Annotated in this window: 52 protein-coding genes, 4 pseudogenes and 1 riboswitch (1 of these 57 running past the window's edge); of the genes and pseudogenes, 28 read left to right on the top strand and 28 right to left on the bottom strand. The window is 42.0% G+C overall.

Features of this window, described 5'->3' with window-relative positions; translation table 11 throughout:
• From BSG1_RS06855 to BSG1_RS06845, 3 genes are all read left to right on the top strand, one after another.
• On the top strand, nt 1-5 hold the final stretch of the coding sequence (locus BSG1_RS06855; RefSeq protein WP_198008205.1) for an O-antigen ligase family protein. The gene continues 1,267 nt to the left of window position 1, outside the view; the window shows 5 of its 1,272 coding nt (coding positions 1,268-1,272); the start codon falls outside the window, past its left edge; the stop codon is at nt 3-5.
• 40 nt (nt 6-45) lie between these two features.
• The gene (locus tag BSG1_RS06850; RefSeq protein ID WP_006836239.1) at nt 46-1,128 is read left to right on the top strand and encodes a glycosyltransferase; all 1,083 of its coding nucleotides are present in this window, start codon (nt 46-48) and stop codon (nt 1,126-1,128) included.
• A 303-nt stretch (nt 1,129-1,431) separates the two neighbouring features.
• A complete protein-coding gene (locus tag BSG1_RS06845; RefSeq protein ID WP_044022531.1) occupies nt 1,432-2,883 on the top strand; it encodes an IS1182-like element ISBsp4 family transposase in 1,452 nt (483 codons plus the stop codon).
• A 210-nt stretch (nt 2,884-3,093) separates the two neighbouring features.
• Here BSG1_RS06845 and BSG1_RS06840 read toward each other — a convergent pair whose 3' ends face one another.
• The 6 genes from BSG1_RS06840 to BSG1_RS20225 form a co-directional block, all read right to left on the bottom strand.
• Nucleotides 3,094-4,008: a glycosyltransferase family 2 protein gene (locus BSG1_RS06840; RefSeq protein WP_006836237.1), complete on the bottom strand. Its 915-nt coding sequence runs from the start codon at nt 4,006-4,008 to the stop codon at nt 3,094-3,096.
• A gap of 60 nt (nt 4,009-4,068) precedes the next feature.
• Nucleotides 4,069-4,854, bottom strand: coding sequence for a tyrosine-protein phosphatase (locus BSG1_RS06835; protein WP_006836236.1), 786 nt, complete (start codon nt 4,852-4,854; stop codon nt 4,069-4,071).
• A 20-nt stretch (nt 4,855-4,874) separates the two neighbouring features.
• Nucleotides 4,875-6,239, bottom strand: a complete 1,365-nt coding sequence (locus tag BSG1_RS06830; RefSeq protein WP_006836235.1) for a polysaccharide biosynthesis tyrosine autokinase — start codon at nt 6,237-6,239, stop codon at nt 4,875-4,877.
• Between the two features lie 41 nt (nt 6,240-6,280).
• The gene (locus BSG1_RS06825; RefSeq protein WP_006836234.1) at nt 6,281-6,931 is read right to left on the bottom strand and encodes a sugar transferase; all 651 of its coding nucleotides are present in this window, start codon (nt 6,929-6,931) and stop codon (nt 6,281-6,283) included.
• Between the two features lie 282 nt (nt 6,932-7,213).
• Nucleotides 7,214-8,770, bottom strand: coding sequence for an ABC-F family ATP-binding cassette domain-containing protein (locus BSG1_RS06820; protein ID WP_006836233.1), 1,557 nt, complete (start codon nt 8,768-8,770; stop codon nt 7,214-7,216).
• Between the two features lie 208 nt (nt 8,771-8,978).
• Nucleotides 8,979-9,215, bottom strand: a complete 237-nt coding sequence (locus BSG1_RS20225; protein ID WP_083802856.1) for a hypothetical protein — start codon at nt 9,213-9,215, stop codon at nt 8,979-8,981.
• A 319-nt stretch (nt 9,216-9,534) separates the two neighbouring features.
• Here BSG1_RS20225 and BSG1_RS06810 point away from each other — a divergent pair, with 319 nt between their 5' ends.
• The 3 genes from BSG1_RS06810 (at nt 9,535) to BSG1_RS06800 (ending at nt 14,462) form a co-directional block, all read left to right on the top strand.
• Nucleotides 9,535-10,230 carry a YqjF family protein gene (locus BSG1_RS06810; RefSeq protein ID WP_006836231.1) on the top strand — a complete coding sequence of 232 codons (696 nt, stop codon included), beginning with the start codon at nt 9,535-9,537 and terminating at the stop codon, nt 10,228-10,230.
• 125 nt (nt 10,231-10,355) lie between these two features.
• A complete protein-coding gene (locus BSG1_RS06805; protein WP_006836230.1) occupies nt 10,356-11,930 on the top strand; it encodes a GGDEF domain-containing protein in 1,575 nt (524 codons plus the stop codon).
• 300 nt (nt 11,931-12,230) lie between these two features.
• Nucleotides 12,231-14,462 (top strand): UvrD-helicase domain-containing protein, encoded by a 2,232-nt coding sequence (locus tag BSG1_RS06800; RefSeq protein ID WP_006836229.1) that lies wholly within the window; start codon nt 12,231-12,233, stop codon nt 14,460-14,462.
• Nucleotides 14,463-14,506: 44 nt separating this feature from the next.
• Here the strand turns inward: BSG1_RS06800 and BSG1_RS21070 are convergent, their stop codons facing one another.
• The 3 genes from BSG1_RS21070 to kynU all read right to left on the bottom strand — a co-directional run bounded on the left by BSG1_RS21070 (nt 14,507) and on the right by kynU (nt 16,950).
• Nucleotides 14,507-14,662 (bottom strand): hypothetical protein, encoded by a 156-nt coding sequence (locus BSG1_RS21070; protein ID WP_006836228.1) that lies wholly within the window; start codon nt 14,660-14,662, stop codon nt 14,507-14,509.
• A gap of 377 nt (nt 14,663-15,039) precedes the next feature.
• Complete coding sequence (gene kynB, locus BSG1_RS06795) at nt 15,040-15,660, bottom strand: arylformamidase (RefSeq protein ID WP_006836227.1); 621 nt, start codon at nt 15,658-15,660, stop codon at nt 15,040-15,042.
• A gap of 12 nt (nt 15,661-15,672) precedes the next feature.
• A complete protein-coding gene (gene kynU / locus BSG1_RS06790) occupies nt 15,673-16,950 on the bottom strand; it encodes a kynureninase (protein ID WP_006836226.1) in 1,278 nt (425 codons plus the stop codon).
• 144 nt (nt 16,951-17,094) lie between these two features.
• Here kynU and BSG1_RS19760 point away from each other — a divergent pair, with 144 nt between their 5' ends.
• A complete protein-coding gene (locus BSG1_RS19760; protein WP_052302365.1) occupies nt 17,095-18,261 on the top strand; it encodes a D-alanyl-D-alanine carboxypeptidase family protein in 1,167 nt (388 codons plus the stop codon).
• 179 nt (nt 18,262-18,440) lie between these two features.
• A complete protein-coding gene (locus tag BSG1_RS06780; RefSeq protein ID WP_044022530.1) occupies nt 18,441-18,878 on the top strand; it encodes a DUF1284 domain-containing protein in 438 nt (145 codons plus the stop codon).
• A gap of 22 nt (nt 18,879-18,900) precedes the next feature.
• Here the strand turns inward: BSG1_RS06780 and BSG1_RS06775 are convergent, their stop codons facing one another.
• Entirely contained in the window at nt 18,901-19,773 is an 873-nt protein-coding gene (locus tag BSG1_RS06775; RefSeq protein WP_006836223.1) for a TetR/AcrR family transcriptional regulator, read from the bottom strand.
• Nucleotides 19,774-19,938: 165 nt separating this feature from the next.
• Here BSG1_RS06775 and BSG1_RS06770 point away from each other — a divergent pair, with 165 nt between their 5' ends.
• The 4 genes from BSG1_RS06770 (at nt 19,939) to BSG1_RS06755 (ending at nt 26,690) form a co-directional block, all read left to right on the top strand.
• On the top strand, nt 19,939-23,070 hold the full coding sequence (locus BSG1_RS06770) for an efflux RND transporter permease subunit (RefSeq protein ID WP_006836222.1): 3,132 nt from the start codon (nt 19,939-19,941) through the stop codon (nt 23,068-23,070).
• Nucleotides 23,071-23,133: 63 nt separating this feature from the next.
• Nucleotides 23,134-23,271, top strand: a complete 138-nt coding sequence (locus BSG1_RS06765) for a hypothetical protein (protein WP_156791425.1) — start codon at nt 23,134-23,136, stop codon at nt 23,269-23,271.
• A 111-nt stretch (nt 23,272-23,382) separates the two neighbouring features.
• The gene (locus BSG1_RS06760) at nt 23,383-24,705 is read left to right on the top strand and encodes an oligosaccharide flippase family protein (RefSeq protein WP_044022529.1); all 1,323 of its coding nucleotides are present in this window, start codon (nt 23,383-23,385) and stop codon (nt 24,703-24,705) included.
• Nucleotides 24,706-24,812: 107 nt separating this feature from the next.
• Complete coding sequence (locus tag BSG1_RS06755) at nt 24,813-26,690, top strand: cation:proton antiporter (protein WP_006836219.1); 1,878 nt, start codon at nt 24,813-24,815, stop codon at nt 26,688-26,690.
• A gap of 49 nt (nt 26,691-26,739) precedes the next feature.
• Here the strand turns inward: BSG1_RS06755 and BSG1_RS21065 are convergent, their stop codons facing one another.
• A complete protein-coding gene (locus BSG1_RS21065) occupies nt 26,740-26,877 on the bottom strand; it encodes a hypothetical protein (RefSeq protein WP_044022528.1) in 138 nt (45 codons plus the stop codon).
• Between the two features lie 37 nt (nt 26,878-26,914).
• Nucleotides 26,915-27,631, bottom strand: coding sequence for a TspO/MBR family protein (locus tag BSG1_RS06745; protein WP_006836217.1), 717 nt, complete (start codon nt 27,629-27,631; stop codon nt 26,915-26,917).
• A gap of 367 nt (nt 27,632-27,998) precedes the next feature.
• On the opposite strand from BSG1_RS06745, the gene BSG1_RS06740 reads away from it, so the two are divergent.
• The gene (locus tag BSG1_RS06740) at nt 27,999-29,771 is read left to right on the top strand and encodes a M3 family oligoendopeptidase (RefSeq protein ID WP_006836216.1); all 1,773 of its coding nucleotides are present in this window, start codon (nt 27,999-28,001) and stop codon (nt 29,769-29,771) included.
• A gap of 152 nt (nt 29,772-29,923) precedes the next feature.
• On the opposite strand, the gene BSG1_RS21315 is transcribed toward BSG1_RS06740, so the two are convergent.
• The 3 genes and pseudogenes from BSG1_RS21315 to BSG1_RS21310 all read right to left on the bottom strand — a co-directional run.
• Nucleotides 29,924-30,217, bottom strand: a complete 294-nt coding sequence (locus BSG1_RS21315) for a peptidoglycan-binding domain-containing protein (protein WP_269479311.1) — start codon at nt 30,215-30,217, stop codon at nt 29,924-29,926.
• Nucleotides 30,209-30,361 (bottom strand): annotated as a pseudogene (locus tag BSG1_RS21540) (peptidoglycan-binding domain-containing protein); the annotation flags it as partial. The gene BSG1_RS21315 and the pseudogene BSG1_RS21540, both read right to left, overlap by 9 nt.
• Nucleotides 30,362-30,445: 84 nt before the next feature.
• A pseudogene (locus tag BSG1_RS21310) lies at nt 30,446-30,967 on the bottom strand (peptidoglycan recognition protein family protein); the annotation flags it as partial.
• Nucleotides 30,968-31,253: 286 nt separating this feature from the next.
• On the opposite strand from BSG1_RS21310, the gene BSG1_RS06730 reads away from it, so the two are divergent.
• From BSG1_RS06730 to BSG1_RS06710, 5 genes and pseudogenes are all read left to right on the top strand, one after another.
• Complete coding sequence (locus tag BSG1_RS06730) at nt 31,254-31,598, top strand: lmo0954 family membrane protein (RefSeq protein WP_006836214.1); 345 nt, start codon at nt 31,254-31,256, stop codon at nt 31,596-31,598.
• Nucleotides 31,599-31,726: 128 nt separating this feature from the next.
• Nucleotides 31,727-32,377, top strand: coding sequence for a PspA/IM30 family protein (locus tag BSG1_RS06725; RefSeq protein WP_006836213.1), 651 nt, complete (start codon nt 31,727-31,729; stop codon nt 32,375-32,377).
• Nucleotides 32,378-32,500: 123 nt separating this feature from the next.
• Nucleotides 32,501-33,232, top strand: coding sequence for a cell wall-active antibiotics response protein LiaF (liaF, locus tag BSG1_RS06720; RefSeq protein ID WP_006836212.1), 732 nt, complete (start codon nt 32,501-32,503; stop codon nt 33,230-33,232).
• The gene (locus BSG1_RS06715) at nt 33,229-34,275 is read left to right on the top strand and encodes a sensor histidine kinase (RefSeq protein ID WP_006836211.1); all 1,047 of its coding nucleotides are present in this window, start codon (nt 33,229-33,231) and stop codon (nt 34,273-34,275) included. The genes liaF and BSG1_RS06715 overlap by 4 nt, the downstream gene beginning before the upstream one ends.
• A pseudogene (locus BSG1_RS06710) lies at nt 34,272-34,917 on the top strand (response regulator). Before BSG1_RS06715 ends, BSG1_RS06710 begins: the two are co-directional and overlap by 4 nt.
• An 11-nt stretch (nt 34,918-34,928) precedes the next feature.
• On the opposite strand, the pseudogene BSG1_RS06705 reads toward BSG1_RS06710, so the two are convergent.
• Nucleotides 34,929-36,301: pseudogene (locus BSG1_RS06705) on the bottom strand (amino acid permease).
• A gap of 215 nt (nt 36,302-36,516) precedes the next feature.
• Here BSG1_RS06705 and BSG1_RS06700 point away from each other — a divergent pair.
• Nucleotides 36,517-37,083: a flavin reductase family protein gene (locus tag BSG1_RS06700; RefSeq protein WP_044022527.1), complete on the top strand. Its 567-nt coding sequence runs from the start codon at nt 36,517-36,519 to the stop codon at nt 37,081-37,083.
• Between the two features lie 33 nt (nt 37,084-37,116).
• Here BSG1_RS06700 and BSG1_RS06695 read toward each other — a convergent pair whose 3' ends face one another.
• On the bottom strand, nt 37,117-37,404 hold the full coding sequence (locus tag BSG1_RS06695; RefSeq protein WP_044022526.1) for a hypothetical protein: 288 nt from the start codon (nt 37,402-37,404) through the stop codon (nt 37,117-37,119).
• A 273-nt stretch (nt 37,405-37,677) separates the two neighbouring features.
• Nucleotides 37,678-38,130, bottom strand: coding sequence for a DUF2269 family protein (locus tag BSG1_RS06685; protein ID WP_006836204.1), 453 nt, complete (start codon nt 38,128-38,130; stop codon nt 37,678-37,680).
• A gap of 118 nt (nt 38,131-38,248) precedes the next feature.
• Between BSG1_RS06685 and BSG1_RS06680 the strand changes: the two genes are divergently transcribed.
• On the top strand, nt 38,249-38,707 hold the full coding sequence (locus BSG1_RS06680) for a GyrI-like domain-containing protein (RefSeq protein ID WP_006836203.1): 459 nt from the start codon (nt 38,249-38,251) through the stop codon (nt 38,705-38,707).
• A 111-nt stretch (nt 38,708-38,818) separates the two neighbouring features.
• On the opposite strand, the gene BSG1_RS06675 is transcribed toward BSG1_RS06680, so the two are convergent.
• The 5 genes from BSG1_RS06675 to BSG1_RS06650 form a co-directional block, all read right to left on the bottom strand.
• Nucleotides 38,819-39,031: a heavy-metal-associated domain-containing protein gene (locus BSG1_RS06675; protein WP_044022525.1), complete on the bottom strand. Its 213-nt coding sequence runs from the start codon at nt 39,029-39,031 to the stop codon at nt 38,819-38,821.
• Nucleotides 39,032-39,213: 182 nt separating this feature from the next.
• Complete coding sequence (locus BSG1_RS06670) at nt 39,214-39,786, bottom strand: beta-class carbonic anhydrase (RefSeq protein WP_006836201.1); 573 nt, start codon at nt 39,784-39,786, stop codon at nt 39,214-39,216.
• A gap of 24 nt (nt 39,787-39,810) precedes the next feature.
• The gene (locus tag BSG1_RS06665; RefSeq protein ID WP_006836200.1) at nt 39,811-40,377 is read right to left on the bottom strand and encodes a hypothetical protein; all 567 of its coding nucleotides are present in this window, start codon (nt 40,375-40,377) and stop codon (nt 39,811-39,813) included.
• Complete coding sequence (locus BSG1_RS06660; RefSeq protein WP_052302364.1) at nt 40,377-41,048, bottom strand: cobalamin B12-binding domain-containing protein; 672 nt, start codon at nt 41,046-41,048, stop codon at nt 40,377-40,379. The genes BSG1_RS06665 and BSG1_RS06660 overlap by 1 nt, the downstream gene beginning before the upstream one ends.
• 356 nt (nt 41,049-41,404) lie before the next feature.
• Nucleotides 41,405-43,225 (bottom strand): solute:sodium symporter family transporter, encoded by a 1,821-nt coding sequence (locus BSG1_RS06650; protein ID WP_006836197.1) that lies wholly within the window; start codon nt 43,223-43,225, stop codon nt 41,405-41,407.
• A 355-nt stretch (nt 43,226-43,580) separates the two neighbouring features.
• A riboswitch (PreQ1 riboswitch) is annotated at nt 43,581-43,627 on the top strand.
• Nucleotides 43,628-43,736: 109 nt separating this feature from the next.
• On the opposite strand from BSG1_RS06650, the gene queF reads away from it, so the two are divergent.
• The 7 genes from queF to BSG1_RS06620 all read left to right on the top strand — a co-directional run bounded on the left by queF (nt 43,737) and on the right by BSG1_RS06620 (nt 50,345).
• Complete coding sequence (gene queF / locus BSG1_RS06645; protein ID WP_006836196.1) at nt 43,737-44,234, top strand: preQ(1) synthase; 498 nt, start codon at nt 43,737-43,739, stop codon at nt 44,232-44,234.
• A gap of 12 nt (nt 44,235-44,246) precedes the next feature.
• On the top strand, nt 44,247-44,876 hold the full coding sequence (locus BSG1_RS06640) for a queuosine precursor transporter (RefSeq protein WP_006836195.1): 630 nt from the start codon (nt 44,247-44,249) through the stop codon (nt 44,874-44,876).
• A 520-nt stretch (nt 44,877-45,396) separates the two neighbouring features.
• On the top strand, nt 45,397-46,245 hold the full coding sequence (locus BSG1_RS06635; protein WP_006836194.1) for a YitT family protein: 849 nt from the start codon (nt 45,397-45,399) through the stop codon (nt 46,243-46,245).
• Between the two features lie 208 nt (nt 46,246-46,453).
• On the top strand, nt 46,454-46,573 hold the full coding sequence (locus BSG1_RS21645) for an RAxF-45 family protein (protein ID WP_332248302.1): 120 nt from the start codon (nt 46,454-46,456) through the stop codon (nt 46,571-46,573).
• A gap of 191 nt (nt 46,574-46,764) precedes the next feature.
• Nucleotides 46,765-48,651 (top strand): ribosomal protection-like ABC-F family protein, encoded by a 1,887-nt coding sequence (abc-f, locus tag BSG1_RS06630; protein WP_006836193.1) that lies wholly within the window; start codon nt 46,765-46,767, stop codon nt 48,649-48,651.
• A gap of 152 nt (nt 48,652-48,803) precedes the next feature.
• Nucleotides 48,804-49,004 (top strand): hypothetical protein, encoded by a 201-nt coding sequence (locus BSG1_RS06625; protein ID WP_006836192.1) that lies wholly within the window; start codon nt 48,804-48,806, stop codon nt 49,002-49,004.
• 261 nt (nt 49,005-49,265) lie between these two features.
• Nucleotides 49,266-50,345: a nitric oxide synthase oxygenase gene (locus tag BSG1_RS06620; RefSeq protein WP_006836190.1), complete on the top strand. Its 1,080-nt coding sequence runs from the start codon at nt 49,266-49,268 to the stop codon at nt 50,343-50,345.
• 290 nt (nt 50,346-50,635) lie between these two features.
• On the opposite strand, the gene BSG1_RS06615 is transcribed toward BSG1_RS06620, so the two are convergent.
• The 4 genes from BSG1_RS06615 to BSG1_RS06600 form a co-directional block, all read right to left on the bottom strand.
• Nucleotides 50,636-50,860, bottom strand: coding sequence for a hypothetical protein (locus tag BSG1_RS06615; protein ID WP_006836189.1), 225 nt, complete (start codon nt 50,858-50,860; stop codon nt 50,636-50,638).
• 241 nt (nt 50,861-51,101) lie between these two features.
• Nucleotides 51,102-52,109, bottom strand: coding sequence for a rod-share determining protein MreBH (gene mreBH / locus BSG1_RS06610; protein WP_006836188.1), 1,008 nt, complete (start codon nt 52,107-52,109; stop codon nt 51,102-51,104).
• Between the two features lie 453 nt (nt 52,110-52,562).
• Entirely contained in the window at nt 52,563-54,218 is a 1,656-nt protein-coding gene (locus BSG1_RS06605; RefSeq protein ID WP_006836187.1) for a methyl-accepting chemotaxis protein, read from the bottom strand.
• 15 nt (nt 54,219-54,233) lie between these two features.
• Nucleotides 54,234-55,214 carry a BMP family lipoprotein gene (locus BSG1_RS06600; protein WP_044022523.1) on the bottom strand — a complete coding sequence of 327 codons (981 nt, stop codon included), beginning with the start codon at nt 55,212-55,214 and terminating at the stop codon, nt 54,234-54,236.
• Nucleotides 55,215-55,583: 369 nt separating this feature from the next.
• On the opposite strand from BSG1_RS06600, the gene BSG1_RS20220 reads away from it, so the two are divergent.
• Nucleotides 55,584-56,953 (top strand): IS3-like element ISBsp2 family transposase gene (locus tag BSG1_RS20220; RefSeq protein WP_156791420.1). Its coding sequence is split into 2 segments (ribosomal slippage): nt 55,584-55,995 and nt 55,995-56,953, totalling 1,371 coding nucleotides; the frame shifts between segments, so codons are not numbered across the junction.
• Nucleotides 56,954-57,014: 61 nt separating this feature from the next.
• Here the strand turns inward: BSG1_RS20220 and BSG1_RS06585 are convergent.
• Nucleotides 57,015-57,518 carry an acyl-CoA thioesterase gene (locus BSG1_RS06585; protein ID WP_006836185.1) on the bottom strand — a complete coding sequence of 168 codons (504 nt, stop codon included), beginning with the start codon at nt 57,516-57,518 and terminating at the stop codon, nt 57,015-57,017.
• Between the last annotated feature and the right edge of the window lie 153 nt (nt 57,519-57,671).

The raw sequence follows: 57,671 nt of genomic DNA, 5'->3' as shown, positions 1-57,671 counted from the left end.
AGTAGTTAGCGGATAACTTGTTTAGGCGGCAGGAGGGTTGTTCCTATGAAGGTATTACATGTTATCAACAATTTAGAATTTGGTGGGGCTGAAAACTTATTAAAAGAATTAATTTCAATACAAGTGGAAGAGGGTATAGAAGTTGACCTCTATCTTTTGGAACGAAGTGGGATGAAGGATGGGGGGGTGACGCTTCCAGGAGTGAAATTACTGGAAGCGCAAGCAAGTAGCAGATATAGTTTAACCAATCTATTTTTCTTAAGGAATATATTCCATCATTATGACATTATACATGTCCATTTGTTTCCATCCCAGTTTTGGGTTGCCTCAGCAAAGTTTGTCTCCAAAAAGAATCCTGTGCTCATCACCACTGAACACAGTACAATGAACAGAAGGAGAAATAAAAAATTTTTTTATCTGCTTGATTTGTTTATGTATGGTCAATACAATAAGATTGTTTGTATAAGTGAAGGAACTGCCAGCGGCTTAATAGAAAGGTATAAGAGCCTTGAGAAAAAAATTGAGATTATTCATAACGGAATAAGAAGTGCGAGGTTCCTTGAAATTGATCCTGTTCATATTGAGGGGCTGACTGTAAAAGACCCCGTGATTTTAACAGTGGGCAGGCTGGAAAAAGAGAAAAACCACGAAGTAATTATTAAAGCATTGAAGTTTACATCCAATGTTCATCTCTTAGTGGCAGGGGACGGTAAAAGGAAAGGTGAACTGGAATCTCTTGCTATTAATTCAGGAGTAAGCAGCAGGGTACACTTTTTGGGGGAACGTCAAGATATTCCGGAACTGATGAAGATGGCATCTATTTATATTCAGCCTTCAAAATGGGAGGGGTTCGGTTTAGCGGTCTTAGAAGCAATGACTTCAGGTCTTCCTGTTATTGCCAGTGATATTCCTGGTTTAAGGGAAGTAGTTGGAAGTTCCGGCCTTTTGTTCGATCCTGAAAATGTACAGGATCTCGTCAAAAAAATAGAGGATTTATTGAATGACCCTGGTCTCATTAAGGAGTTAAGGTTGAAGTCAATTGAAAGATCAAAAGAATTTTCTGTTGAAAAGACAGCAGAACAATATTTAAAATTGTATGAGAAGCTGTCAAAGAAAAAACTCCACTAAATGAGGAGGCCACTGAAAAAGTCCAAAAAAATAGGAAAAGGCAGAGTCGTTCACTAAAAAGAGCAACCCTGCCTTTTTTACTACCGATTTTACGAAAAAAGTGTTGATTTCCGTTCCAGGTGCACGACTCCGCGGGGCGGGCGTTGAGCCTCCTCGGCTTCGCCTGCGGGGTCTCACCTGTCCCGCTAGTCCCGCAGGAGGTCGCGCACCTTCCACTCCAATCAACGTTGAGAAAAAAGAATACTATCCGCTAATAAAGCCTTACTTTATAATAGAATCATTAATATGAGTGGGTGGCTACCAATGATACAACAACAACAATCAATAACGTTTAGTAAATATATGGATCTTTATGATATTGTCGTTCCTCAGGACAATATGTTACGGAGAATAGTCGATTTAATCGACTTCACCTTCATTTTTGAAGAGTTAAAGGATAAATATTGTCATGATAATGGACGGAATGCGATTGACCCTATCCGGATGTTCAAATACTTATTTTTGAAAACCATTCACGATGTATCAGATGTTGATATTGTTGAACGTTCGAAATATGATATGTCTTTCAAGTATTTCTTAAATATGGCTCCAGAAGAAGCGGTTATTGATTCAAGTTCATTGACTAAATTTCGTAAACTTAGGTTAAAGGACATGAACTTTTTAGACATGCTTGTCAACAAGACGGTGGAGATTGCCATAGAGAAAGAAATCATAAAAAGTAAGTCCATTATTGTCGATGCCACCCATACTAAGGCCCGCTATAATCAAATGAAACCAAAGGAAATCCTCATGGAGCGCTCCAAGAATCTTCGGAAATCGATTTATAAGGTTAACGACGGTATGAAGGATAAATTCCCTGTGAAGCCCAACAATGATGTGTTGGAAGATGAGATCGCCTATTCACAGGAGCTCATTGAGGTAATAGAAAAGGAAGAAACCCTTTTAGAATATCCCAAAGTTAAGGAACAGCTTAATCTTCTGAAAGAAACGGTCGCCGATGATATTGAGCAGCTACAGTCCATGAACGATCAGGATGCCAAAGTGGGACACAAAACAGCAGATTCCTCTTTCTTCGGCTACAAAACCCATCTTGCGATGAGTGAAGAACGTATTATTACAGCCGCAACCATCACCACCGGAGAAAAAAGTGACGGGAAAGAACTGCAGACACTTATTGAGAAAAGTAAAACTGCGGGCATGAAAATTGAGACGGTTATTGGGGATGCGGCATATTCCGAGAAAGACAACATTGAATATAGCAAGGGAAATGGAATCAAATTGGTTTCAAGATTGAATCCTCTAATCACTCAGGGTGCTCGAAAAAAAGAGGATGAATTCGAGTTCAATAAGGATGCGGGTATGTATGTTTGCAAGGCAGGACATATGGCTATACGGAAAGCTAGACAAGGTAAAAAAGGATTAGGTAGAAACCAGGTTGACACCTACTATTTTGACGTGGATAAATGTAAGAGATGCCCTCTCAGAGAGGGGTGCTACAAGGGAGGAGCCAAAAGTAAGACGTATTCCGTTTCCATAAAGTCCGACCAGCATTCCGACCAGGCAAAATTCCAGGAAAGCGATTTCTTTAAGGAAAAAGCAAAAGAACGTTATAAAATAGAAGCAAAAAATAGTGAGTTAAAACACAGACACGGGTATAATGTGGCAGAATCCTCGGGTCTAATTGGCATGGAATTACAAGGTGCGATGGCAATATTTGCGGTAAACATTAAAAGGATTCTAAAGCTAATGGGATAGAAAGAGCATTATGGACGAAGCTTACCAAGAAAAAAGCCGACCCTCCTTCCTTTTTTAGGGAGTAGAGTCGGCTTTTTCTTTATTAATCAACACTATGTTCTAGAAATCGGAAGATTTTCAGTGCCGTCTAAATGAGCTGGAGTTTTTTTAGCTTTACGCCGACTGAAATCCATAAATCACTTAAATCCTAAAAAATATGCTTCTTAAGGGCTATTTATATAGTCGATCTTTAAAACTGTAATGCGCTTTCCCTATGCAATGTAATATTATTATTAGCGCTCGGTTTAATTGGATTCTTTCCTGGATTTCTCTGAATGTTAAACCTTTCTTTTTGGCTCTGTAAACATAGGCTGTCAAGATGCGAAGCAAATAAGGATTACATATATTATAATAAGTCATGTTTTCTTTAATGTAGAGGGTATACCCTTCAAAGTTATTTAATAGTAGAGTGTCAGAGTTACTTGTGAGCCCATCCTCTAAATATTCACAGAGATAAACAACTTCATTAAACCATCTTATCTTCAACCCATCATTGGCTATTCTATTCCAAATAATACCCTCTGGAATGAATTTTTCATTTTCAATTTCAGGGAACTTATATTCTTTAACTATTTTAGTCTTGAATATTTCAGCCTTATCGCCAATCAGTCTTAATCTTATTCTTTCTAAGGAGGTAGCATCCACATATTCACCATTAAATGTTCTGCCGACTATGCTCCCATTCCTGTAAGCCTTTAATCCTCCCAAACCTGCATACATAGGATGGTCTTTAATTCCTGGATACCACCTTAAAATGGTTTCAATGGCGGTTTCAGGTAGATGATCATCTGAATCCACTATGAAGAATAACTCTCCATTAGACATTTCCATACCGATGTTAATGGCTCTATGCTTACCTCCATTCTGGGTTTGAACAAAACGGATGGTAAAATTGTTTTCGCTATGCTTCCACTCTTCCAATAAGTTTAATGTGTTATCAGTAGAACCATCATCTATTATGATCCACTCAAAATCTTTAACAGTTTGTTTTTTTAATGATTCATATAATTGGTCAATAATATAAGCTCGATTGTATGTTGCTGTAAATATAGTTATCCCATATTGATTCTTTTCATCATTCTGCAAAGACCAACCCTCCTATACTTAAGAAATATTAGTGGTGCAGGAGGTTCCCATGATAATAAGCTATTTAACAAAAAAGGAAAGAAGTTTATTCTTCCTTCTTAGTTTTTTAGGTGTGTTTATATTAAACTCACTTCCGTTAACGATACAGGCTGCATTTTCTTTAAGATAGTCTGAATACGCTGCTGAATAAGTTTCTGCTATATAGTTATAGGCATATAGCAATTCAAAAGGGCGACTGGAGTTATTATGGGCATCTGAAGCAATAAAATGGACAAGATGATGCTTCAGCAGCTTTTCTGCAAATTTTTGGATTTTCCTTCCGAATGTTCCGGTGATACTTCCTGCAGTAATCTGCACAAGGATGCCTCGTTTAATTAACTGGTACAATAAGTTTGGGCGTCTTCTGATCACAGAGTTCCTCTCAGGATGAGCAAGGACGGGGATGAATCCTTCTAATTGTAGTTCGTAGAGCAGGGTGTCCGTGAACCCAGGATAATAGGAATACGGAAGTTCGACAAGAATATACTGATGATTGTCCGCAAGGGTCAGAGAGTCAGGGATTTCTTTTATCAAATCGGTACATATCTCGGGATAAAGATGGATTTCCATACCGGGAAGTATCTGTACGTTGATCCTTCTTTCTCTTAATAAAGCATTAAGCTTATTCACTTTGTTAATTATCTCTGATGGGGAACAAATAAACTGACCATTTCGATGATGTGGGGTCGCAATGATGGTTGATATGCCATGGTCTGCTGCTGCTTTAGCCATGTTTACCGCTTGATCCATATTATCTGGACCGTCATCCATTTCAGGCAGGATATGATTATGGATATCTACGATCAAGCCGATTTCCGCCCTTCGATTTAATAGTAATACGTCTGAGATTTTTCTTTTTTGGTCTTGTTTAAGATGACGCCAATTATATTGGCACCTACTCTATTTAACTTATTCAAGTTTTTCTTGGCTGTCTCCATTCTGGTTTTTCGAGCATTTATTAAGAAAAGACAACCGTCGACCCGGGATGATAAGACTGCTGCATCACTTACAATAAGCGGGGGTGTGTCAATTAAAATAAGGTCAACTTCTTTCTTCAAAGTGTTAATCATACTGGAAAGGCGGTCAGACGAAAGCAATTCTGTCGGATTAGGCGGGAGGGGGCCCGCGCTTATGAAAAATAGTTTCGGAATATCAGTACGTTGTATGATTTCATTAAGTGGCGTAATTCCATGTAAGTAATTGGAAATACCTTTTTTTGAGGGAAGATGAAATAACTGACTCCCTACTCCTTTACGGAGATCCATGTCTATGACTACGGTTTTCACCCCATCCATTGCCATACTGATAGCTAAATTCCCTGTTGTGAGTGATTTTCCCTCGGATGCGCCAGAACTGGTCACCAACAATACCTTTGTTTTTTCCTTTTTAAGCAAAAATTGAATGTTAGTCCGGATTTCCCGGTACAGTTCCATTGCAGGGCTGTTCGCTTCCGAAGAAGAAATGAGGAATTTACTGTATGTGTTATTTGGTGAATGCTTATTGTTTAGATTACTCTGGGGCGGCAGTTTTGGAACAGATCCCAAATATGGAGCATTTAACATTCTTTCAACTTTTTCTTGATTATTCAGTTTTGTAAAAAACGCTTCCCGGATAAATACGATTAAGATGGCCAAGAAAATTCCGATGGTGAACGAAATGCCGGCACTTAGAATAAGGCTGGGTTTTACCGGTGTGGTTGAGTCCTGCTCTTGTGCATAGGATAATATTTGAATATTATCTATTTGCATTAAATTGTACGTTTCCTCTTTGAAGGTCTCTGCTGTATTGTTCACAATGTCAACAGCCTGGTTTGGGTTAAGGGCAGTGGCTGTAATTGATATGATTTGAGAATCGCTGCTTGAGGTTACAGAAATTTGTTCATTGAGGCACTGGACATTATCATTTTCCTCTGTTCTTTCTGCCACGATTTCCAACACCCTGGGACTTTTAAGTATATATTTATAGGTTGAAATTAATCTCAAATTTGTCTCTACTTCCCCAACCGATAATGAGCCTTGGTTGTTTTCGGGAGAGTAGTTGACCAGAAGGTCTACTTTTGCTTCATATTCTTTGGGAAGAGACAGACTAAGGATTATACCGGAAGCAGTTACCAAAAATATTATAGATAAGATAAGCCAAAAATGATTTTGGAGGATTTGGAATAATTCCTTAAGTGTTAAAGACTGGTTCATGTCAACACCCCCTTTGGAATAATGCCGAAAAGCAATTGCCGTTAGTACGAACCCTTGCGTTTCAGAACTTGGACAGCAGTCTTTCCAATTATTTTTATATCAAGCAGTAAACTGATATGGTGAATATAATATAAGTCATAAGCAATTTTCTGCCCATGAGTTATATCTGACCTCCCGTGTATTTGCGCATACCCTGTAATCCCGGGTTTTACAAGTAGTCTTTTAGTTTGAATTTGGTTATAGTGTTGGGTGATTTGTGGAATCTCCGGCCGGGGGCCTACTATACTCATATCTCCTTTGAGAACATTCCAAAGTTGAGGGATTTCGTCCAAACTGGACTTCCTTAAAAAGGTGCCTAATTTAGTGGTCCTGGGACACACCTTGCTTTTGAAGATGAAATGATCAGGAACGCCGCCTTCCCAATCATAGTTATACTCTTCTGGAGCCTGCTGGCCCTTCATTGTTCTCAGCTTGTATATGGTAAACGGTTCACCACTCCTTCCAGTGCGAACCTGCTTAAAGATGGCAGGCTTTCCATCAAAAAAATAAACAAGCCCAGTCACAATGAGAAAAATGGGGAAGATGATGATGGAGAGACAGAAAACAATGAGAATATCTAATCCCCTTTTAAAGTAAATATATTTTTGTTTCGGTACATTGATGTCAAACTCTTGTTGTTTTTCTTTTTTCAACCTAACCCCTCCCCAGTTTATTAGTATTGAAAATGCAGCTCAGGTATGACAAAATTCACATCATTCATGTAGAGTCGCTATGGTATATGTATGCATTATTTATTTTTTTGCTAGGTATTATATGTAATATGTAACTTCTATAGGTATAAATACCTCGGCAGAGATAGGGCGAGGTGGAGGAGGTCAATTTAAAAGTAAAAATTAGCTAAAGTTAAGGCCCCTAAACAGAACGATAACAAAAAAGACAACCTACGACGGTTGCCTCTTTATTATCGGTACATATTAAAACACCTTCGTAGTCCAAGACTCACAATTCCAAAGGTCAGTCGCAATATCCTGATAAAATTCAGGTTCATGCGAGATGAGGAGGATGCTGCCTTTGTATTCCTGCAGCGCTCGTTTGAGTTCAGCTTTCGCCTCGACATCAAGGTGGTTGGTCGGTTCGTCAAAGACTAAAAGATTCGTTTCTTTGTTAATCAGCTTGCACAGTCTGACTTTCGCTTTTTCGCCTCCGCTCAATACTTCCACTTTGCTTTCAATATGCTTGGTCATCAGGCCGCATTTTGCAAGGGATGCTCTTACTTCGTATTGAGTAAAGGACGGGAATTCAGTCCAGACTTCTTCTATACAAGTATTGTAGTTGGCATTTTTGATTTCCTGCTCAAAGTAGCCGATATGCAGGTGCTCGCCTAATTCAACCTCTCCGGAAACTGGTTTTATTTCACCGAGGATGCTTCGGAGCAATGTTGTTTTACCGATTCCGTTTGCTCCATATAAAGCGATTTTCTGGCCGCGTTCCATGCGTAAGTTCAACGGCTTGGACAATGGTTCATCATACCCGATGACAAGGTCCTTCGTTTCAAAAATCAACTTGCCGGAAGTTCTGGCAGGCTTGAAGTGAAACTCAGGTTTTGGCTTTTCACCTGCAAGTTCGATGATATCCATCTTATCCAATTTCTTTTGACGGGACATTGCCATGTTCCGTGTTGAAACCCTGGCTTTATTCCTGGCAACGAAATCTTTCAGTTCAGAGATTTCCTGCTGCTGCTTTTTATAGGCAGACTCAAGCTGCTGACGTTTCATTTCGTAGACCTTTTTAAAATCATCATAATCACCGGCATAGCGGGTAAGCTCCTGATTTTCCATATGATAGATCAGGTTGATGACGCTGTTCAAAAACGGAATATCGTGTGAAATCAGGATGAAGGCATTTTCGTATTCCTGAAGGTATCTTCTCAGCCAGACGATATGCTGCTCATCAAGATAGTTTGTCGGCTCATCTAGCAATAAGATATCAGGTTTTTCAAGAAGCAATTTTGCCAGCAGGACTTTCGTTCTTTGTCCACCGCTGAGGTCCTGTACTTCACGCTCAAGGCCTATGTCATCGAGTCCGAGTCCTCTTGCAATCTCTTCCACCTTCGCATCGATCACATAGAAATCATTGTTCGTCAGCGCATCTTGAAGTGTTCCGGTCTCTTCTAGAAGCTTTTCAAGTTCTTCAGGAGATGCTTCTCCCATTTTAGCGAATAGGTCGTTCATCTCTGTTTCCATATCAAATAAATACTGAAAAGCTGTCTTCAAGACATCCCTGATGGTCATTCCTTTTTCAAGGGAAGTATGCTGATCAAGATATCCTACACGGACACGCTTTGCCCATTCGACTTTTCCTTCATCCGGCTCAAGTTTGCGGGTGATGATATTCATGAATGTTGATTTACCTTCTCCGTTTGCTCCAATCAGACCGATATGCTCACCTTTTAGGAGGCGGAAGGATACATCATTGAAAATGGCTCTGTCTCCAAAGCCATGGCTTAAATTCTTTACTGTTAATATACTCATGTAAACTGCACCTTTTCTATTGTTTTCTTACTATCTCTTCATATTATAAAGGTGTTAAAAGCAGATGAATAGAGGATGGAAAAATTTAATGAATTTATTAGGGGAACTGGCCTGTTGAATAGCGGATATTTTAACGCCTAAAAAATTTAATTGCGTCTATAACTTCAAATAATTGCGTCAAACCTCATTCCGCCTGTCTCAAAAAGTATCAATGCCGGCTTCTGCGGTTGATGTATTCTTGTTCAGTGCCAAGTTCCCGGTTAAGGAGGATCTCCATCTCGACCAGGTGTTCGCGCGACACGATGGGATCGTGTGTGGACCAATAAACATTGTAGACAAAATAGTAATCCTTGATTCTCCGGAACAAAACAATGGAGTGGGGGAAGCTATTGAAACTTGCCTTAATGTTGTTTCTCTTGGAGTAACTCCATTTATTGAGTTTCACGGCAGTCACGCTCCCCCTTGCAAGATAGTTGTTTCTTGTATTCCCGGTTTCTTAATATAAGCAAACATAGCAGTATGCACGCGTTTGTTTGAAGCATCATCGGGTTGTGTAAATTAATAAAGGCTATTTTCTTTTAGATTGTTGCTACGGCAAAATCCCAAGTTCCGGATTATCCCCTGGCTACAGGGTCTTTTCTCTTGTAATTATCAGAGGGTCTTCTGTGAATGATGGATATCTTCTTTGCAATCTATATTAAATAGCAAAAAGTTTAAGAAAAGAGCCTAATTAAAGTGAATTCGATACAGAGGAGGAGTGAGGGATGGATAAGAGAAAAGGCAGCTGGTTGATGAAACAAACATGGGAACATCTGCTGTTTCTGCATTGGCCGGTTCCTGTTGAAGATCTTCGAGAGAAAATACCTTCGCAGCTGGAGCTGGATACCTTTGACGGGGAAGCATGGATTGGAATTGTTCCGTTTGCCGTTAATCATATGCGGGTCCATGGACTCCCCGGAATCCCTTTTGCCAGTTCATTCCTTGAATGCAATGTTCGTACATATGTCACTTATAACGGAGAGCCGGGTGTTTATTTTTTCAGTCTTGATGCTGATCATGCCCCTTCAGTAATGGGTGCACGCAGCTTTTTTCACCTGCCATACTATCATGCTGAAATGGAGATGAACCTTGTTGATGAAACGATTCAGTACAAGACAAGAAGAACTCATAAAGGAATGAATGGTGAAAGTTTAAATATAGTCTATACCCTGGGAGAGCGTATCTCTTCACCAACCGGTTCCCTGACCGAGTGGCTTACTGAGAGATACTGTTTGTGGACAGTAAAGGGGAATCAAGTTTACAAAGGGGATATCGATCATGAGCCATGGGAGCTGTTCGATGCAGAGTCCGTCATACATGAACAATCCCTCTGGGCAGGCCTGCAAGATAAAAGGCCGGTTCACCAATGCTATTCACCCAAGCAGACAGCTTACATCTGGCCGTTGAGTCGTCAAAGGTAAAAAAGGTAACCATTGTGTGTACTTGTGGAGGTTTAAAAATTGTTTTACTGATCCTTTAAGAGGGTAAAGGGTTCCTGAGTAATTTATCATGTGCAATATATGAATAAACGGAATAGGGCGATAACATGAAGCAAACTATTTACTTGAAAAACTCACTGCTCGGGTTGGTGTTCTTTTCACTTTTGTTTTGGGGATCGATTTTCTTGTTTAGAGGAGATATTCATTCCTTTGGTATAAGTGGACTAAGTATCTCGGCCATCGCCTCTGCTCTCATTCTTCAATTCTATGCCTTTAAAAGATCGGAAGGATTACAGCGGTCATTTCTAAGTTTATTATTATTTGGAACCGTTTTGTACGCTGGAGCCAAAAGCATTTGGCTTTACGAAGAAGGGATGACAGCCACCTCTACAGCAGTTCCATTCTGGATCGAACTTTTTTATATATTTAATATACTGATAGTCGTAGCGGCATTTTTATCTTTAACTTATGTTATAAAAAATCGCTACCAGGTCATTTATTTTGCTATCGATATCTTGATTATCTACTTTTCAATAACGGCGATACTATGGGTGTTCTGGCTTCATCCATTGTATCAAGACGCAGGAGTTGCCTACGAAATAGGCGCATCTTCATTTATTAATCCTGCTTTGGAACTACTCTTGTTATTAGCATTGCTGACGACCATGTTTGTAAAGAAATACTTTCTTCCTATGAGGGCGATGCTGCTTTTCACAATCTCCATTGCCCTGCTGTTTATTGGAGATAGTTTCGGTGTGCTGTCTTTATTTTATGGAAGAATTGGATCTGCCGGTATTCCTGAGTTACTGGGAAGTGCAGCGCTTATCCTTCAGGGAATAGGAGCAGTCGAGCTTTTAAAGATGAAAGCATTCTTTAGAAAAGGGGAGAACAATTTTAATTATGAGGCAGGAGCTTACCCTGCTGCCAGAAACATTGTCAATATCGGAAGCATACTCACCCTTTTTCTGGTTTATAGCAGCAGCGGGGATATGCTTGCAGGTGCAGCACTTTTGCTCATTGTCTTCCTTGTGTATTCCAGGCAGCTTCTGACTGGTTCTCAGTTGAAAAAGATGACCGCATCTTACCAGAACCTTGCAATGGATTTGGAAAATCAGGTGAATATACGGACTGAGGAATTGAGGAAGAAAAATTCGGAGCTTAAGAGATCTTCTTCCCGCTTGAAATATATGGCTTTGCATGATCAGCTTACCGAAATATGGAACAGAAGGGCCTTGGAATCAAGATTGCAAACCTTATTTGAGAGGTCCCTTGACGATGAGGAAGTGAAATTTGCCGTCCTATTTATTGATATTGATAAATTCAAAGAAATAAATGACAGGCTTGGCCACTCATACGGTGATGAGCTGCTGATTGAATTCACAAAAAGGGTAAAACGTGAATTCCCTCCCGATGCATTCATTGCCAGGCAATCAGGTGATGAATTTGTCGTCATTTTGGAAGGAAGGCAGTCAAAAGATGAAATCGAAGGTGCAATTCAGAAGTTCTTTGCGGCGAATGAGGAAGGTTATACCATTTTCGGCGAAGAGGTCCACATCACATTCAGCCTTGGAGCTTCTTTCTTTCCGGAAGACAGCCGTAATATGAATGAACTTCTTCAGGCCGCTGACATGGCAATGTATGATGTAAAACAGCAAGGACGAAACAATTATCAAATCAACTGACGTTAATTTATATTTTGAGGACAATGTTTAGTAGTGTATCGCTTAACAAGCTAATGGAATCTTCCAAGCTTCCATTGACTTTTTCCGCTAAACATAATAAATTCACTAAGGGTGTAAAGATCGTTTTTATCTTTACGCTCTTTTTTATTCGTAAAACCGGATTGTCTGAATAACGCCAACTGACAATAATTTGTGTTTCATGCAAGGGGTAGAGTGATGCAGCTTGTGTCAGAAGTCTTGCTCCGGAGAAATACAGTAAGCACTTTCTATCAGATTAATAAGTGAGCAAGGTGACAATTAATGAACTATTTTTCCAACAGACCATTCGGCATCTCCTCTTCAATGATGCCGAATGCAGAAGTTTACCATAATGAAAACCACCAACATTATGAAAGTGAAGACAGGTTCTACTTTCAGCGTCTTGAGGAGAAGGGAATCTGTCTCAATGAAGCACAGATGAAAGCGGTCAGGCACATGGAAGGCCCGTGCTTGACCTTAGCAGGTGCAGGGTCAGGAAAGACGTCTGTACTTGTTTCGAGGACAGGTTATCTGTTGCAGGTCAAGCATGTTCCTCCCGAAAACATTCTGCTCCTGACCTTTTCAAAAAAAGCGGCAATGGAAATGAAACAGAGAGTCGCATCGCTTCCGGATATTAATAGAAATGCAGTCAATAGAATACAAGCGGGTACTTTCCATTCCTTTTTCCTGTTCCTATTAAGAAGCAGGGGCGTGAGCCAGGAAATACTGGGTAATGAACGATTCAAGCACATAGTATTAAAGCAGCTGCAAAGAAAGATAGGCATTCAAGAACCGTATCAGCCGGAAACACTTCTTTCGACACTTTCCAATCTGAAGATGAAAATGGAAACGGTGGAAGATCTTCCTGATAAGACTACTGCTGAAAAAGAAGTCAAAAAGATCCTCCTGATGTTTGAGGAATGGAAGGAAAACAATCAAAAAATAGACTTTGATGATATTTTGGTTAAAGCCTGCGAAATGCTTAGAAATGACGAGAAACTTCTCGATGCCCTGCAAAAAAGGTTTCAATATATCATGGTCGATGAGTTTCAGGATACGAACTGGCTTCAATATGAACTCATTCAAATGATCGCCCGTCAATCGAGAAATTTATTTGTCGTTGGAGATGATGACCAGACGATTTATTCCTTTAACGGCGCAGACAACTCTTTCATTCTTGATTTTGATAAGAAGTATCCTGATGCCAAGGTCATCACTTTGGACATCAACTACCGATCCAACAGCCATATTGTCGGGCTTGGGAATCAGGTGATCAGCGGCAACAAATACAGGCGACAGAAGACTCTTCGTGCTGTGAAAGAGGAGCCGGTCAAACCGCAATACAGTCGTCCTTCCAATTCAGATGAGGAAGCGGAATGGATCATTTCCAAAATCAAGGAAATGACCAGGGAAGGAAAGTTGAAATACAAGGACATTGCGATACTTCACCGGACGAGCAGCAGCAGCCGGGCCATTTTTGAAAGACTTGTAATCGAAGAAGTCCCTTTTTTCTCCTACAATCTTGGTGATCAGCATTTCTATGATCACTGGATCGTCAAGCCGTTGATTGACCATTTGAGACTTTCGCTTGTCCCAAGGAATTTTTCAGCGATAGAGGGAGTTCTTCCGACTCTATACATCAATAGAGAAGCAGGGGTGAAGTTCATTACTATTCAGGAGGAAACCGCCAGGAAGAAGTATCCGATGATTCATCTGACGGATATGCACACCCTTCAGGAGTTTCAGCGGAACAAGGTGAAAGAAAGGATCAAATTGATCAAAAGCCTTTCGGCGGAGGCTCCGGCAGCTGCCGTTAAGCGTATGAAGAAAGAATTTTACGACAGTTACCTGGATACAAATGAACGGGTATCCGTCACGGAGCACAAGGAAAACATTAAAGAAACATTGGCAGAGCTGGAGGCATCTGCAGACCGATTCCCCTCTATTTCTGCCTTTATTGCATTTATAGACAATATGACGGAAAAACATGAAAAAATGCAGCACCAGGACAAAGAATCATTTGCAGAGGCAATTTCATTAATGACGATCCATCGCTCAAAAGGACTTGAATTTCCTGCCGTTTTCGTGATTGGAGCAAGTGAAGGGAATCTTCCGCATTCTTCTGCTGTCAATGCCGATAAATTGGAAGATAAGATTCATCATGAAGCACGCAAGAAAGATGTGATGGCAATTGAAGAAGAGAGACGGTTGATGTACGTTGCCATTACAAGAGCGAAAAGAGAACTCTTCATTAGTTCTCCTGCTTATTACCAGGGAGAAAAACGAGAGATTTCACGCTTTCTGACCGATGCCTTCCGTGAAAAGCTTTCAAAAAAAGAAACACCATTGAAAAAAGAACCTCCGAAGATAAAGGTTGCCGCCTGGGTTTGCAGCAGTGACCAGTGTATCGCCTGGTCGCGGATCAAGACAGAAGCGGATCAAAAGGTTAAAAGAAAAGTATGTCCAATGTGTGAGGCAAGGATGGTAGTAGGGGAAAAACTGGTGAGTGGATGAAAATGTAGAAAACGACAGCGTCTATCCGGGACGCTGTCGTTTTTCTATAAATTCTTTTCTGTTGGGGACCACTCGTCTTCAGGGACGGGGTCAACCGTAGTACTATCTTCTGTGTTTAATGAACTTTTTAAAAAATATACAAAAAAACCGCCGATGAAGAGCAATACAAAAGCCAAACCGATGACAACTAAGATGCCCAAAAGGTCTCCTCCTTTTTAAATGCTCTTATACTGCTACCTTATGATGGAGAATTCCCTAATAGACCTTATGAAGAAATCGGTAGAATTGGATCAATAATATTATTACTTTTAAATAAAGCTGATTACCGCTCCTGTTTACTGTGCTCAATTTAAACATTAGCCCTGTTTTAGGAGAAATACGATTCAACCGGAAATAATGTGGGGGACACTGACAGCAACACCAACTTGCACAAAAAAAGAAGCAACCACCCGGCTGTTCTGAACATAGGGAGGTTGCTTCAATATCCGGCAATATAGAGTTGGTGGCAGCCGGAGTTCAAGTGTCACCTTTTATGGTTATCTTTAATCATCCAAAGGATATACAGGATGAATTTTGCTCAGCGGTCAATAAGAACTGCTCTGACCGGGCAGCCGTCAGCTTCTTCTAAAGGGAGTGGGAAGGCTGCAAGTTCATAGGTTTTTGGCTCGACTCCATCCAGCACAATTCCTTCGAGGATCCCAATGCCATTTTCCTGTAATGAATGGTGGGCCTTCAGCTCTTTGCTGTCCAGCGGGTCGACAGAGGGCACATCGACACCGATTAATTTAATGCCATTCTTTTTTAAAAATGGACCGATATTCTCCTGAAGATACGTGATTTGTGAAGGAAACACACTTTTATCTTCCCAGCTGTTCGTTCGGATCAAAAGTTGTGTTACATCTCTTAAGTCCAGATCTTCCAGGTCTTCAGCCCCGATGGATTCTTTTTCGGATATTTCCACAACCAGAGCGTTTCCGAAAAAACTGTCGAGGGGGAGGTCGGCAACTTTTTTTCCATCTTCATCAAAATGGTAAGGGGCATCAATATGTGTCCCTGTATGGGCGCTGAAATTAATGTTCCCTACATTGACCGAGCCTGTATCCTCCTTGGACCAATTTAATGAGAAATTGAAAGGCGTGTCCCCCGGCCAGACAGGGGTGTTGTTGTTTAGCTTTTGGGCAATATCAATTAACTTCATCTGCCGTCCTCCTTATGCCACAACATTTCGGCCTTTTTCAAACTGTTTGTATTGTTCTTCCTTCATGATTGTTTTTAAGATTTCAATGGTTTTCCAAACATCATGGTAAGAGGTGTATAAGGCAACAGGTGCCAGTCTGATTACATTGGGAGCCCTGAAATCGGGAATGACGCCATTTCCCTTCAGCGCTTTACAAATGCGGGCAGCTTCTTCATGCTGCAAACAAACATGCCCTCCGCGTATACGGTCATCCTTTGGGTTCGAAATCACGAATCCATACTCTGATAGATTTTCTTCTATCAGTTTCATCAGATACGCGGTCAGCTTTAGGGACTTTGCCCGGATGTTCGCAATCCCTGCCTCTTCAAAGATTTCCAGTGATCCAAGAAGGGGGGCAAGGCTGAAAATATGAGGGGTCCCTATCTGGAAGGCTCCCGCTGTCTCGGCATGTGTCATCGTATGTTCCATGTCAAACTGCTTGTCTTTCTTTGAACCGAACCAGCCCGCAAGTCCTGGCTTCCTTCCCAGATGGTTTTCATGGACGAATAGCCCGCCGACTCCCCCTGGGCCGCTGTTTAGGTATTTATAATTGCACCAAACAGCAAAGTCGATATTCCAATCATGAAGTTCATGAGGGATGGCACCGATGGAATGAGCTAAATCAAATCCAATGATGATCCCCCGTTTGTGTGCCTCTTCAGCTAAGAGCTTCATATCAAGGAGCTGGCCGGAGCGATAGAGTACAGAAGGAAGAAGGATGAGTGCCACTTCGTCTGTCATGCTATCGATGATATCCTCTTCACAAAGTGTCAGCCCGTCTCTGCTTTTGACTTGTACAAGGTTCTTGTCGGGATCAAACCCCTTCAACTCCAGCTGGCTCTTGATCGCATAGATGTCAGACGGAAAGGTTAACTCATCCGCTAGAATTTTTGTTTTCTTGCCTTGGGGCTGATAAAAAGTCGAAATTAATTGATGCAGATTCGTGGTGATCGATCCTGTCACAATGGTTTCCTGCTCCTTGCTCCCGACGAGAGGAGCTGTCATCTTCCCGAGTTTCTCAGAGTAATAGAACCATGGCTGCTCTCCATCCATCCAGCCGTCTATACCAAACTGTTTCCAATCCTCCAATGAAGTCAAAAGCGATTTCTCCGCCTTTTTGGAAAGCAAACCTAATGAATTTCCATCCATGTAATACCAATCTTTTTTTATGTAGAATTCATCTTTGAAGTGAGATAAGCCATCTTGTTTATCCTGCTCTCTGGCATAAGCTTCGTTGAGACTAACGTCCATTTATATTACCGCCTTTGTTTGTGTTGTATAAGTAAATGTTAATTGAAATTGATAGAATAGTAAAATTTTTGGGTTGGAAAACGTTTATAGGATGATGAATGTGTTATGGAACAAATAAGGACAAAAAAGAAAGGAGAATAAAACTTGAACAAATTATTTACTGTCATGGCATCTTCGGCACTCCTTGCTTCGGCTTCTTTATCCCCATCTGAGACACAAGCAGCAACAAACAAAGCCGATATACTACTGGTAAATAAAGAACACTCCTTATCATCAAATTATGTCCCCAGCAATTTAGTCATCCCCAATGTACCTTTCGTAAGTGACCAGGAAAAAATGAAAAGCTACGCAGCGGATGCATTGGAGGAACTGTTCGCACAAGCAGATAGTGAAGGAATAAATCTCTTTGCGTCATCCGGTTACCGCTCATACGATTATCAGCAGGAAGTCCACCAATATTACGTTAATCAATATGGAGAAGAGTATGCCAACCAAATCAGTGCCGAGCCCGGTGAAAGCGAACACCAGACAGGGCTTGTTATGGATGTAACCTCTCCTTCGGTTGATTACCAATTGATACAGGAATTTGGCGACACGGAAGCAGGAGAATGGGTGGAAGAACATGCGGATGATTATGGATTCATTATCCGTTACCCTGAAGGAAAGCAATCGATCACAGGTTATCAATATGAACCATGGCATCTTCGCTATGTCGGAGAAAGCCATGCACAAGAGATCATGAGCCAAAATATCACTTTGGAAGAATATCTGAACCAGGACATAAATTCCGGTGCGGCTGGAACCTATGTCGTTCAGCCGGGTGATACCCTTTGGGAGATTGCAAGAGATCATAACGTGTCCTTAAGTGAACTGCAGTCATTGAATCCAAGTATCAATCCCCGTTTTCTTCAAGTAGGAGATACAATCCAACTTCCTGGAAGCGGATCGCAGCCTTCCGAACCTGGCACAGCAGGCAGCTATGAAATACAACCGGGAGATACTTTCTGGGAAATCGCAGCTTCTTATGACAATATCACTACACAAGAATTAATGGATGCCAATCCATCCTTCAGTCCAACAAGCCTTCAGGTTGGCGACACAATTATGATACCTCGACATGGAGATAACCAGGTATCATCCTCACTAGTATCGACCGGAAATGTGTGGATTCATTCTGAGCCAAACTATGAAACATCCACAAGGACAGGCGTTTTTTATAAAGGAGAAACAGCGCAGCTACTTGATGAAACCAATGGAATGTATCAAATTGAAGAAGGATATATCTCGAAAAATTATGCGGAAATCCAATAGAGTTTTAGATGAGACCTGGCATTGCGCCGGGTCTATTTTTTGAATAGATTCTGGTTTTACCTAGATACGCACAAAATCCCTTTATATAGAAAACCCACCCCCGAAACACCGTATCAAAAAACAGGATTTCCCAACCCCAACCTCGAAATAGTTGATTACTAGTCAAAGGAGGCATCCAGATGAGCAAAATAATGAGAGGGCATCATCTCCTGTGTGTCCACGGGTTTAAAGGGATGGGTTATAGCCCGTCTTTTATCGAGAAGATGACTGAAATTGCAGGGGATATAAGAGATTCTGAGAAAGACTTCGATATCCAGGTCGTGGCCGGATTCGATGAGGCTTGTTCGGCTTGTCCACACAAAGGCGAGACCTTATGCAGCGGCAATGTTAAATCGAATAATAAAGTGATTGGACTGGACAGGAGGACGATTGAACATCTTGGGTTGAAGGTGGGAGGTGTTTACAAAAAGTCTTATTTGGTGAATCTGACAGCTGAAAAAGTGGAGCCGGATGATTTAGACCATATATGTGCGGGATGTTCATGGCTGGAATATGGCGTCTGCAAGGAAGGGGTCGCCCTTCTAAAAGCTGCTGAAAAGAAGCAAAGAAAAAACTGAGACAAAGGCGGTCTCAGTTTTTTTATTGGTCAATTTTATAATATGAGGTTAGAAGCTGTTGCAGCGGGGCTGTTTCCGCATAATCAATCAAGTTGTTCATCATTCCCTTGATGACGGGAATCCTCGGTTTTTCTTTAGAGACTTCTTCCTCTATGACTTCGAGTGTAACAATGACACTGTCATCTTCTGAAGAAGCAAAAGACTCTTTGAGTTTGTGAATTGTGCGAATGATTACATCTGAGTCGATACTTTTGCTGATGTTTTCAGCGATCAGATTCTCCATGGATTCCGCTGAAAGGATGGCTTTTTCTTTTGCATCACTGTCTATCAAACCTTTGACCACATCATCCATCCTGCCCAGCATAAATTCTGCCAGTTTTGTAAAATCAAATTCTATATTTTCAAGCATAAGGAGTTCGATGTAAGGATGGAAGAGTCCCTGGAAAATCATTGTAAGATCCCAGATGTAGGGTTCAATGCCGTCCCCATAGATATCTAATAACGAATTTTTATAAAAGAGCCCTTTATTATATCTCATGGTATAAATGAATTCTTCAATATCTTCGTTGAAAGGCAGAGCATTTTCCCTGGCCTGCATGATGATGAAATCTTTATGATCTTTAATGCTGCTCAGCTGAGTCTGCATTTGTTTGATGAATTTATCTCTGGGCGGAAGAGGTTCGGAATCTATTTCTCTCATCTGCATTTGAATACGGGTAAAGTAATACTTTAAAGTGGCGAGAAGCAAGGATTCTTTCGATTTGAAATACAAATAGAAGGCTCCTTTGGAAATCCCGGCTTCATTGGCAATTTCCTGTATGGAGGTGGATCCGAAGCCTTTGGTCGCAAAGAACTTGATAGCTGATTCAATAATAATTTTTTCTTTTTCCTTCATTTAAAATCTTCTCCTATTATGAACTCTTATATCTTATTATGACTGAATGGTCACAAAAAAATCAAATTTTTTTAACGTATTACTAATTGACTACTGACTGGTTGGTCAGTTATATTTGTTTATGTTATGACCAGTCAGTCAATTTAAAGGGGAAGGAAAGAGATAATGAACAGTATAATTAATTTTACGTTAAAGAATAAGTTCGCAGTTTGGTTGATCACACTAATTATCACAACTGCGGGCTTGTATGCGGGATTGAATATGAAACTTGAAACACTCCCGAATATAAATACACCTATTGTCAGTATTACCACGGTTTATCCGGGCGCGACACCAGAGGAAGTGGCGGATAAGATTACAGAACCGATTGAGAAGAGGGTAGGAAATTTGAACGGAGTCAATGTTGTCAGTTCAACTTCCTATCAAAATGCTTCAGCGATTCAAATCGAATATAAGTTTTCTAAAGACATGGAAGAAGCTGAGGATGAGGTCAAAGATGTTTTAACAAATATCGGGCTGCCTGAGGGGGTACAGGATCCATCTGTTTCCCGATTAAGCTTTAATGCATTCCCTGTCATGGCACTGAGTGTGTCCAACGAAAATGAAACGATTTCCCAATTGACCGGGACTGTAGAAGATACGATTCTGCCTGCTTTGGAAGGGGTGGACGGAGTTTCTTCTGTTGAGATCTCCGGTCAGCAAGTGGAAGAGGTACAGTTGGTTTTTAATGAAGAAAGAATGAACGAACTGGGAATTGATGAAGAAACCGTTAAGGGTGTCATCCAAGGTTCTGATGTGAATGTTCCGCTCGGACTTTACACATTAGATAAAACTCAGAAGTCAGTGGTAGTGGATGGAAATATCATGTCACTGGAAGATCTAGAAAATATGGTGATTCCTGTGATGCCTTCTGCGCAAGCACAAAGCCAGGGTCCAACCGGGGCAGCTGGAGAAAGCCCTTCTGTGCAAGCTGTTCCAGGAACGGCGGCACAAGCTCCGACCGGCCTTCCTACCGTGCAGTTGAGTGAGATTGCCGATATAGAACTTGTTGGCACAGTGGACTCTGTTTCCAGAACCAACGGTAGAGAGTCAATTGGAATGCAGATTGTTAAATCAGCCGATGCCAATACAGTTGATGTCGTAAATGCTGTGAAGGAAGAGATCTCAGCTTTTGAAAAGGATATTGATGGCATTGAAATCACATCTACTTTTGACCAGGGTGAACCGATTGAAGAGTCTGTCAGCACAATGTTGAACAAAGCCTTGTTTGGTGCACTGTTCGCTGTCATCATTATCCTGTTGTTCTTGCGCGATATTAAATCTACTTTTATCTCTGTTATCTCAATACCTTTATCCCTGCTGATTGCCATCCTGGTATTGCAGCAGATGAATATTACGTTGAATATTATGACACTCGGTGCTATGACAGTGGCCATCGGACGTGTCATCGATGACTCGATAGTTGTTGTAGAAAACATCTACAGACGTATGTCTCTCGAAGGCGAAAAGCTGAGAGGAAAAGAATTGATAAGAGAAGCGACGAAGGAAATGTTTGTACCAATTGCCTCATCTACAATTGTTACGATTGCTGTATTCCTGCCGCTTGGTCTCGTACAAGGGATGATTGGGGAGCTGTTCCTTCCATTCGCGTTGACCATTGTATTTGCTTTATTGGCCTCACTTCTAGTGGCGGTGACAATCGTCCCTATGCTTGCTCATTCCCTGTTTAAAAAGGGAGTCAAGAAGAAGGTCGACCACGATAAACCAGGCAGGCTTGCCCTTGGTTATAAAAAGGTCTTGAATTGGACATTGAACCACAAAGTCATCACATCACTTCTTGCCGTAGCGATGCTAGTAGGAAGCTTGTTCCTTGTACCCCTCATCGGTGTGAGCTTCCTGCCTTCAGAAGAAGATAAAATGGTCGTTGCAACATACAGCCCTGCTCCCGGCCAGATGGATGAAGAGGTTGAAAGGATCTCTCAGGATGCAGAGGAATTTTTCCTGAGTCGTGAAGATGTTACAACTGTCCAATATTCAGTCGGCGGTGAAAACCCAATGAATCCGGGAAGCTCAAGTGGTGCGATGTTCTTCGTGGAGTTTGATGAAGATACAGAAAACTTCAGCGAAGAAAAAGAACAAGTTATCCAAGAGTTACAAGCTTCTGTAGAAGAAGGCGAATGGTCTTCCCAGGACTTCTCAGCCAGTGCCGGAAGCAATGAGCTTGTGCTTTTCGTCTATGGTGAAAATATGGATGAAATCACTCCGGTTGTCGATGATTTGAAAGAAATCATGTCTGGACATTCGGAGTTAAAAAATATCGATTCCAGTATTTCTGAAGCTTACGAAGAATATACTCTTGTTGTCGATCAGGAAAAGCTGAGCCAGCTTGGTTTGACAGCTGGGCAAGTTGCGATGGAATTAAGCCAGCAGCGCATAAACCCTGTTTTGACCACCATTGAAAAAGATGGAGAAGAAGTGGAAGTGTTCGTTCAAGCTCCAGTCGAGACATATGAAAACATCGAAGATATTACCGGCAGAACAATTCAATCACCGCTTGGCGTGGAAGTAGCGGTGGAAGACGTTGTCTCAGTGGAGGAAGGACAAACTTCGGATACTGTAACACGACGCGATGGACGAATCTTTGTACAGGTAATAGGAGAAATCAAGTCTGATGACGTTTCAAAAGTATCCGCAGATATTCAGTCGGAAATGGAAGAGCTTGAATTGCCTGCTGGTGTCGATGTGAATATGGGCGGTGTCACGGAAGATATTCAAGAGTCTTTCACCCAGCTTGGACTTGCTATGCTAGCAGCCATTGCAATCGTCTACTTGATTCTTGTTATCACATTTGGCGGCGGTTTGGCTCCGTTTGCGATCTTGTTCTCGCTTCCGTTCAGTATCATCGGCGGATTGCTGGGCTTGTTGATTGCCGGAGAAACGTTGAGCATCTCCTCCATGATTGGTGCGTTGATGTTGATCGGAATTGTTGTAACGAACGCAATTGTATTAATCGACCGTGTAATTCATATGGAAAACGATGGGTTATCCACACGGGAAGCACTGCTTGAAGCAGGGACTACACGACTTCGACCGATCCTGATGACGGCTATCGCCACAATCGGTGCCCTGTTCCCGCTTGCACTTGGTCTTGAAGGCGGCGGGTTGATTTCGAAAGGATTGGGAGTCACTGTTATCGGTGGGCTGACAAGCTCGACCTTGCTGACTCTTGTTATTGTCCCGATCGTGTATGAAACCCTTATGAAGATGAAACGCAAATTCACCAAAAAAGAAGCATAATTGATTAACACTAAAACGGGTCTCCAAGTGGAGACCCGTTTTTTATTTCGGGAAGGGGTTAAAATGGGCCAAGAAAATCAAAAATGTGAGGGATACTGTGCTGAAAAGAGGGCAAGCGGCCAAAATCATAAAAAAGTGGGTGGAGACGAAAAGAAACTCAAGCAAACTAGACTTTATCTCAATAAAACTGAAGATGAGTAACCTGCAGGCTTGGAATCCCCATGCTGAAGAACCAGTATTTGTGAATAAAAAAATCCTAAACAACAATCCTTCATCATAAGATAGGGCATGTACTTATTCGGAGGTTGGAATATGAAATTATTTATACGGGGAATATCCTTTTTGATAATTACGGCATTCTTTGGGGAGTGCTTGGAGTTCGTCATCAATATGATTCTGGCAAGAGAGCTGGGGGAACACGGCATGGGGATCTATATGTCGATTCTTCCATCCATTTTTTTGATTGCCATTATTGCGAGTCTGGAGCTGCCGGTTTCGCTTTCAAAGTTCATCGCGGAAAAGGATGTAGTCTATCATCGGAATATTCTTTCCCAGGTGTGGAGACTGACGATTATTTTCGCCTGTATATTCTTGATAGCGGCTGCTTTGATTTATTCAGTATTCCCTTTTTTGTCAGAATACCATCCGAGCATACGCTGGCTTACGCTGTTGCTGATCCCGATCATTTCCTTTTCTTCGATAGCCCGGGGATATTTTATGGGTGTTCATCAAATGGGGAAAATCGCGGCTGCCAATTTCTTAAGAAAGGTTGCTCAGCTTATTCTATTGGTTGTGGTTTATCAGTTGTTCTCCTTCGACACCAATATCGCCATCATCATTGCTCTTTGTACACTCATCGGCAGTGAGGGTGTTGTCTTCCTTTACTTCATGCAAGCCTATGTGTTATCTGTAAGGAAAATCAAATATACTTCCTCAGACACTGCGGATAAGAGGGAAGTAGGCAGGGCATTATTATCTGTTTCGTTTCCTACGACCATTCTGAGGATCTTTCATGCTGTTTCCCATGCCATTCAACCATTCTTGATAAAAGCGGCCCTGCTTCATTCAGGTATGACCGAGCTATCTGCAACCGAGCACTTCGGAGTGATGGCGGGAGTGGCGTTGACGATCGGGTTTTTCCCTGCATTTATCGCTCATTCCCTATTGGTCGCCCTGATTCCAATTGTGTCAGAAAAGGTTTCAAAGGGGGATATTAAAGGTATACATTCAATACTCAAGCAAGTTATTTGGATTACTTTGGGCTATGGGACCCCGGCTGTATTGGTTTTTTATTTTTTGGGGGAAGAACTGACGAATCTATTTTTTCATTCAACCTCGGCTGCGTATTACCTGAAATTGCTCTGGCCCTATTTTTTCTTCCATTTCTTTGTGATGCCGCTGCAGGCTTTTATGATAGGATTTGGACTGATAAAGGACGCTTTGTATCATACTATATGGGCGACCACCGTTTCTTTTTCCATCATTTATTTTCTTGGATCGATGCCGCAGTTCGGTATGGCGGGTGTACTCATAGGGATGAACACAGGGGCGGTATTGCTCACCCTGCTCCATTACAATACTGTTTGCAGCCGTCTTGGATTGACCTTTTGGTTTAAACATACTGTCAGGATATAAAGTCAGGTTAAACCACAAGAACATTGTGAATGGCACACGAATTTACATGCACTATACTGAAGGATAGAATAGATTTACAATATGAATCCTTTTAAAAGGAGAGACTAATGTTTCATTCCATATTATTCAACTTAATGCTGATCGGGCTGCTGGGAATCCTGTCACAGTGGGCAGCGTGGCGCTTCAGGCTGCCGGCAATCGTTATCATGTCCATTGCCGGGCTCCTGGCAGGTCCATTCTTGGGGATCATCCATCCGCAAGAAGAATTTGGTGATTTATTTAAGCCTATTATCTCTATGGCGGTAGCTATCATATTATTCGAAGGAAGCCTAAACCTGGATTTCCGTGAAGTGAAAGGATTAGGCAGGCCCGTGTTCAGGATTGTCACTATCGGTGCTTTCCTTGCCTGGATTCTCGGATCGTTGGGGGCCCATTATGTAGCCGGACTTTCCTGGGCTGTGTCGTTTGTCATCGGAGGATTATTCATCGTGACTGGTCCAACCGTCATCCTGCCGCTCCTAAGGCAGGCAAAACTGAAGCCGCGGCCGGCAGCCATACTAAAGTGGGAAGGTATTATCGTCGATCCATTTGGAGCACTTTTGGCGGTTTTTGCTTTTGAAATCATTTTATTTTTAACTTCAGAAGAAGGGGCATCCAATACGCTCGTAATGTTCTTCCTGGCTTCGTTTTTTGCCGTCGTTTTCGGATGGCTTTGCGGCAGGGGCATCGGCTGGATGTTTGAAAAAGGTCATGTCCCCGAGTTCTTGAAGTCTCCTGTCGTGTTCGTTGTAGTTCTTGCCTGTTTTACCATTTCGGATGAAATCACTCATGAGACCGGACTTCTTGCCGTGACAGCAATGGGAATGACCCTGGCAAATATGCATATTTCTTCAATAGATGATATGCGCCATTTTAAGGAAAATATTTCAGTGCTGTTGATATCTACCATTTTTGTCATGCTGACCGCATCTCTGTCACTTGAAACGTTGATTGAAATTTTTAATTGGAAGATCATCGGGTTTGTGCTGTTGATGCTTTTCGTAGTCCGCCCATTATCCATTTTCCTTTCTATGATAGGAACAGATCTCTCCTGGCAGGAAAAAACCCTGGTCGGCTGGATTGCTCCAAGGGGGATAGTGGCACTCACGGTTTCAAGTTATTTTGCTTCCATTCTTCTGGATAACGGGTTTGAAGATGCAGCAATACTGACATCGGTAACATTTGCGCTGGTGTTTGGAACCGTGACCGTCCATGGGTTTTCAATCGGATGGCTGGCGAAAAAGCTGGATCTTGCCATCAATGAAAGGCCGGGAGTGTTAATCATAGGCGGAAGCAGTTTCTCTACTGAACTGGCAAAAACCTTTATGGATCTTAAAACCCCGGTAATGGTTGCCGATTCATCCTGGAAAAGGCTGTTCTCTGCAAGAAAGGCCGGAGTCCCTTTCTACAAAGGGGAGATTCTGTCAGAACAAACTGACTACCATATGGATCTAACGCCGTATGAGTACTTGCTTGCAACGACTGAAGTCGACTCCTATAATGCGCTGGTCTGTACGACTTTTGTCCCTTCAATCGGGAGGAATAATCTTTTTCAGCTGACCTTGAAAGGGAAAAGAAGCGATGATATCGAAGATCTTGTCCACACACTGGGCGGCAGAATCCTGTTTCAGGAGGACGCAACCTGGGATGAACTGAACAAGCGTGTAGAGCGTGGAGATATCATCAGGAGAACCAATATAACCGAGAAATACTCATTTGAAGAATATCTGTATGAAAGAGAAGAGCACACAATCCTTCTCTTTGTATTGAAACCATCCGGTAAAATGGAGTTTTTTTCCCCCGATGGTTCGGCTAAGGCAGAGGCGGGAGACATCGTTGTCAGCCTGACCCAGCCATGCAAGGAGTTCAATAAGATTCAGGAAAAACTTGTGGAACAGCGAGAAAAACCGGCGAAAAAGAATAAAGACGAAGCAAAGGATGAATAAGAAAAGAAGCCCTTTCGGAACCTTCCGTAGGGGCTTCTTCTTTTGGATACTATTTTCTCTGTGCCATTCTTTCGGCCAGAAGCTGCTTCACTTCATTGTAGGATAGACCTGCCTGTGCATTTCGTCTTTTTACTTCTTCAATGTCGGTTCCTGCTGACGTGAATTTCTTTCCTGTTGTCTCTTTCATAAAAGCACCTCCCAATCCTATTTTGTGCTGCAGAGCCTTAATTATGTTTTACCGGTCTGTAAAAAATGACAGTTAATAGAATAACCGCAGCAACCGAAAAGCTTAGAGCTGACAAGATAGGATGTTCACCTTGATTATTGACCCCAATGCCGAAAATCGCCCATACAAATACGAGCGCATATACCCAATCATGTTGCTTAATCCTGAAGTAAACAGCGAGTGACAACGAAACAATAAGAAGGAAAACGCTACACCCTGTACCAAGTCCGTTCCATTCTATATACGTGAGGTAATAGCTGATATTTGCTATGGTGGCGACGCTGATCCAGCCCAGATATACGGAAAAAGGCAGGAGGTCAAAGAACCCTCTACCCAATCTCTTTGCTTTTCTGTAAGTTATGATCAAGGTAAGCAGCAGTCCGGTCATCATAACGACTGAAAGTGCAAAAAAGTTATAGTGCCACATGAAAATCCAGGTGGAATTCAGCAGGCAGGTTACAATAAAATAAGGGCTGATTATTCGGTAATAATCCGAAAACCGATGTTTTTTTGTGAGCTGTCTAATTACCCATATGCCAAGTAGAAGGTAGATCAAACTCCAAATGGAAAACACATAGCCGGCAGGGGTGAAAAAAACGTCAAGTCGGTTGGAAATTTCACCTGTCGATTGTCCATTCAAAGGAAGGGTGACAGCTAACATATTGACGACAATGACAAGGATGTATGCAGAAATGTTAAGTAATAGTCTCATCATAAAATGGCCTCCCAATAGATTTAGTGTGCTCTTATCTATTCCACTGACAGATTTAAGAAAACAATTTAGTCCTTTTAAAAGGCTCTTTTCGTAAACTTTGTTGCTATTTATTACAAACTTTAAAAACTATCTACTTAATTAACCAGAAATAGCCTGATAAACAAGGAAGAAAAGAGCTAATTCACCTTGTTCATAGAAAAAGGCCTTTGTCTCCAAGGGAAAAATCCTGCTCTTTGGATTTTTCCGAGAGCAACAATATATACGAAAACAGCGTTTTTAAAAAAACAAAAGCAAGAATAATCGGAAAATGGTAAACTGTTTCTATACATAGAAAAAGAAATACATATTTAGAAGGGGAGATTTCATAATGACTTACTCAGACGTTTGGGATTTAGATGTATTTTTTGAAGGAGGAAGCAGTTCACCTCAACTAAGGGAGCACTTGGATACATTAGACAAGAAAAAAGCGGAGTTTGCTAAGAAAGAGAAAACGTTTCAAGCCCCGCAATCTATAGAAGACAGCATTCAGGTAGCGAATCTGATTGAGGAAGCGAAAGAGATTATGCTGTATCTTCGCCAGGCAGGTGCTTTCATCGGTTGCTTGGAAGCGCAGAATATGAAGGATAGAAAGGCTGATGCACTTCGCGGTGAGCTGACAACGGCAAGTGCTGACTTTCAAGTGGCATTCAACAGCTTTCAGCAAAAACTATCAGAAACTCCTGAAAATGTCTGGGCGGACCTGCTCCAGACAGATGCTCTTGCGGAACTGACATTTGTCTTGAACGAATGGCGTGAGAAAGCAAAAGATAAACTATCGAGCGAAGAAGAAGCGCTCATCCAGTCACTTTCAATCGATGGTTATCATGGCTGGGGTCAGATGTATGATACGATAGTCGGCAGCATGGAAATCCCTTATAACGGTGAGACACTTTCAATCGGGCAGGCAAACAATCTCAGCTCCCACCCGGACGAAAAAGTAAGAAAAGAAATCTTTGACAGTCTTGAGAAAGCATGGACGGAAAAGGAAGAATTGTTTGCAAAAACATTGAATCACCTTGCCGGATTCCGGCTTAATGTCTATAAAAAACGCGGCTGGGATGAAGTGCTTAAAGAACCGCTTGAATACAACCGTATGAAGAAAGAGACACTTGAAGCAATGTGGGGAGCGATATCCAAAAATAAAGCTCCTTTCGTGAATTATCTCGACAAAAAAGCGAAAATGCTGGGCAAGGAAAAAATGGACTGGTACAACATGGACGCTCCGGTTGCTGAATCGAATTCCACAATGTCCTACAATGAGGGAGCAGATTTCATCCTGAAACACTTCGCGCGGTTTGGAAATGAAATGGCTGAATTCGCCCAAAAGGCGTTCGAAGACAGATGGATTGAAGCCGAAGACCGTGCCGGAAAAAGACCCGGCGGATTCTGTACCTCTTTTCCATTAAGTGAACAGTCACGTATTTTCATGACGTATTCAGGAAGCATGTCCAACGTAGCCACATTGGCACATGAACTTGGCCACGCATTCCATTCGTATGCGTTAAGGCCAATGCATACATTGAACAGAAATTATGCCATGAACGTAGCGGAAACCGCGTCGACATTCGCGGAAATGATCGTTGCTGATGCAGCAGTGAAAGAAGCTCAAACCAAAGAAGAAAAAATTGCGCTTGTGGAAGATAAATTGCAAAGAAGCGTGGCGTTCTTCATGAACATCCATGCAAGATTCCTGTTCGAAACACGCTTCTATGAAGAGCGTAAAAACGGTTTGGTAGCAGTTGAAAGGCTGAACGAGCTTATGACTGAAGCCCAAAAAGAAGCCTATGCCGGAGCACTTGATGAAGCGCACCCTCATTTCTGGGCTTCCAAGCTGCACTTCTATATTTCCGGTGTGCCGTTCTATAACTTCCCGTACACATTCGGTTATCTGTTCTCGCTAAGCATCTACGCCAAAGCATTGGAAGCAGATGAGAACTATGAAGAGAAGTACATGGCGCTTCTGAGGGACACAGCTGTCATGTCCGTAGAAGAACTTGCGATGAAACATCTGGGCGAAGATATCACAAAAGAAGCATTCTGGGAAAAAGGAATCGCACTTTGCATCAATGATGTAGAAGAGTTTTTGAGCCTTACAGAATAAATTTGAGAACCCGGTCTGCGGTGGCAGACCGGGTTTTTGTGAGTTTCCCACTGGAACCGAGAAACCGACTGACAAGGAAAATCCGATTAAATGAGCAATCGTTGATAGAACAAAAAAGAGACTGAGGGTCCAACCCTCAGTCTCTTTTTACCTCAAGACTGTTCCTCGAGCTCCATCAAGATATACTTGCGGGTATTAGGTCCGTAAATGCCATCGTTCTTTAGCTCGGCATATGTTTCTTGGAACCTCCTGATGGCATCCATAGTTTTGGGTCCGAAAATACCATCGATTTCTCCAGGGTCAAAGTTGATTTGTTTCAGTGCTCTTTGAAGCTGCCGGACACCATTACCTTCGTCCCCCTCCTGCAAAATCCCCCCCGGAAGAGGAAATTCATTCACAGGCCGGCTGTTGGTCAGCACCTCATTCAGCTTACCCAGTGTTTGCATTCCGACCAGACCATCCACCCTTAACCCGTACTTCCGTTGAAACCTCATGACGGCCATTTCTGTTTCCTGCCCAAAGATACCGTCAGCACCATATCGGGGCAAGGAGAATCCAGCCTTGACCAGTTTGGTTTGGATTTCCCTGACAAGCGCTCCTTGATCTCCTTCACCAAGAGGAAGGGAAAGGGAGCCTCCCCGGGCAGCCGGCTGGGATGTTTCCTCGTTTGTAAAATACGTTCGGTAGGCATTATTGACATCTTCTAAAAATTCTTCCCAAGAGATGCCGTATCTATTGAGGGCATTCTGTGGATCGGTTCTTCTTGAAGGATCAAGGGTGCTATGGGCTACGATATCCTCCCGCGGATTCACCCCATATTTATCGATCAAATAAGCGTGGTACCACACATACCGGTCATAGGCCTGAGTGAAATTAATATTGCCTCCCCAACACAGTTCAACCCCGATGGCATGGTCGTTCGCGTCGGCTCCGAAAAGCCTGTTATCCGTCCCGGTATTATAACGGACATGCCAGGCTTTCTCGCTTAATGGAATAATCTCCAGAATATATTGGTCATCAATAAAGGTATGCGCAGAAGCAGCCGGATCTGAATTGGCAAAATAGTTGCGGTTGCCATAAGCAGTCGATCCTGGGTTGCCAGTATCGTGGCTCACAATAAATTGGACATCCCCTAAAGTCTCTCCTGAACGAGAATTTCCCAAATCGATATAATCACGGGTGATCTTATATTTCATCGTGCTCCTCCTATCCATTAATAGCGGCCTTATTGGACAATTAACAAACATCAATACGACAGTATATGCATTGATGAAACAGTCGGCACGGCAATAACCCTTTCCAATGACTGGCCAAAACGTAACTCATGAGGGAGGGCCTGCCTTAACTACGCCTCAAGTCTTAGTAGAAAATAAAGCTCAGGCTCGTTATGAAAAATGCTCCTGCAAGGTACGATAGAGACATGAAACGGAAGAGAAACTCTTTCGAAATCGGCTGGGTAATCAGCTATTAGGAGGAAGAAATATGAAAAAGTTTGGTTTATTGGTTTTAGGGGGGATTTCAGCGATTGTGCTTTTGGCTAATATGGGGTCGATGATCGGCCTCGCCATCAGCCTGATGATTCTTTACTTTTCAATCAAACAGTTTGTGAAGACAGAGTCGACTTTTGCAAAAATTATCTGGGCTGTCGTCGGACTGGCGGCTCTCACTGCTTCAGCGTCAAACTTCCCGGCAATCATTGGCCTTGCAGCGATTTATCTGCTGTATGTCGTCATTAAGAAATGGAAGGAAGAAAAGCCGGAAATTATGGAAAGTGATGACCCCTTCACGAACTTTGAAAAAGAATGGGCAAACCTGAAAAATAACTAAGCAGGGTACGGAATTATATGCGGACCCAAGATGGTCCGATTCTTGGAATAGCAAAGCAAAGCGTCAGGAAGTGATGTCCAGCATTTTCTGACAGAGAAAAAAATTTAAAAAACAAGGAGAGATTATTAATGGCAAACTTATTTAACAGATTAAAAGACTCGATCACTTCAGACTTTCATGAAATGCTTGATCAAAAGGAAATGAAGAATCCTATTGGTATGCTTAACCGATATTTGCGCCAATGCGAAGCAGAGGTGGAAAAAGTAAGGAAGCTGATTGAACGCCAATATCTCTTAAAACAAGAATTCACAAAAAAATATGCAGAGACTCAGATGCTTGCAGATAAAAGAAAGCATCAGGCAGATATTGCTTCCAAGGCCGGTGAAACGGAGCTGTATGAGTTCGCGATCAGTGAACATGAACACTTTGCCGAGAGAGCTGTCAGAATCCAAAACTCTTTGAATGAAGCGGGAAGCGGTCTGGCAGACTTAGAGAAAAAATATGAAGAGATGAACCATAAATTGAAAGATATGTATATCAAACGCATGGAATTGATGGGCCGTGAAAATATCGCAAGGGCCAACCATCGGATGAGTAAAGTCCTTGAAGCCTCTGAGGGATATTCAGACAAATCATTCTCCAGATTTGAAGAAATGGAAGCATATCTTGAACGCCTTGAGCACGGTATGAATACTTCCTATTACCGAAACAGTTTAGACGGCCGGATCGCCCAGCTGGAAAAGGATATGAAAAACGACGAAACCCATTCTATTTCATAGTGAAATCATGGTATTCTAAGAAGGCGCAGGAACCTGCGTCTTTTTGGAAGTTATGATGTTGAGAATAAAAAATGATAGCTTAAGGGTAGTTGCGAACACAAAAATTGAGAGGAGGATTCCCCCATGTTAAACAAATTCAGGACGGATAGGTTCAGCTGGATTCTACTGATCGGCATCATCATGCTGCTGTTTGAAATGTTCTTTTACGATGGGGGAGTGGTTTTCTTTCTGTTCATAACCTTGGGATGCATATATTTAGGGAGAAAAAGGCTTCCCCGTACATCAGGGAAAATACTGTTCTGGTTTGGAATCATCAGCCTATCGCTGACCATTCTGAACACAATGGCTTTCCGGTTATTTTTGCTCGCTCTCTTGGTGATGATCATCCTAAGATTTGCCCAATCTAAAAAATATCCAACCGTGATTGAACCTGGAGTCAAGCAGACTTTCGATGATGGAGAAGAGCCTGTTTATATTAAGAAGGCCAGCCTGCAGAATGTCTGGTTCGGCCGCCAGCAGACACCTGAACATGTGTATGAATGGAATGATATCAATATCCAGGGAGGGGTGGGTGATACCGTCATCGACTTGGGGAATACGGTGCTCCCAAAAGGAACTTCCGTCATTTCGGTCCGTCATGTGCTTGGGAATATTGTAATCCTCGTACCATATGATATTGAAGTAAGCGTTCATCATAATGGCTTGGCCGGGGCCATCACGATTTTTGACAGTATGGAACCGAGATCCTTCAACCAGTCCGTTTTTTATCAGACAAGCGGATATGATCATGCTCCACAGAAAGTTAAAATCATTACAACTTTGGCTGTGGGAGATCTCGAGGTTAAAAGAGTATGAGTATTCTTAAGCGCCAGGTTCTCTTCAGCCTTACGATATCACTTGTTTTATTGGTTGTATTAACAGCTATTTTTGCTTTTATATTCCCCTTCCCGGATTGGCAGTTTTTTATCAAAAAGGAAATCATGGATATCCCATTGGTTGTCTATATCCCCTTTATAACGGCCCTTATTGGGTTATCAGGAGGCATCTGGACAGCCCTGCCCCTGAGGAAAAAGTTAATTGAGATTCAATCAGGCATTATGGATTTAGATCAGGGACGTCTACTTGAGCGCGGTAAATTGTTTAACGTGGCAGAATTATCAGGAGTTTGGAACGGCCTCATAAAAGTGCAGGAACAAATCAATAAAAGGACAAAGCAATCACAAAAGCTGGTCAATGAAAAAGCAGAAGAACAGGAGAAACGGATTCAGGAAATTGTCTCTCAAGAAAGAAACCGGCTCGCAAGGGAACTGCATGATTCGGTCAGCCAGCAATTGTTCGCAGCTTCTATGATGATGTCTGCGATTACAGAATCGAAAAGCGGCACCTCGACTCCAACAGAATCGAAACAGTTGAAAATGGTTGAAGGGATGATTCACCAATCCCAGCTCGAAATGAGGGCACTCCTGCTGCATCTGCGGCCGGCTGCCTTAAAAGGGAAGACCCTTCATGAAGGAATTAAAGAGCTTTTAGTGGAATTAAACAATAAGGTGCCGATGGAAGTGGAGTGGAAGATAGAGGAAATCTCCTTGGATAAAGGGATAGAAGACCATCTTTTTCGGATTTTGCAGGAGTCTGTCTCGAATACATTAAGACATTCCAAAGCCAATTCACTGGAAGTCCTCTTAATTAAAAGAGACTCACTTGTCATATTGAGGGTGATGGATGATGGAATCGGCTTTGACAGTGAATTAGAGAAAACAGGGTCATACGGCTTACAGAATATGCAGGAGCGTGCCCTTGAAATCGGCGGTTCCTTAAAGATAGTCAGTGTCCCGAACAAAGGAACGAGACTTGAAGTGAAAGTTCCAATGGTGGAAACAGAGGGTGATAAAGAATGATAAGAGTTCTATTTGTTGATGATCATGAAATGGTAAGAATAGGGGTCTCTTCCTACTTGACGGCCCAGCCGGATATCGAGGTGGTGGCAGAAGCGGATGATGGCAGTGCGGCCATTGATCTGGCTCTCCAGCATAAACCTGATATCATTTTGATGGACCTCGTTATGAAAGAAATGGATGGCATCGAAGCTACCCGCCGGATTATAGAGAAATGGCCGGAAGCCAAAATCATCATTGTAACCAGCTTCCTTGATGATGATAAAGTGTATCCGGCTTTGGAAGCAGGTGCAACGAGTTATATGCTTAAAACTTCCAAGGCAAGTGAAATCGCCGATGCTGTCCGTTCCACCTATCAGGGCCAGACTGTCCTGGAGCCCGAGGTAACGGGAAAGATGATGCTGAAAATGAGAGGCAAAAACATGGCGCTGCCTCATGAAGAATTGACCAACAGGAGATGGAGATCCTGCTGCTCATGGCCGAACGTAAAACCAATCAGAGATTGCGGATGAACTGTTCATCGCTTTGAGACAGTCAAACCATGTCAGCACATCTGGAAATGATGTCGCCGATCGCACACAGCAGTATATACGCATCAACACGCGCTGTGATAAATATAAAGCTGCTCTCAGAGTATCTGAATGAGCCAGCTTTATCTACTGCTGATGTTTTCTTTGTCCCATTTTTCTCTTCATGATAAAGGAGGCGATGGCGATCAGGGCGACAAGCATGAGGCTGATAAAGAAGCCGAGCCGGATTTCTTTATCCATTAAAGTACTGTGACGGCTGCAAGAATCAGCAACATCCCAAATACAGCCAGAAGCTTTCCGGTAATCTTATTCTCCAGAATCTTAAAGGCAGAAATGATGATGAATGCCCAGTTATACAAAATCAATATACCGGCAGCTGTTGTAATGTATTCATAGATCTTGCCCGGGACGATCAGGGCTGTAATGACGGACAAGAGTAATCCGGCAGCCGCAAGGCCCAGGGAAGGGAGCGGCAGTTCTTTAAATTTCTTGATTTTTTTAGAAAAAAGCTTTGGCGCATTTTCATCTTTAGCCATAGTTACAAGCAGGTTTGTCACTCCAAACAGGGCTGCAGTCATAGCGGAAAAGCCTGCTATGATAATCGCTCCATTGAAAACGTGAGGAAAGAAATCAAGGTTGCTGCCCGCGAGAGCGGTGACGAACGGACTCTCATCGGGAGTGAATTTATCAACCGAGACGAGCAGGACCGTCAGTGCCAAGGAAAGTACATAAATGATCATCAGCACGATAAGCATGATTTTTCCGGCTTTAGGTGCATCCTCTTTCTTTTTCAGTTGCATCGCCATTAGGCCTATGACTTCAATTCCCCCATAGGCATAGAAGGCATAAATCAATGAGGACCAGAACCCCTTGAAACCTTCCGGGAACAGTTTTCCTGCAGAGGAAGGGAACTCAGGCTTGTTTCCGCCACCCTTTAACATGCCAAAATAGACGGCAGCTGCAAGAATGATAAACATGACGATGGCCGCCGTTTTTATGATTGCAAGGATATCCTCGACTTTGTCGAACCCTTTCGTTCCGAGCAAAACCACAAAGATGGAAAGGATGGCATAGCCCGCGGCAAACACCCACAGGGGGACCTTTTCGAACCAAAATTGAGAGAGAAGTGACAGGGCCATCAACTGGCTTCCCATAATCAATATATTCGATGCCCAGTAATTCCAGCCGCAGCTGAAACCAGCCCATTTTCCATAAGCTTTATCGGCATAGTAACAGAATGAACCCTCTTGCGGGTCTTCAGCTGTCATCTTTGCCAGCAGATTAAAAACAATATAAGTCCCGACCGCCGCTAAGATAAATGCAAAAACGATGGATGGACCGGTATTTTTGATTCCAATGCTTGAACCTAAAAAATATCCAGTTCCGATGGTACAACCGACACCCATCAGGGACAGCTGCCACCATTTCAAATCCCCTTTCCCGGCATCGCCGCTCTGACTTTGACTGCCGTTGCCAGGTCCGCATCCAGCATTGCTCATAAAAAATCCTCCTTCAAGAACATTCGAACACATACTCAACTCTATATTGCGCTTCACAGGAAATAATATTTGAGGAAATATCATCCGTATGTGGGTGAAGGTGATTTGCCGCGATGAATTTTATTTGACAGGGAAGCTAAAAGGAACATAAATAACGACTCGACAAGTGACAGAGATTTCTGAAGTGTGTGATAATAGTGGGGGAGGTGATGGTGATGAGAACGATTCAGGAGAAGACGGTGATGCACAGTTATCCAGGGATGGTGGCTTTGGTCACAGTCTCCCATAATGGGGAAGATAATATTATGGCGGCGGGCTGGCATTCTTATATATCTTATACACCGCCGATTTATGGTGTGGCGATAGGAAGGGAAAGACATACATATCAACTGCTGAAGGAGGCAGGTGAATTTGCAATTAATTTCCTGCCTGCTCAATATGCAGATTTCATTCAGGAAGCGGGAGTGTACTCCGGCAGTGATCTGAATAAATTCAAGGCAGGGAAGATGGAGTTTGAACGGGGAAAAACGACAAATGCTCCAATTTTAAAAGAGGCCTATGTAGTTTACGAATGTAAAACCATTGATGTTAATTCTTATGGAGACCACGACTGGTTCACCGCAGAAATCACTACGTTCTACCGTGATGAGAAACTTTTTAATGAAAAGGGGCTTCCCGATTTTGAGAAGTTGTCCATTCCGCTATATCTGGGCAGGTCCTTATATGCCGTTATGGATGAGACGGTTAAGATAGAGGATCATGTGGTAAAAGAAAAGAAATAAGAGCCGGGTCGTCTGCGCGGTCCGGCTCAAGTATCACTCCATGCCTGGAGCTTTTTTAATTTCTAAGTAAAGGATGAATGCAGTGACAGCGTGGGCGACAATCCTTACATACGGAAAGAAGTTTGTAAAAGAAGCAATGACCCCAAATGCACTTCCAAGTATCGGTTGATCTTCGGATTTTGAAACCATTAATACACATCCATGCCAGACGGCAACGAAACAAAGAAAAAAGGGCATCAGTTCAGAAGTGACACTTCCAAAGATAGGCAGCGCTAGGAGTGCTTCAATAGAGAAAGACAGCCATTTTATGCGCGACAGCAAAACAACCACCTCCTTCTCACTACAATATGAAACAAATGTGAAAGTGGTGTCATGAAAATGCACGAACAAGCTGAATTTTTTGGCGGATATCTCAACGTGTTTGACCCAATGTTTTCTGCTTACAATCTGTACGTCGCTAAACGGCCGCTTCCGACCGCCCCGCTGATTCGCGCACATATAGCGACAATCCGCACTATTTTTCATAGACAACAATGTCTAAGAAAGAGTGTAAAAAAACAGACCATGATTTCACTGCATGGTCTGTTGATAAAATTAAAATGGTTTAAGTGACATTAAAATAATCAGGATAACGGCTGACGTATGTAAGATCATATTATAAGGACGAAGGCTTCCATTGATCTCTTTATAGGAGTCAGGCAGATCTTCTTCCTTGTGGGAAGCGATGATATCAGTCATCTTAGCAATTTTCTTTGGCATGATTCCAGCTGTGATTACTTGTACTGCCAAATAAATGATCAGTGATACCAGGTACCAGCCTGTTTTAAATAAGGATGGGTAAATAAAGCCCATAATAAGTCCGGTAATTAATAATGTGAGGCTTCCGTATTTGGCAAAAGCTTCGATTTTTTTATTAACATCTAAAGAAAATCGAGCCTGTGAAGAATTCTTTGGATAATTCATTACGACTGGCATCGCAAAGCTTGCTCCGAGTCCTGCCACGGCTGCAACAATGTGAATCAATACTAATAAGCTGTATATAGTCATATTTTCACCCCTCTCAAACTAGGATAATTTACACAATAGTAATCAATTGTAAATTAAATTAGCTGGATTTTCCAGAGTTTTTTTGAAGAAATTTCAAATAAAAAAAGGAGTAGAATAAATGGAGCCAAAGATCATCAAAAAAGCAGGATTTAAAGCCCTCGGGTTAAAATGGCAGGGAACATTTGAGGAAGCTCAAGACGGTATCCCAACACTCTTTCCGAAGTTAGAAGAAGTTAGAGATGGGATTCAGTACAAGGTGGACCCAGGGGTTGTAAAGGGATTATCTTATCATAATCTCACCGGAGGATTGACCTATTATATATGCCATGAAGTAAGTGAAATTGAAGAAATCCGTTATGGTCTGGAAATTATTGAAGTACCTTCGTATACATATGCATTTTTGGCATATGAAGGCTTGGAGATCATGGATTCCTACCAGCTTTTGTACGATTGGATAGAGGAGAAGGGGTACAGTTTGGATCAGCAAATCCTCCAGCATCTTGAGGAATATCCGGCTCAGTATGATCCTTACGAAGACGAACTGAAAGTAAATATCTATATTCCGGTTAAACAATAAAAAAGAATCCCCGCGGGATTCTTTTTTATTGTATGGACAGCGCTCTGGCAGATAGTTAACTGCCAGGCCTGTTCTTGTGGTATTTCAACATGGGTTGCGTGTTTCCTTTTCTTAAGTAACACTAAATCCATTCTGCTGAATGTTTTCTTCCACTTCTTTGCGGGAAATCTGACTTCCATCATAGCTGATCTTCACTTCGCCATCCTCTGTATCCACCAATGCTCTTTCAACACCATTCAATTTCAGCAAGATGTTCTCAAGTTCTTGTATGGTTCCCCGTTCTGTAGCTTCCTTCACATATAAAGTCAATTCTTCAGCCAACATAATTCTCCTTTCCATGGTCATCTGCTACTTGTATATATACCCATATTGAAAAGAAGTATGTACAGATTAATTAAGAATAAGTGGGGGGCTGGACCAGGAAAAAACCAGATAGGCAAGTCAGGCTGGAATTTAAAATCAACAAATAATAAGAGCAGCCCCAATTGAGGCTGCTCTAATTTCCCTTATTTTTCAGCGGTTTCGTATCCTGATGCAACCAGGTCCAGTTTCCCAGTAGAAGGGTCGATGACGAGTCCATGGACAGGGACTTCACCATCCATTAACGGATGGTTTCTGATCATGTCAACACTGTGAGCGACGCTTTCTTCAACGCTTGAAAAACCAGTCAGCCACTGATCCAGGTTAACTCCTGAATACTCGAGGGTTTCAAAAGTATCTTCGCTGATGCCTCTTTCTTTCATGCTTGCTTTGACTTTTTCAGCATTCAGTCCGCCCATTCCGCAATCATGATGGCCAATTACCAATACTTCATCAGCCTGTAGTTCATAAACGGCAAGTAATAGACTTCTCATAATGCTTCCAAACGGATGAGAGACAACTGCACCGGCATTGCGGACAATTTTTACATCACCGTTTTTCATATTGATTGCTTTTGTAACCAGCTCAACCAGTCTGGTATCCATGCAGGTCAAAATGACGAGGCGCTTGTCTGGAAACTTTGTCGTGATGTAAGACTCATACATTTTCTCGGAGACAAATTTTTCATTAAACGTAAGAATATCATTCAAAAGTGACATAAGGTTACCTCCGTGATTCATTGATTAATGTAATTTTATATTATTTTTAAGTGTTTCTTCAATTCTGATGCATTGATCCACCAGGTGTTTCTTGTCAGGTGGTAAACTTTCCAACGCAGCTTTCAACTCTTTCAGCTGATTTATAGCTGCTAGTATATCGTTCTCCTGCTTGCGGATTTGACCAGCCGCAGAGTCCAAATGAAAGGAACTTGGGTGCAGCTGTTTTTGAAACGATTCCTCATGGTTGGGGTTCCAAAGTTGCTTTTGAATTCGGTCCAATTTAGTAGAGATGTCAGAGTAGTTATGAGCCTTGCTGATGAGCGCTGCATAATATTGCTGATTAAAGTCGATAAACTGTATATACACATCGTACAATTCAGGCATAACTGCACCTGATTTAATATTTATTTCTATTGATCCCGAGGAATGACCATGAATATATTTCGAGAACTTGGTCGAACTTTCCTCTTCAATCATATCGAGAAAACTTGGCCCTTGCATCAATTTTGATCCTTTGGATGAGGACTCAAGAATGTTCAGCTTGGCATCCAGGATAAAAAACGGGATAGGGACATAATATATTTCTTCCATTATAATTTACCTTCAGGCGTGACTGGTTGGGATTTGTTCAATCCATTAAGGGCAAATGATTCAATATCCCTGAGATCATTACAAAGATGGACATTGTTTATCCCGAACTCTTCAAGATTATAGAGGGATACGACTCTTCCCCCTACGAAGATATCTATATCTTTCTCTAGTTCATAAATCAAATTTATACATTCTTTCAATTTGGGCATCAATGGTGTGAGTGCCAAGGAGATTCCAATGGCATCAGGTTCCCATTTATCAATGGTTTTGATGACTTCCTCAGTTGGTACGCTCGATCCAAGAAACTTAACATTCCATTTATTTTCCCTGAAGACATCGGAAACCATTTTTAAGCCCAGGGAGTGCTGTTCGCCTTCAAGACAAAACAAAAGGATGGAAGGTGCATTCCTCTTAAACTGCGGATGCAAGAGCTGGTATCTGAGCTGGGTCATGAGATAGTCGATGCTTGCTGTCGCCAGGTGTTCTTCTGCGACTGTAATCTTATTTCTTTCCCAAAGTATGCCGACTCTTTCCATAACAGGTTTTAAGATTTTTTCGTAAAAATCTATTGTTGTAAGCGTCATGTCACGGTGTTCCTGGTACCACTTATGAATTTCAGGGAGGTCACCGGCAATCGCCATTTCCGTTAGTTTTCTAACTTGTTTTTGCAAAGGAGACACTCCAATGATTTGACTTGTATTTATCTTAACATTAATTTGTCTATTATTCCTATGTTAGTATTTATGACTGTTTATGAAAATACCCTTTTCGAAGGTATTGCTGCTAAGATAGTTGATTTCCGTCCCAGGTACCCGCCTTCACGGGGCTGGAACAGGATGGCCTACTTTCAGGAAATCGCACACCATATGCCCCTAATCGAAAAATATAATCAGAAGAGTTAGTCTGAAAAATCCTTTTAAGGATAACCAAATGAATTAATGCAGGAAACAAAAAATATTCTTTTATAGTAGAAAAAGAGTGTTCCGGATTGCTGGAATCCTGGAACACTCTTCATTTTTTACCCGTGTTATCCTTCTTTGTTGGTTGAGAAAGAAGGGTGGAGTTTGGTGACAGCACTCTTTAAAGGATTGGTCTTTTTATTGGCATACCCTCTTTCAAGGTAGCCGGCGTATTTTTTGTTCCAATGTTTTAATGTGACAAAGATAATAATCGAGGCCACTGCAATTATTCCGATAATGGCCGGCCAAAAGCCTGCTGACACAATACCTTGGCTGTATGCAAGGCCGATTGGAGAGAAAATCACATACACAATCGTCACACTTGCGAGCAGGATAATTGACATAGGCAAGGCATATTTCCAAGGTGTCATTGCTACTTTGGAATCTGCCTGATAGTGATAGGCTTTTTCGAGAGGCTTCCACTTACCGATCACGATCATCATCAATACTTCAATCACAAAGAGGATACCATATACATGGATGAAATTGATGCCAAGTTCAAATCCAAGTAAATGGTTTGTACCCCAGACAAGCATATAATAAGTGATCACATGGAATATGATGACCGTTTTAGCTGCGACAGAAGGAATACGTTTGGACAAAACCCCTACGAGAAGGATGACAACAATTGGGATGTTGAAAAATCCGGTAAAACGCCTGATCAAATCCCAAAGGCCTTCTGTTGCATTTATCAGCATTGGTGAGATGGTCATTGATATAACTGCCAGCAATATACCGAATTTTTTACTGACTGAGATCAACTGTTGATCATTGGCATCTTTGTTAAAGAGAGGCTTATAAATATCAAGAGCAAAGAGAGTCGCTGCACTGTTTAACAGGGAGTTAAAAGAGCTTAAAACCGCCCCAAGGAGAACGGCCAAAAAGAAGCCTGTCAAATAACTTGGCAGAATGTTGGCGATAAGGGTCGGATATGCCAAATCCACCGATCTTAAAGAGTCACCATATAAATGGAAGGCAATCACTCCCGGAATCATCATCATGAAAGGAACCAGAAGTTTATAAAATCCAGAGAAGATGACTCCTTTTTGCCCTTCAGCCAGATTCTTGGCACCCAGCGTCCGCTGAATGACATATTGATTTGTTGCCCAGTAGAACAGGTTTGCAAAAATCATTCCGGTAAAGATAGTCGAAAATGGAACAGAGTCTTCACTCGTACCAATTGAATTCAATTTCTCAGGGTTAGTTGTTGCAATTTCTTTAATGCCTCCGACGAAGTTTCCGTCACCGAGGGCAAAGAACCCGAGGACGGGAACAAGGAACCCGATTATGAGAAGGCCGATCCCGTTTATTGTATCTGAAACGGCTACAGCTTTTAAGCCGCCGAAAATAGCATAAATCGCACCGATAATTCCGATAACCCAAATGACAAGCCACACTGATTGAGTGTAGCTGATCCCCAGTAGATCCGGCACATCGAACAGTTTCAATACAGCAAGTGCCCCTGAGTACAACATTGAGGGGATGGTAACGAATACGTAGCCCAGCATGAACAGGACAACCGTATATTTCCGGACACCTTCATCATAACGTTGGCTCAGAAACTCAGGAAGTGTCGTAAAACTTCTGCCCAAATATTTCGGCAGAAGATAGAGTGCCATGATGATGATGGCAAATGCCGCCGTCACTTCCCAGGCCATGTTCGTCAAGTTGGTACGGAAAGCCTGCCCGTTTAATCCGACGAGTTGTTCTGCCGATAAATTAGTGAGCAAGAGGGAACCGGCGATAAAAGTACCAGTCAATCCCCTGCCGGCCAGAAAATACCCGTCAGAATCGTTTACTGATCCTTTTGTTTTTATGTATGAAATCCATGCAACAAGGCCCATAAAAAACAGGCAAGAAATAATGGTGAATGTCAATCCGTTAAACATGAAAGTTACCTCCAAGCTAGATGGTATTTTAAGATAATATATATCCAGTGGGAGGTAAAGCGAAACCCTTATTTATAAGAAGTAAGAGGAAATAACAATTATATTGAAAATGTAATCGTTTTCTTTTTGGTTAGTATTGTTAGAGGCTGTTTTTTTTTTAGGTGAAAAGCAGAGGTGGCTCACCGCCCGCACAGCGGAGTAGAGTCGCACGTCTGTAGCGGAAATTCTGCAGTTCCTTATAAATAGGCTTAAGCTTAAGAGAACAACATTACTCTTTAATACAGCAGTTTTATTTATTGACATTTTAAGTATCCTGCCATACTATTAAGGGTGTTAAATTAAATAGTTTCCTATCGCAGGAGAGGTTCATAGCCCAAACCCTCTATAAAAAACTATGGATGAGACTTACATTTGTAACCATATCCATGACGGATATGGTTTTTTACTTGTCTTATCATAACTTTGGCTGTGGATTCTTCCTTATAGGTTTCATAACAAGGAGGATTTTTTTATGTCTGGAAGAAAAGACGAAGAACTTCAAGATGTTACATTATTAGGCAATCAAGGAACTGATTATTTGTTTGAATATGCCCCGCAAGTGCTGGAAACCTTTGATAATCAGCATCCCAATAGAGATTATTTCGTAAAGTTCAATTGTCCGGAGTTTACAAGTCTTTGCCCGAAAACAAGACAGCCTGACTTCGCGACAATTTATATCAGCTATATCCCGGATATCAAGATGGTCGAAAGCAAATCATTGAAACTTTACTTATTCAGCTTCCGTAACCATGGAGACTTCCATGAAGATTGCATGAATATTATCATGAACGACTTGATCGAATTAATGGACCCCCGTTATATCGAGGTTTGGGGGAAATTCACCCCAAGAGGCGGAATCTCCATCGATCCGTATTGCAACTATGGAAAGCCTGGTACAAAATTTGAAAAGATGGCTGAATACAGAATGATGAATCATGATCTGTATCCGGAAACAATCGATAACCGATAAGGAGGAAGAGGAATGCTTATATACCTTAACTCTCTGTTCGTCGGTCTTCTCATTCTTTCTAATATATTGGCAGTTAAACTTTTCAGCCTTGGTGAATGGGCTGTCCTGCCGGCTGCGGTGATTGTCTACGTTTTCACGTATCCCATCACAGATGTGATCGGTGAGGTGTATGGGAAAGATGCTGCGCGTGCCACTGTAAGAGCAGGGCTGCTGACACAGGTCTTTGCATTAGTGTTCATCGCAGCTGCCATCAACTTGCCGTCTGCCCCATTCTTTGGGATGCAGACAGAGTTTGAAGCTATCTTAAGCGGAAGCTTCCGTATCACATTGGCAAGCCTGATTTCATACTTTATCAGCCAGAACCTTGACGTGTCTGTATTTCACAAGCTGAAAGCCAAACATGGAACTGAAAAACTGTGGCTGCGCAATAACTCATCTACACTGCTGAGCCAGCTTGCCGACACAACGATTTTCATCACCATTGCTTTCTTCGGTACTATGCCAATGACTGCTTTACTTGCATTAATCGGTACACAATATTTATTTAAACTTGTTGTAGCTATCGTCGACACGCCGCTTGTTTATCTGCTTGTACGCTTCGCCCGAAAAGAAAAGGCCCATGAAGCAGGGCTTGCCGGATAAGTTGTAATGGACCATCCTTTTGGGTGGTCTTTTTTGTGTGTACAGCAGGGTGCAGTAACGCGGGTGCGAGCTCGCGGCGTCGAAATGTGTGGGTTGGTCGATAAATCGCAGAAACCGCTAATAAAATTGAATAATCGCCGATAAATCTCCAAAATCGCTGATAAATAAATATACTAAATGCCGATAAAATTCTCGAGAGCGCTTGGTATTAATGACTAGGTGTCAGATCAAAATCCACCCAGCCTGGTGTTGAATGATAAGGCTGCTATAAGACAGAGTCTGATATAAATTGGTTAAAAAAACAATCTGTGCTTTGTTCTAACTTTGAAACTCTTAAAAAGTTCCGATGCATGTGCAAAAAACATTCCGCTAATAAGTAATTAACCAATGAAAACCCTTGCAATTTTTTCAATAGTTAAACCTTATTCAAACCCCTTTACAAAGGGATTTTACACCTATATAATCCCGTTATCTGTGAAAATAATAATCCATAAATAATATATAAAAGGGGGTTGCAGTGATGCGAAAAAAGCTGTTTTCATTTTTGATTATGAATCTTGGTGCTTTTTTTGTCGCGGTGAATGTCCATTTCTTTCTTTCACCCAATAATTTGGCAACAGGAGGAGTCAGCGGTTTATCTATTTTACTGAACTCTATCATGCCAGGTGTATCGATCGGTATGTTCATGATCATGGTCAATATCGTTTTGTTTATCATTGGTATCATTTTTCTTGGATTCAGCTTTGGAGCAAAGACGGTCTATGCAAGTTTTGCTCTTTCCGGGTATGTCTGGCTGCTTGAAACAGCGGCCCCGTTAAATGCCCCGCTCAGTGAAGATATTCTTATTCAACTGATCATCGGACAATGCATCGCTGCAACCGGAATGGCGCTCGTCTTCAATCAAAAAGCTTCTACCGGTGGAACGGATATCATTGCCATGATTCTTAATAAGTACTTTAACATTGAAATTGGACGAGCTGTGTTATTCTCTGACTTGGCAATCGCATTATCTTCCACATTAGTATTTGGGACACAGGTTGGTATGTATGCATTCTTCGGAGTCATCCTGAATGGCCTCGTGATTGACTACACACTTCAGCAGTTCAATACGAACAAAGAAGTTGTCATTATCAGCCAGCAGAGTGATGAAATCCGGACGTATATTGTAAAAGAACTTGGCAAGGGCGCGACCATCCACACAGCCAAGGGTGCTTTTACATCCGACAGCAAAGAAGTCATCACGACCATTCTTGGACGGAAGGATTTCTCCAAACTAAAAAATTTCATCACGGAAGTGGACAAGACAGCGTTCATCACTGTTCACAATATGAATGAAATACTCGGCCATAATTTCAAACGTCTTGTATAGAAAAAAAGATTCGCTCAAAAGGGCGAATCCTTTTTTTTATTTGAGCTCTTTAGCACTTTAAAGCACGAAGAGGGACAGTCCCTCTTTGTGCTTTAAAGTGCTAAAGGGTTCCGTTGCTTAAACCAATTTATCAAAAACCCTTGTATAAAGTTTTCGAAAAATTGTATACTATTAATATACTTATGATTTTGAGGAGGTGTGTGTTGAGATGAAAAGTTCTGTCGGGTTGCACGGTCAATTTTTAGAGTACATCTACATTTGTCGTGCAATTTTTCATGGTTTTGCTGTCAACGGGATACGTATGCCCAATTTTAGCAATTCCATATAGAACAGAACGGTAAGAGGTCTCAATACCCCCACTTTTATAGAAACGGGAGGAGAGCGCGTCACGCTTTCCTTTTTTTATGCCCGAATTCAAAAGCCATGGTATAAGGTCTTTCTTATACATGGCTTTTTATATATTTCTGAGATCCCCTTACTCATTTAAAAAATAATGAGATCAAGAAAGGATAGAAAAAAATGATTATATGCAGTGTTCAGCAAATCAGCAAAATGTTCGGAGGAAATCTGGTATTTGAAGGTTTATCTTTTGAGGTTCATGATGGTGACCGAATTGGCTTTGTCGGGAGAAATGGAACTGGCAAGACGACAGTTTTTAAATTAATCGCAGGTGTCGAACAGCCTGACACAGGAGAAATTCATATTAAAAAGGGAGCGAGGATCGGTTACTTATCCCAGATCCCGCAATATGGAGCCCAAATAACTGGTTATGAAGTGTTGAAATCAGCATTCCAGGACCTTCTGGAGACAGAAGCGCGGTTAAAGGAACTAGAAAGCAAAATGGGAACGGATGATAATCCCGAAAATCTTCAGAGGCTGCTGGAAGAGTATGGGCCCCTGCAGGATAAATTCACGCTTGGAGGCGGGTATGAAATCGAGCCGGAAATGGCGAAAGTGGCCAATGGACTTGAAATCACTGACTTGCTGGATAAATCGTTCAATGCACTCAGTGGAGGGGAGCAAACGAAAGTCTGCCTTGGCTTGATTCTTTTACAAAAGCCGGACCTCCTGCTATTGGATGAACCGACTAATCATCTGGATATCGGTGCAGTGGAATGGCTGGAAGGCTTCCTGAAAGAGTACAGCGGCTCGGTTATGGTCATCTCCCATGATCGGTACTTTCTTGATGAAACGATCAATAAGGTCATTGATCTTGAAGATGGAGAGGTTTGTCTTTACCATACAAACTATTCTCAATTTGTGAAAGAAAAAGAAGAGAAGCTGCTCCTGGAATTTCAACAGTATCAGGAACAGCAAAAGAAAATAAAAAAAATGAGGGAAGCGATTAAAAGGCTGAAAGAGTGGGCCAATCAAGCGAACCCTCCGAATGCCGCCCTCCATAAGAGAGCAAGAAACATGGAACGCGCCCTTGAAAGAATGGAAAAATTGAAGCGGCCAGTCTTGGAAAGGAAGAAGATGGGCCTTGAATTTGAAAATGGGAACCGCAGCGGTAAAGTAGTTTTCTCCATGAAAGAAGCAGGAAAGTCATTCGGCGGAAAGCCTCTTTTTACAAAGGCATCCCTTGATGTCCATTTTAAAGACCGTACCGCAATAGTCGGGAAAAATGGAACAGGTAAATCTACTATCATTAAAATGCTTTTAGGTGAATTGCAGCAAGATGAAGGGGAAGTCAAAGTAGGGAGCAATGTCAGGACCGGCTACCTTTCGCAGCATTTTACGGTCTCAGATCCTAACATCAGATTGATTGATGCTTTCAGGGATGAAGTAACCGTGACAGAAGGAGAAGCGAGGCATATCCTTGCCGGTTTCCTGTTTTATGGAGGAGCCGTTTTCCGTAAAGTAGGCCAGCTTAGCGGGGGAGAAAAAATGCGGCTCCGTCTTGCGCAGTTGATGCATCAGGATATCAACTTCCTTGTCCTTGATGAACCGACCAACCATCTTGATATTGACTCACGTGAAGTTCTTGAAGACGCGCTTGAAAGCTTTAACGGGACTATATTGGCTGTATCCCACGACAGGTATTTTCTAAATAAACTGTTTGAAAAAACATATTGGATTCACAATAAAAAGCTCTATTTCTTCCCGGGCAGCTATTCATGGGCAAAAGAAAAGCTGAATGAATTCATAGCAAAAAAGGAACCGGACCAAAAGGCTGAACATACGGTCAACAGGGAGGTTCCAGTGAAAGTGAAAAAAGAGAAGCCTGCTGTTTCCTTGGAAAGTCTTGAAGAGGAACTCCTTGTCATTGAAGCCGAAATTTCTTCTATTGAAGAGCAGTTACTAAATGAAACGGACCTTGAAATTTTACAGAAGTTCTATGCTGAAAAAGAGCAGAAGGAAAAAGAGAGAGAGGAGAAGTATTCTGCTCTAGAGCAATTACTGTAAGGAAACGCAAGTATCGATTTGAAGTAAAGACGAGTAAACCTCACGTTTAACATAGAGAAAAAAAGATGAATGGCCTCTCTGGTTCCTCTAAACGTTTTGGATTACTCCAATAAGGGAATAAACCAAACTAAAAGGACTGGAGGTTTGCCGCCATGGAAGAAATTCGCGGAGGAAACAGAAAAGAAACGCTTAATGAAATTCATGAAGTTTTAACAGACGGACTGCAAAGAGAACTTCATCCTGATGAGAATAAACTGATCACTGAATGGACAGCCACGTTTGATCACGAAGAAAGAGCAACCATCATCAATATGCTGAAGGAGCTTCTCAATAAGCATAAGCGCCACGATTAACCAGAACGGCAGGACTCACTGTCGTTCTTTTTTATGGGGAAAGAAGGATTCTGCCATCCAGAGTGGATTGATCGCGATGTAAAGGAAAAACTTATCAAGCTGCATCTTTTATGAACGAAGCTCAGAGCCTTCGAGAAACCTGAAGGTCTGAAAAAAATATATAGATATATTTGCAGTATTTGACAAAGAGTTCTTTTTTTCGACAATGAAGAGTGTCGTGATATAATCACGGTAGCAAACCGCCGTGAAAGGAAGTCTATATTGTCAAATTTAATTCAGGAAGCTGTGTCATTTATAGAAGATTGTTACAGGGAACTCGGAAAGGCCGAAGAAATAGAAGCAAGAATTCAACAAATAGAAAATGAGATAGAGACTACAGGAACTTATACCCATACCTATGAAGAGTTGGAACACGGGGCAAAAATGGCATGGAGAAACAGTAACCGCTGTATCGGAAGGCTGTTCTGGGACACCATGCATGTAAGGGATGCCAGAGAAGCCTCTACTGAAGAGGAAATCTTCTTAGAACTGGAAGAGCATCTGAAGTATGCCTCCAATGAAGGAAGGATCCGCCCTACTATCACCGTCTTTCGACCTTCAAGCCCTACAGAAGCTGAAATAAGGATTTTTAATCATCAATTAATCAGGTATGCAGGATACAAAAATGAGCACGGAATGACAGGAGATCCAGCCTCTTTGGATTTCACGCAAAAATGTGAAGAGCTGGGCTGGAGAGGAAAGCAAACGCATTTTGATATTTTGCCGTGGGTGGTTCAAATTGGAGACAGAACGCCGGTGTGGAAAGAAGTCAATCTTAATCATGTTCTTGAAGTAAATTTAAGCCACCCGGAGTACAACTGGTTCGAAGACCTGGGACTGAAGTGGTATGGGGTACCGATCATTTCTGACATGAGATTGGAGATTGGCGGCATTTCCTATAAGGCGGCCCCGTTTAATGGATGGTATATGGAAACGGAGATCGGTGCAAGGAACCTGGCAGATGAATACCGTTATGACATGCTGCCGAAAGTGGGAAGCTGTATGGGACTGGACACTTCCAAGGCGTCTACACTTTGGAAGGACAAAGCCTTGATTGAACTGAACATTGCCGTACTCCATTCCTTTAAGGAAGCGGGTATCAGCATCGTCGACCACCATACAGCTGCCCAGCAATTCAAAACCTTTGAAAACAAGGAAAAGCAATGCGGGCGAGAGCTTACAGGTGACTGGACCTGGCTGATTCCGCCTGTTTCACCAGCCACGACCCATGTATTTCATAAAAGTTATAAAAATGAGTGGAAATCACCGAATTATTTTTACCAGGAAAAAGCCTATCAATGAGGCTTTTTTCTTTTTGTCCACGTCCAAAAAGGTCTGACATTTTTTGGGGTACTATAATAACAGAATTCTAATCTTGAATATTATGTTGATTGAAAAAGGAAGGTACGTGACCTTCTGGGGGATTAGCGGGACGTCTAGTTTCAGCGCCCGAGGTTACGTACCCACTGGAACGGACTTAGCGTCTAGCAGATTTCGGTCTCTCCCCTAGCGAATAGAAAAAAAGGTCTCTAGATCAGCACTAAAGGCCATTCAGAAATGTATATAAAAGCAAACACAACAAAAGCCGAAAACTAACTAAAGCTCTTCCTTGTAATCAGAAAGTATTGCAGCCAGTACCTGAATTCGTCAAAAAGAGGATGATGGTCATGGAAAGAGAAGCTCTCAAAGAAGTCTTCAAGTTCCTCTGTGCTGGTTTCATCAAGGATCCCAGTGACAAAGAGAGGGTACTGAAACCGTTTATAGAGATCGCTGTATCCGTAAAAATCAAATAAGTCTTCGATTTGCTTTTCATCCATGAGGTCTCACCCTTTCTACCTGTTAGTATTAGTATGAGCCCCTGACAGCTGTCTAATTCTTTATTAAGGAAAATATAGTTAGAAGTACAAGCACAGTAGGAATGACTTCATATTATGTACTATGAAGAACCTCCTTTCATCTTCATGACCGGCTGCAGAACGCTGTGCAGCCGGTTTTTTTATTTAGCAGGATATAAAAAAACCTTGAAAATCACACTGGATTTTCAAGGCGTCATGTTAATTATTTTGCCACTTTTTGAAGCTTGTGAATAACAGAAAGTGAGCGGCCGGTTCCGATTGCCACAGACTCCAATGGATTAGGTGCAAGGTGGACAGGGACTACGATTTCTTCTGTCAGCCACTCCTGCATGCCTCCAAGAAGGGCTCCGCCTCCAGTCAGGATAACTCCTCGGTCAACGATGTCCCCGCTGAGTTCAGGAGGGCAGTTTTCCAGTGTGGCGCGAATCGTTTCTAAGATGTGAAGAAGTGATTCTTTCAGTGCTTCCTGGATTTCAGTCGATTCGAGAGTGATTGTTTTAGGAAGTCCTGTCACCAGGTCCCGTCCCCGGATGTCCATCTTCATGGTTTCATGAGGAATCAGCGCATAGCCGATTTCCATTTTTACTTGTTCAGCCGTGCGTTCCCCGATTAACAGGTTGTATTTCTTGCGGACATGCTGGACGATATCTTCATCCATTTGATCACCGCCGATACGGATGGTGTTGCAAGAGACAACTCCTCCATAAGAGATAATCCCGACTTCAGTCGTTCCTCCGCCAATATCCACAATAACATTGGCAACAGGCTCATCAACGGGAAGGTCCGCTCCGATGGCCGCTGCAACGGGCTCTTCGATCAGGGTAACCGATTTAGCCCCGCTGCCTTTTACAGCATCCTGAATCGCTCTTTTTTCTACAGATGTGGCACCTGAAGGCGTACAAACGACAACACTTGGCTTCCTGATGGACAAGCCCATCTGTTTACTCGCTTTTTTCATGATTTGCTTCAGCATTTCAGTTGTCACATCGAAGTCCGCAATTACTCCATCCTTTAAAGGTCTTACTGCAACAATTTTCCCGGGTGTTTTCCCGATCATGTTTTTAGCTTCTATACCAACCGCCAGGACATTCTTCGTTTCAGTATCAATGGCAACAACGGAAGGCTCGTTAAAAATAATTCCTTTGTTTTTACTGTATACCAAAATATTTGCAGTACCTAAATCAATACCGATTTCCGAATTTGAAAGCATATTTATTCCTCCAACTAAAAAGTATTCCATCTTGTTTTCATGTTTAGTAAACTACTTGTTTAAAAGTCTATCTTCATATACTTCATAAATTATAGGAGATATTCGACGGTAATAGACACGGATATATTTTCCAAAAAATAATTATTACAGCCTGTTACAAAGGGGTTTTTCACCGAAAAGTGAGTTTGTTATTGTTTCGTCAACCTTATTATCGCTTTGGTCAGACAAGCAGGGGTGTTTGTTATTTTTCCCTGTCAAGAAAACTTAAACTTGCTGTAAACTTGTAATGTTATTTATTAGGAGTTTTAAGGTGGAGGGAAGAGACAGTGGGACGAAAATTTTTTTGTCCTTGCAGCCAAACAACAAGCAGTTGAGCCAGGCGGTGTAAATTTGCCGGTGACCTTTCACTAATCAAAAAAGCCGGCCCCTATGGTCAAGGGACCGGCTTTGCTCTTATAGTTTAAACTTGTTCAGTTCCTCATTCATTTCTTCTGTCATCTGATGAAGCTGTCCGATTTTCGCATTCATTTGATTGAAGAAGTTTAGTTGTTCTTCGGTGGAAGCGGAAATCTCCTCTGTCCCTGCAGCTGTTTCCTCGGTGACAGCAGATATGTTTTCGACTGCCGAAATGACTTTGGCTGTCATTTCGTTAGATTGATTCATTCCATCCACAAGAGAATTCAACTGATTGTATACAAGGCTGATTTTATCGGATATGTTTTCGAATGCAGCCTCTGTTTCATTCATGGATGAAAGCTGTTCTTGTGAGAGGTGGTTTCCTTTATTGGTGAGATCAATAATGGATCCGATACCGTCTTTGATATTATGGACCATTTTGCCAATCAGTTCGGTCGCCTGGGAAGAGTCTTCAGCAAGCTTCCTTACTTCTTCCGCAACTACTGCGAAACCTTTCCCGGCTTCACCAGCCCTGGCTGCTTCAATCGCCGCATTCAGTGCCAGAAGATTGGTCTGGTCTGCAATGCTCTTGACAGAAGTTGCCGCCTGTTCAATTTCATCTGTGTATTTCGCAAACTGCTCGACTGACAGCATAATGTCCTGAGAAGATTGTGACTGTTGTTCTGAAAAAGCTTTCTGTTTATTCAGTGTGGTTTTCCCTGTATGAACCATATCCAGTGCTGCTTTGCTGGACTTCACGGAAAGGTTGCTTTCTTCCACATTTTTACCGAATTCTTCTCCCATTGAGTTCATCAGTTCTGCGGTAGAACTGATGTCTTCGGAGATGGACTGGCTTCCGCGTGACAGTTCTTCCGTTGACACTGCCACCTGGTTGCTGCTTTCAGTCAGGCTTTGCATATGGACATTCACTTCGTCTGTGAACGTTTTTACCCGGCCCCCGATGGATTCAACTGAAAGGACTGTCTGCCTGAGGTTTTGCACCATATCAGAAAATGAGTTTTGCAGGTTATCAATTTCATATTTACTATTTTTGCTGGTTGCTGCTGGCTGTATGGTCAAATCCCCATCTGCCACTCTGGCTGCATCTTTGACAATGGCATTGATCGGCTTGACAATTCTATTAGAAAGGAACAAGGACAGAACTATAGACATTAAAATGATGAGGGCAGAAGCAATCACCGATGACAAGATAATGAATGTAATTTTCTGTTCTGTCTGCTTTAAAATTCCTTCATACCATTCATTGGTCTGTTTGTTTAATAGGTGCATATCATTCAAAACACCTGAAACACGGATGGATTGTCTTTTTGCCTCAGCAGTATTTTGTGATGCCAAAGCCTGTTCGGAGGCCCGCTTTAATTCAGTGAATTTACCTGCCGCCTTCGAAAGGGTTGCTTTCTCTCTTTCATTCTTCAAAAGTTGTTCAAGGTTTTTCATTTCTGCTTCAGTAGCATTTAATAATGAAAGAGCTTCTGATTTATTGGCGTCAGAAGAGTTGAAAGCGTAATTCGCCATGGCTTGCTTGGTGACGAGCAGGCTTCCGTTCAGTGACTCGGTGGCTGTTAATACATTTACGTCATCTTTGGCGGAACTTTGAATATTCACAATCTGGAAGATCATATAGGCTATGATACTGATTGAAAGTACAAGTGGAAGTACACCCAAGATGATCAGTCTGCTTCGTAATTTCATTTATCTGGCTCCTTGTTAGTTTAGATTGATGGTAATATTGCCAGAGATTATTTTCTCTTTGGCTGCTTCAATGGCTTTCGTTTGTTCGTCTGACAGGTTAAAGTTTCTGATTGGTGCCAGCCCAACCCCATTTTCCGCTAGTCCGAGTTCATAAATATCCTGGCCGATTTTTCCTTCTTTAACGAGTTGCTCTACCATATTGAATACCGCAACATCAATGTTTTTCATCATGGATGTGACCACTGCTTTTTCAGCTACGAAATATTGGTCAGAATCAACTCCTGCTGTGAAAATCTTGTTATCCTGTGCGGCCTGGATGGCACCTACCCCTGTAAATCCAGCGGCAGGATAAATGAAATCCACACCTTCTTTGATTTGTTTTTCAGCAATTTTTCTTCCCAGTTTGGCATCACCGAAGTTGTTCGCATATTCACTAATAAAACTGATTTCAGGATTTATGTATTTAGCTCCTTGCTCGAACCCCTTTTCAAAACGGTGGATTACAGGGACATCCGCTCCTCCTATTACCCCAAGCTTTTGGTTCTGGCTTATCATAGCTGCCACAATTCCTACAAGGAAACTTCCTTCATGCTCTTTGAAGGTGATAGACGTAACATTCTCCATCTCAGAAACCCCGTCTATGAGAAGGTATTGCTGCTCAGGATATTTCTCAGCCGTTTTTTCAATGGCTTCCTGCACAGAGAACCCCAGTCCGATGACTAAGTCATTTCCCTGTTGAGATAATTCTTCAAGTGGACTTTGAAAGTCGCCATTCGGTGCTTCTCTGTAATCAAAAAGGATTCCAAGCTCATCCCTGGCCTTTTCCAATCCGCGGAAGGCAGAGTCATTAAAGGATTCATCCCCCAAACCGGTATCCGATAACAGTACACCGATTTTATATTCTTTTTCTGTGGATTTTTCTGAATTAGTAGTTCCTGAACACCCAGCCATTAATAGGGCAATGGTGATCAGTGCTATAAAAAATATCTTTCTCACTGATGATCCTCCTAGTAGATAGTTGGACATATAAGAAGATGTCCGTACCTTATATCGTCATCAGTGAGTGTTATATTAGGAAAAATCGCGAATTTTTTTTATTGTAATAAATGGGAGAGGAAAAAAGGCAGCGTTGTGCATGCTTCCTTTCCAGCTATTGAAGGAATTGAGCGGCTATTCCATGTAAAATGATAAGAAGAGTATTTTAACAACAATGCGTTGTCTAAGTGAATAGTCCGATATTATATCCTTTTGCTAATTTGGCGGTGGGCAAGAGGTGGTACATAAAAAAACCCGGCCTTATAACTAAAATGTACCCTATAGAGTAGACACTTAAAAAAGTCTACCTATAGGGTATTTTTTTGTATAATGACAAATAGACAACTAGTAGAAATCGGGGAAAACACCATGAGTAAAAAAACATTCACAGAGAAAGAAATCAAACAATTATCCATTAATCCTTTTGTGAAAGCTGTAAGTGCTAAGGGAATTACCTACACAGATGAATTTAAACGCCAATTTATCGCTGAGAAAGAGAAAGGCAAATTCTCTAGACAGATCTTTGAAGAGGCTGGATTTGATACAGATATAATTGGTATGGCACGTATTCATGCCGCTAGTAAGAGATGGAGTGCTGCTTATAAAAGAAACGGAGTTTTAGGGCTCAATGACACAAGGAAAGGCAATTCCGGGAGACCTAGAGAACGGGAGTTATCCCTTGAGGATAAGAATGCTCGACTAGAAGCTCAAATTAACCTCCTTAAGGCGGAAAATGAACTTCTAAAAAAGATTCGATTCGCGGAAAGGGGGCTAAAGAAGTAGTCCTCTCCCCAAGTCAAAAGTTCATTCTCATCCGTTCCGTAATAGAGAAATATAAGCTCAAAAAAATGGTGAGATTCCTTTGTGGGGTCGCAGGAGTTTCCAGAAGTGCTTATTATAAATACTACTCTCCCGAGTCCCAAGAGCGTAGAAAACAACGGGAAGCAAGGGATGAGGAACTGAAAGAAATCATCTTAAAAGCATTCCGTCATAAGAATCGCAAGAAAGGGGCGCGTCAAATCAAAATGACTTTGGCGGGTCAATTTAAGATTGTCTTTAACTTGAAAAGAATTCGAAGAATCATGAAGAAGTATAACATCGTTTGTCCCTTCCGGAGGGCGAATCCATATAGGCGTCTAATGAAGGCCACCCAGGAACATTCAGTGGTCCCTAACCTACTGGAGCGCCAATTCAATCAGGGTAAACCCGGGAAAGTGCTATTAACAGACATCACCTACTTGAGCTATGGAAAAAGTTCAAGAGCTTATTTATCTATGATATTGGATGGTTCCAGTGGTGAAGCTCTTGCTTACCATGTGTCTGACAGAATGACTATGGAATTAGCCACAGATACCATCAAAAAACTAAAGAAAAACAAAAGGTTTAAAAAACATAAAGACTCACTCATCCATTCAGATCAAGGGGTTCACTATACCCATCCCCAATTTCAGAAAATGGTTAAAAAACTTGGAATCCGCCAATCAATGTCCCGAAGGGGAAACTGTTGGGACAACGCTCCCATTGAATCGTTCTTTGGCCACCTGAAAGATGAAACCTCTATTAAAACCTGTCTGACATTAGAGGATGTACAAAAGGAAATCAAGCAATACATGAATTACTATAACCACCATAGATACCAATGGAATCGAAAAAAGATGACCCCTGTACAATACAGAGATCATCTTTTAAAAGTAGCTTAGGCTTTTTTAAAATGTCCTTTACAAAGGGTACACTTTAAACCAAGGACGGGGTTCTTATTTCTTAATGGCTTGCAAAAAATTCGGCAAGCTCCTGGCTGTGTTTTCTTCTCGCTTTCCGGTGGGCAGCGCGGTTATCGGCCGTTTCATTCAGCCATTTCTCCTCTTCTGTTTCAGGAATGATCTTAGGCACAGGGCAGGGATTCCCATTATTGTCCAAGGCCACAAACGTTAGAAAAGAGATGGCCGCCACAGCCGTTTCTCCGGTCAACAAGTTCTCTGAAGTCACCTTTACACAAACCTCCATGGAACTGCTGCCTGTATACGTGACCATCGCTTCAAGTGTCACGGCATCCCCCACTTTAATCGGCTTCAGGAAATCCACCGAGTCAGTCGAAGCCGTCACGACCGGGTTTCTTGCCATCTTGTATGCAGAAATCGATGCGACATCATCAATATAGGACATAAGCTTTCCACCGAATAATGTTCCGTGATGATTCGTATCCGGGGGAAGGACATGGCTCGTTTTAATTGTTCTTGTTTCCTTCATTCGTTTTGATTCACTCATTATGATCACCTTTCAAATTTGGCTTCATTTATATAATCCACTAAATTATATAAAACAAACACGCTTCATTATTCTTATGTTAGTTATTGTTGATTTGGTGAGCGTTCGGTTGATCAGGTGAATTTTGAGCCAGGTACAACGAAAAAACCAGCT

It is taken from the genome of Bacillus sp. SG-1, from assembly GCF_000181495.1.
In the GTDB taxonomy this organism is placed as follows: domain Bacteria; phylum Bacillota; class Bacilli; order Bacillales; family Bacillaceae_B; genus Rossellomorea.
Note: the sequence above shows the minus strand (reverse complement) of the source record. Positions and strands in the feature narration are given on the sequence as shown.

Excerpts from the sequence above, each read along its gene's own strand:
- BSG1_RS06850 (WP_006836239.1), top strand. The coding sequence starts at position 46 with ATGAAGGTATTACATGTTATCAACAATTTAGAATTTGGTGGGGCTGAA.
- BSG1_RS06845 (WP_044022531.1), top strand. The coding sequence starts at position 1,432 with ATGATACAACAACAACAATCAATAACGTTTAGTAAATATATGGATCTT.
- BSG1_RS06830 (WP_006836235.1), bottom strand. The coding sequence starts at position 6,239 with ATGAACCAGTCTTTAACACTTAAGGAATTATTCCAAATCCTCCAAAAT.
- BSG1_RS06820 (WP_006836233.1), bottom strand. The coding sequence starts at position 8,770 with ATGAGTATATTAACAGTAAAGAATTTAAGCCATGGCTTTGGAGACAGA.
- BSG1_RS06810 (WP_006836231.1), top strand. The coding sequence starts at position 9,535 with ATGGATAAGAGAAAAGGCAGCTGGTTGATGAAACAAACATGGGAACAT.
- BSG1_RS06805 (WP_006836230.1), top strand. The coding sequence starts at position 10,356 with ATGAAGCAAACTATTTACTTGAAAAACTCACTGCTCGGGTTGGTGTTC.
- BSG1_RS06800 (WP_006836229.1), top strand. The coding sequence starts at position 12,231 with ATGAACTATTTTTCCAACAGACCATTCGGCATCTCCTCTTCAATGATG.
- kynB (WP_006836227.1), bottom strand. The coding sequence starts at position 15,660 with ATGAAGTTAATTGATATTGCCCAAAAGCTAAACAACAACACCCCTGTC.
- kynU (WP_006836226.1), bottom strand. The coding sequence starts at position 16,950 with ATGGACGTTAGTCTCAACGAAGCTTATGCCAGAGAGCAGGATAAACAA.
- BSG1_RS06780 (WP_044022530.1), top strand. The coding sequence starts at position 18,441 with ATGAGCAAAATAATGAGAGGGCATCATCTCCTGTGTGTCCACGGGTTT.
- BSG1_RS06775 (WP_006836223.1), bottom strand. The coding sequence starts at position 19,773 with ATGAAGGAAAAAGAAAAAATTATTATTGAATCAGCTATCAAGTTCTTT.
- BSG1_RS06770 (WP_006836222.1), top strand. The coding sequence starts at position 19,939 with ATGAACAGTATAATTAATTTTACGTTAAAGAATAAGTTCGCAGTTTGG.
- BSG1_RS06765 (WP_156791425.1), top strand. The coding sequence starts at position 23,134 with ATGGGCCAAGAAAATCAAAAATGTGAGGGATACTGTGCTGAAAAGAGG.
- BSG1_RS06760 (WP_044022529.1), top strand. The coding sequence starts at position 23,383 with ATGAAATTATTTATACGGGGAATATCCTTTTTGATAATTACGGCATTC.
- BSG1_RS06755 (WP_006836219.1), top strand. The coding sequence starts at position 24,813 with ATGTTTCATTCCATATTATTCAACTTAATGCTGATCGGGCTGCTGGGA.
- BSG1_RS21065 (WP_044022528.1), bottom strand. The coding sequence starts at position 26,877 with ATGAAAGAGACAACAGGAAAGAAATTCACGTCAGCAGGAACCGACATT.
- BSG1_RS06745 (WP_006836217.1), bottom strand. The coding sequence starts at position 27,631 with ATGATGAGACTATTACTTAACATTTCTGCATACATCCTTGTCATTGTC.
- BSG1_RS06740 (WP_006836216.1), top strand. The coding sequence starts at position 27,999 with ATGACTTACTCAGACGTTTGGGATTTAGATGTATTTTTTGAAGGAGGA.
- BSG1_RS21315 (WP_269479311.1), bottom strand. The coding sequence starts at position 30,217 with ATGCAAACACTGGGTAAGCTGAATGAGGTGCTGACCAACAGCCGGCCT.
- BSG1_RS06730 (WP_006836214.1), top strand. The coding sequence starts at position 31,254 with ATGAAAAAGTTTGGTTTATTGGTTTTAGGGGGGATTTCAGCGATTGTG.
- BSG1_RS06725 (WP_006836213.1), top strand. The coding sequence starts at position 31,727 with ATGGCAAACTTATTTAACAGATTAAAAGACTCGATCACTTCAGACTTT.
- liaF (WP_006836212.1), top strand. The coding sequence starts at position 32,501 with ATGTTAAACAAATTCAGGACGGATAGGTTCAGCTGGATTCTACTGATC.
- BSG1_RS06715 (WP_006836211.1), top strand. The coding sequence starts at position 33,229 with ATGAGTATTCTTAAGCGCCAGGTTCTCTTCAGCCTTACGATATCACTT.
- BSG1_RS06700 (WP_044022527.1), top strand. The coding sequence starts at position 36,517 with ATGAGAACGATTCAGGAGAAGACGGTGATGCACAGTTATCCAGGGATG.
- BSG1_RS06685 (WP_006836204.1), bottom strand. The coding sequence starts at position 38,130 with ATGACTATATACAGCTTATTAGTATTGATTCACATTGTTGCAGCCGTG.
- BSG1_RS06680 (WP_006836203.1), top strand. The coding sequence starts at position 38,249 with ATGGAGCCAAAGATCATCAAAAAAGCAGGATTTAAAGCCCTCGGGTTA.
- BSG1_RS06675 (WP_044022525.1), bottom strand. The coding sequence starts at position 39,031 with ATGTTGGCTGAAGAATTGACTTTATATGTGAAGGAAGCTACAGAACGG.
- BSG1_RS06670 (WP_006836201.1), bottom strand. The coding sequence starts at position 39,786 with ATGTCACTTTTGAATGATATTCTTACGTTTAATGAAAAATTTGTCTCC.
- BSG1_RS06665 (WP_006836200.1), bottom strand. The coding sequence starts at position 40,377 with ATGGAAGAAATATATTATGTCCCTATCCCGTTTTTTATCCTGGATGCC.
- BSG1_RS06650 (WP_006836197.1), bottom strand. The coding sequence starts at position 43,225 with ATGTTTAACGGATTGACATTCACCATTATTTCTTGCCTGTTTTTTATG.
- queF (WP_006836196.1), top strand. The coding sequence starts at position 43,737 with ATGTCTGGAAGAAAAGACGAAGAACTTCAAGATGTTACATTATTAGGC.
- BSG1_RS06640 (WP_006836195.1), top strand. The coding sequence starts at position 44,247 with ATGCTTATATACCTTAACTCTCTGTTCGTCGGTCTTCTCATTCTTTCT.
- BSG1_RS06635 (WP_006836194.1), top strand. The coding sequence starts at position 45,397 with ATGCGAAAAAAGCTGTTTTCATTTTTGATTATGAATCTTGGTGCTTTT.
- BSG1_RS21645 (WP_332248302.1), top strand. The coding sequence starts at position 46,454 with ATGAAAAGTTCTGTCGGGTTGCACGGTCAATTTTTAGAGTACATCTAC.
- abc-f (WP_006836193.1), top strand. The coding sequence starts at position 46,765 with ATGATTATATGCAGTGTTCAGCAAATCAGCAAAATGTTCGGAGGAAAT.
- BSG1_RS06625 (WP_006836192.1), top strand. The coding sequence starts at position 48,804 with ATGGAAGAAATTCGCGGAGGAAACAGAAAAGAAACGCTTAATGAAATT.
- BSG1_RS06615 (WP_006836189.1), bottom strand. The coding sequence starts at position 50,860 with ATGGATGAAAAGCAAATCGAAGACTTATTTGATTTTTACGGATACAGC.
- mreBH (WP_006836188.1), bottom strand. The coding sequence starts at position 52,109 with ATGCTTTCAAATTCGGAAATCGGTATTGATTTAGGTACTGCAAATATT.
- BSG1_RS06605 (WP_006836187.1), bottom strand. The coding sequence starts at position 54,218 with ATGAAATTACGAAGCAGACTGATCATCTTGGGTGTACTTCCACTTGTA.
- BSG1_RS06585 (WP_006836185.1), bottom strand. The coding sequence starts at position 57,518 with ATGAGTGAATCAAAACGAATGAAGGAAACAAGAACAATTAAAACGAGC.